Source organism: Aeromonas sp. 603404 (assembly GCF_049171775.1).
Classification (GTDB): domain Bacteria; phylum Pseudomonadota; class Gammaproteobacteria; order Enterobacterales; family Aeromonadaceae; genus Aeromonas; species Aeromonas veronii_A.
Window position 1 is genome coordinate 57,672 of record NZ_JAAKPE010000010.1, and the last position, 55,685, is coordinate 113,356.

A 55,685-nucleotide genomic window follows, 5' to 3' on the forward strand; every position below is an offset into this window, starting at 1 on the left:
ACAGTAGCGACTGCGAACAGGAGCTGAAAGTGTCTAACTGTCAACAAAACCTACACCGCCACTTCGCCAGTGCCTGCGACCGCTTCAAGCAGGTGCACAACCTTGCCGACCTGGCCGCGCAGATCGGCATGAGTGCCGATGTGCTGCGCAACAAGTTCAACCCGGCTCAGGCGCGGCACAAGTTGACTGCGACTGACCTTATCGACCTCTACCGCGTCACCGGTGACGACACCCTGTTCGACGGGTTGCTGTTTGATTGCCAGTTGACGGCCGTGCGCTTGCCGGCGGCTGCGGCCGCAGCACCAGAAGCACGTGCCCAGCAGGCACTCAATGCGGGGGCCCAGATCCTGGGCGTCACCGCTCAGGCGACCACGCTGCTTGCCGGTGACCGCGTCACCAAATCCAACCGAAACACCGTCGTCACCGGCATCTGGGCTGGCATTGAGCACCTTGTGCTGCTGGCTACCGAGGTCGAAGACCGCTTTCACGCCGTCCCTGGTCTTGCGTGTGCCGCTGATATGGCGCGTGCAGCACTGGGCGCATAGGAGAACCCATGAGACTGATTTGCCCCCACTGTGGTGCCCGCGCCAGCACTCGCACATCCATCCGGATGAGCCCGCTTTGCGGCATCGCCACTTATCAATGCAGCAATGTGGATTGCGGTCACACCTTCAAGGCGGGGTTCGAAATCATCGCAACCATCAGCCCCAGTGCCATGCCCAATCCGGCCATTGTGCTGCCCATTGTCCCGCGCAGGGTGAAAGAGGTGGCCCAGTGATCCCCTCACTGGCAGCCCAATTCTGCGCCCAGTTGAAGGAGAAACCAGCATGCAACACACCCAACCAGAGCCCCGCAACATCGCCGGTCTGACCGCCGAGGAGCAGGTGCTGATGAATACCGCAGGCATTGCGCTGTTGCGGGAGCACCTCAACCGGGCGGGTTCAAACCTCGACGGTGATTGGCTTAATGCGCCCAAGACCAAGCGAGTCGCCATTTGCACCATCGCACGCCAGCCGTGGGATTCGCTGATGATGGCGACCCTTTCTGCCCTGCCCTATCAGCAGCGTGAGGCGATCCGCCTTGCGGTGATTGCGCTGGATTATCAGTCGCTGTTTCACAGCGGGTGTGATCCGAAGGTGTGGCACCCGTCGGTGAAGGTGACGCCAGCAGAACTGGCCGAGCGGAAGAAGAGAGAACAGGCCAAACGCCAGCAACTGGATCATGCGGTGCATGTCGCTGGCCAGATTGGCCAAGAAGGCCCGAGAGCAATCGGGCACTAAAAAGCCCGCTTAACGGAGCTGCAACTCCAAGCGGGCCTTTATCAACAACGTATGAGGAAGTCGACATGGCAACTTTAGCGATCCCCTGCGCACTGCGCAACCTTCGCATCCAGCAACGCAAGCTGACGGGCCGCTATGGCGCCCGTCTTAGCCAGCACCCTGACGGGGTGGCGCTGCTCGAGCGTTCCACCGCACTGGCTTGGGCTTCTCTGTTCAGCCGCATCAACCCCTGCACACCTCAACAAGGAGCCTGACCATGAACGCACAACCGACCCAAATCAATCTGCTCAACCACCATGCCGCCAAGCGCCTGCGCCAGTTGCGGGAACAGTTGAAGCTGAGCCGCCCGAAGTTTGCCGACCTGCTGGGTATTCCACCCACCACGCTCAAGAACTACGAGCTGGGATACCGCGAGATTGGCGGCGGTTTGTTCCTGCTGATTGCCAACCACCCGGAGCTGAAACGGCACATCGACTGGTTACTGACCGGCATCGCCACGCCGGAGGTGCAGCCATGAGACAGATCTTCCACCCCATATCCCAACAGGAGGCGCTAGCCGAGTTGCCGCGCCTTCAACAACGGCTGACCGCCAAAGCTCGCCCTGCCTCTTTTACCTATCGGGGGTCAGAGGGCAAATCCCTGTTAGTCCAGGCGCAGCAGTCATTGCGCTGGCACCAGTTGTTTCACCACCTCAACCGGAGGGCCCGCCCATGAGTGACGCCATCAAGATTGCTAACCAAGCACCCAAGGTGATCGAGGCTCTTCTGGCCGAGATGTTTGCCGCACGAGCCGAGGATAACCGCATCGCCCTGGGCGCACTCTACTCGGGGGATGAATACATCCAGGTACAACTGGTGGTGACCAGCAAGCCTGCGGATCTGCTCGATGACGATTTGGTGATGGGGGATGAGGCATGAGTACCACGCTGTTCACCCTGGCCAGCCTGAAAGAGTGGCTAGCCCAGAACGAACCGAAACTGCTGCCGACAGCCCCGCTTTGCTGTGGTGGTGAACTCGGTATCTCAATCCGCATCGAGGCGGGCCATATCGCCATCGATGCGCCGGACTTTCAGGCAATAGATGAGGCATGCGATGAGCAACTTCGATCTGTTTGAGCTGGACGCCCAACAAGAGCAGAGCGAAGCCGGCCCTGCACATATGCAACCCACCACACCGGCCAGCCAGCTGACCACCCACTGGTTTGCCGCCCGCGCCGAGTTTATCGCTGCGGGCAGCGATGCCAGAGGCAACCGGGATCAGGTGGCCGAGCTGCTGGCGCTTGGCGCAATGCGCACCGTCTACTGGTTGGCCGCTGCCAATCAAGAGTTGGCACTGGCCCGGGAAATTGCCGAGTGGTGGGCCGAGTGCGCACCACTGCATGGACAGGGGGAGATCATCAAATGAGCCATGGACTGCAATGGGAGCTCACGCTCCTGCAAGATCGCTGGCAAGCCACCTACCGGGAAGATGCGGCACGGCTGCGTCTTTATCAACGGGAGCTGGCCCATGCGCGCCGGCTACCTGCCCGCCCCCACGCCAGCATCAAACAGTTGCTGCGCCAATGTGCGGCCGCCCGCCGATTGAAAGAGCATGCCCAAATGAGCGTTCGTGGCTGCCAGTTCCGCATCAAACAGCTATCCGGTTATCTCTCTGCATGACCAGCAAGACCAAACGCCTGCCGCTGTCGAAAAGAACACTGCGGCAGCGCATCGATACCCTTTGCAACTCTCTGCCCGGCGTCAACTTTGACGCCGCTTTTGCTGGTGACCGCGGTCAGTATGACCTGATCTGGGCCATGCAACTGCTCGATGGGCTCTCCACCGAGTTGACCAAGAACCTGTTCAAGCAGTACATCCGCCGCCGCAAGGATTGCAGCTTTACCCATTGCCGCTCCGCCAACATCTGGTTGAGGGAGCGAACCAAGTGGGTGCGGATGCAGCTCCAGACCATCCCGGTCGATCCAAAACAGATGCGCGATGACTCCGGCCGCAAACAGATTGCCCACCAGTTTGCCAACCAGACCGCAGCCATTTACAAGCACATCGAACAGAGCATCAAAGAAGGTGCCGAAGCGGATCTGCTGCAGACCTGGGAGCTGATGCGCCAGCCTGCCGGCCAGTGGGGGTTTATCGGCGATCTGCCGAAGTTCAAAACCGACGAGATGCGGGATAACTGGATCCTGAGCGTGCTGGTGCGCCTGCTCTCTGCCAAGTGGTGGGAGAAGCGCGTCAACCGCTGCTGGGACAGGCTACAAGAGCACATCAATATCCTGCTCGGCAAAGTGCGCAAGGGCGTATCTGCTTATGTATCGAACGCCACCATGAAGGTGGTGCGCGAACGCAAGCGGGCCATGATGCGCTGGCTGGCCGAGTCGGAAGTGGTGAACGAGCGTTATGACCTGGTCGTGTCGATGAAGGATTGCTGGGAGGCCAGCAACGCCAACCCGGTGAACCGCCGCAACGAAATGATGGTGCGTGCGCGGGGGTTCAATGACTATGCCGAGGAGCAGGGTCATGTGGGGGTCTTCTTCACCTGGACCGCCCCGAGCCGCTTTCATGCCTGGACACAAAAGCACAACGGCAAAGCGGTAGAGAACAAACGATATCAAGGGGCCACGCCGCGGGAGACCTGCGCCTATCTAGCCAAACTATGGAGCCGAGCCAGGGCAGCCCTCAAACGGTGGAACGCCCCCGTTTATGGATTTCGTGTTTGCGAGGCTCACCATGACGGCACCCCGCACTGGCACCTGCTGCTATTTATGCGCCCGGAAGATCGCAACCGGGTGATCGGTATCCTGCAACGCTATGCCCTGACCGATGACCATGACGAGCTGGTACGGGATATCAAGGGCGCCCCACCCTTTACCGACTTTACTCCCCGATTCGACTGGAAAGAGATAGACCCGGCCAAGGGGGATGCAGCCGGCTATCTCGCCAAATACATTGCCAAGAACATCGACGGCGCCTACCTGGACGATGACGAGGAGGCCGGTACCGCCGCTGATGAGGGTGCCCTGCATGCCGTAGCTTGGGCCAGTTGGTGGGGCATTCGCACCTTCCAGCAGATCGGAGGTGCCCCGGTTGGGGTATGGCGTGAACTGCGCCGCATCAGCAACGCCAAGAAGAATGCCGATCTGGTAGGCCCACCCAAGCCAGTGCTGCAAGACCCGCGCTTTGAGGCGGCCCGCTTTGCCGCAGATAACGGCATCTTTCGCTGCTACCTGCACGCCATGGGCGGCGCACTGGCCACCCGTGCCGAACACCCCATCAAGCTGGCCCACCTCATTGAGGAGCAAGCCAACAGCTACGGAGAAGACATCAAACGCCTGATGGGCATTACCTCCGCTCGCCTGGGCATCAAGACCCGCCTGCAAGGGTGGGAAATTGTGCCCGCCGGCACCCATGAAGCCAGGAAAGCCGCCGAGGCTGCAGCGAGGGGGGTTGGGGTTAAGACGGGCGACAGCCCGGCACCTTGGAGCTCTGACAATAACTGTACGCGGCCCGATCCTGATGCCTTCGCAGACCAGATCATGAGGGAACAATGGGGGTTATCGCCCTTCTCCATTGACCGATTACGGGCTGGTGCCAATGTCACGGTGGACGGTTTCACCCTCTGGTTGGAGAACGGCCAGGTGCAGTCGAGTCGCTTGACCCCATCGGGCAATGACGACCCACTTATCGAGTTAGAATGGCTACGGGCCATGGTTGGTGTACCAGAGCCGGACGAACAGCCCGACACCATTACCTCCGATGATGAGCATTGGCCGACACTGGTGATGGATTGCTACGAGCTGTTCAACACTTGCGGATTTGCAGCATGCCATCAGTGGATCTCCGCGCTGCCCAATCCATATCGATGCGAACTCTGGAGAGTGCTTGATAAATTAGACTGGGCAGAGCGGCACGAAGTGGAAAACCCGTGGTTTAACGAACTGATGAGCGAGGTAGAGTTTGACTGACCTATTTTCCAAGCAGGAAGCACTGCAGGGCGAACGGCTCACCACATCCCATACCTACATACCATTGACGGTGTTGCAGTTCCAAACACTGGAGAGCCAGTTAAACCGGATGGGGCCCCAGATCGATGGTACCCCAGCATGGTCGCCTGAGCAGATGCTTGAATAGCTACAACAACTACGGCCGCATATCAGAGGGGTGGCCATAGATAGCCATGATGCACCAGGTATACAAGTTGGAACAGGTGGGAATCCCTCCCCTACCCCAAGCAATTCCCGGCCGCCAGCAAGCCCCCAAGCAGAAGGCTAAACGCCCCCATCCCAGTCGATGCTCCCTCTGCTTTCCGCCGATAGCCACCCCGTGTGCAAGTGCCGCGTTGTGGATGGCCTGGTGCCGTTGAACATCGACCAGAGCGGCACCATCCGTTGTGTCAGGACTGGCCGCACCCTCTGGATAGCTCCGGGTAACACGGCCGATCGCGCCAATCCGGGGGCGGCTGAACGGCTCAACTCTACTTACAAACCAGCCCTTCATCAGGTTGTGTTTGATTAAGGTCAACATACAGACGTGTCTAAAAGACCCGGGGCGATTCACGATGAGACCAAGACAATCCATCCACCAGAATAATAACATCATGTTATGAAAATGATTTTTCAGTGTTAGTTATGAATGTGGGGCAGGGTGATACGGAAGGTTCTATTATCAAGTGAGTAATCCGGTCTATCTAATTACTGTTAAACGTCAAGAGGAACTGGCCACCTCTTCTTTTGGCCAAAGTTTGGATGAGTAGAGCGATGAAAAACATTTTACTGGCCGTGTTATTGACCCTATGTGGAATTTCCACGCATGCCTCAGAATATTGCCTAGAGCGATTTAATGAGGACATTCGAAAAGCGAACGTTGAACTCTCAGATAAGTTGACTCGACTGGATGCCCTACAAACCATTCTCGTGAATGTTCAAAAAGACAAGGATATCACGAGCAAAGAAATGGCAGATATTGTACATCGTGACCCATCGTTAAGCATACCCACAAACCGAGATAGAATGAAATATCTGTCTGAGCAATACGATGTCCTTGATCGCAACGAGACAGAGGCAAAGAGTGAATCCTTTCAAATTCAGGATCGAGTCTTTTCCCTCAAAAATACTATCCCTGCAAACTTGGCTGGACAGTTACGAGGATGCGTTGAGGTGGTAAAACCCGCTAACACTTTAGTTAATACCGTAATCCAGGCTATAGCAATTCTATCAACAGGTGGCGCGTCGCTTTCACTACCTCCCAAAGCTCTATATGTAGATATGGGACAAGTTCTAAACGGTTACCCGCTGGGCGGTCCACAGTCAGTCGTTAACGAAACTCGTCAGGCAGTTTTAAACGCGCTTGGTATCGGTGGTGAGAACAATGACATAGGGAAAATTATCAAAGATCCTGGTCGGATCATTCGTTGTTTGTTTGGTTGTTAGCAACCCACCTAAACAAATAGTCCCTATCGGCAGACACAAAAACAGTGTCATTGTTTAGTCGCAGGAAAATAACACTAACAATGAATATATGACGATGTCGATTACATTGGGTATAAGACTAGGGGCACTATTGCGCCCCTAGTCCTTTCAGTACCAACTGCCGCCCCTCTGGCGTCAGCGAGCTCATCAGGCTCAGCACCAGCTGGTTGGTGGTCTTGGCCGAAGGGCTTAAAATGTGGGCGAGCGACAAGGTGGCCACATTCAGCGTCAGTCCTTTGGCAAAGATAGATTCGAATAACTCACTTAACCACCGGTAGCTCGCCGAGCGCGGTGGTATAGCGGGGGCTTAGCTGCTCCCGCTTCATCATCCACTCTCGAGTACCCCGTCCGCGGGCCGCGAAGTAAACTTTCCCCAGTCGCCCCTGGTTGATCTTGTCGATGACCTGCATCAGCGCCTCGCTGCGCTGGGATTGCTGCTGTGCGACGAACAGGTCGCCCTGCTGCATGCTGGCGGGGGTGAAGTCGGCCAGCATGACGCCCCCTTTCTGGTATCGCTGCTCGTCGCGCCAGATGCGGGGGAGCAGTTCGGGGATCAGGGCCAGCAGCGCCCGGGTGTCATGGGTGGGCATCGCCAACTTGGTGCTTACCTGGTTGCCGTAATAGGGTTCCCGGTCGCTGAACGGGCTGGTGCGAATGAACAGGGTCACGTGCCGGCAGCACACCCTCTCCCCCCGCAGCTTCTCGGCGGCCCGCTCCATGTAGCCGGCCAGTGCCTGGTGCATGGGGCCTATCTGGGTGATGCGCTCCCCAAACGAACGCGAGCAGATGATCTGTTGCTTGGCCTGAACCTCTTGCTCCAGTTCGGCACAGGGAATACCACGCAGCTCCTGAACCGTGCGCTCGACCACCACGCCATAGCGGCGCCGCAGCGCCTTGGGGTCTGCGGCAACCAGTTCGGCCACAGTCTTGATGCCCTGAGCCTCCAGCTTGGCGGTGAGCCGTCGGCCAATGCCCCATATCTCATCCACCGGGGTGATCGCCATCAGCCGGGCGCGCCGCACTTCATCCCGCAGATCAACCACACCGCCAGTGGCGGGCCACTTCTTGGCGGCGTAGTTGGCGAGCTTGGCGAGCGTCTTGGTGGGGCCGATGCCGACCCCCACGGTCAGCCCCGTCCACTGCTGCACCCGCTCGCGAATCTGGCGGCCATAGGCCATCAGGTCGCCCGCCCAGGACTCGCTCAGTTCGATGAAGGCCTCGTCGATGCTGTAGACCTCCACCGCTGGGGCCATCCCCTCCAGAATGGTCATCACCCGGTTCGACATGTCGCCATAGAGGGCGTAGTTGCTGGAGAACCAGACCCCGCCCATGGCCTCGAAGAACTGGCGGATCTGGAAGTACGGCACCCCCATCTTGATGCCGAGCGCCTTGGCCTCCGCCGAACGGGCCACCACGCAGCCATCGTTGTTGGAGAGCACCACGATGGGCCGCCCCTTCAAATCAGGACGAAACAGCCGTTCGCAACTGGCGTAGAAGTTGTTCACATCGACCAGAGCGACGGCGCAGCGCTTGTTCATGGGGTATCCACCTGATGCACGACAAAAGACACCACCCCGAAGATTTCCAGCTCCTGCCCCTCACTGAAATGGATAGGCCGATATGCCGGGTTGCCAGGGAGCAAGGCGACTGTGGGCTCAAGCTGCAGCTCCTTCACCGTGAACTCGCCATCAACTGCGGCGACCACCACGCTACCGTGCCTGGCCTTGCGGCTACGGTCGACGACCAGCAGGTCACCATCGCGGATCCCGTGGTCGACCATGCTGTCACCGGCCGCCCGCACGAAGTAGGTGGCCGCTGGATGGGCCACGCACAACTGGTTAAGGTCGATGGTCTGCTCGGTGTAGTCCTGCGCCGGCGACGGAAAACCGCAGGCCACCGGGGAGAGAAACAGGGGTAGCTCCAACAAGGGAGCATCGGGAGCGGGTTGAGCAAACATGCTGGCAATCTCTGCATTACTGTATGAATGCACAGTATAGCAAGCCACCAAAAGCGGATCACCGTTTGACGTTTGGCGTTTGGCGTTTGGCGTTTGGCGTTTGGCTCAATATCTACGAAAGTTCTTGGTCAATGAAACTCTGCATGAGCTACCGCCACCCACCGCGACAGTGACCGGCAGCTCCTGCTCACTCGCCTATTACGCTAACACTCATTAACATGACGGTAATGTAACCAGTCCTGCTAACACGATTAACAGATCAGATAGGGCCTAAAATAATGCCGAATTCTCAACAACATACTACAAGGTAAGTTATAGGTATCAGCTTTTTACTATTCGTCTACGATGAAAGATGATGCTTTCAAAACGCTCTTGGCATCGTTTTCAGACTGAGGAATGATGTCTTGCATGAGAATCATATCGAAGCTGTTCAGTATTGACGAACTTACGCGACTTTTTATTAAATTAAAATCTCCAACATAATCATTGCAGGGAGAATGTCTACCAATAGACTGTTCAAATAAAGAATCACTCTGTCTACGCCATTCTTGGGGACCAGTGATTTTTTTCAGAGCTCCCTCAGGAACACGTTTTCCTGAGCCTGTGACGTAGAACGCTTCACGCTGAATGTACGAACTAACGTTATAATTGCATCGTCTAGTATCTACTGGATGTGTTAAAGTTGAACTACTACCATGTTGCGCCATAAATGCTTTGATGTGGGCTGTAAATACATATACAAACTTATCGGCACTGCCATTAGGATAACTAATGGAATACGATTTCTCTATAGTTTTCAATATGGTATCGCTATCTTCACGTGTTTGCGATTGTGCATTAGCCGTGACTATCAGCAGCATTATTAATGACATTTTTGCCTTCATAATTACTTTCCTATGCTGACCATCGAGAATTAACACCACATCAAGGTACTACTAGCATAGTGTGCCATACTTCAGTTACGAGCATTAGTTACATAGATCTCAGTTTTATACAAAAATTTATACGGTGATACCCCAGTTCTGCGTTGTTGACTAAATCCGAACTGGGCAACCGTTTTCCCAAGCGGCTTCTTCAACTCAGCTCACCTGCAGTCTCACAAGCGTGCCATGCGTTGTCATTCTCTCCATCGCATTAATCCCTTCCAATGCCTCACACACCTGAGCATTGTAATTCCTCAGGCTAGATATCGAGCCTGAGGAATTGTTTGAAACGATACATCGCTGTCTCGGCCATCGAACGCTGATATATCCTATCCTTTGAGACCCCCTTGTCACCAATCTGACGACTGAGAGTATCGCGCTGTTGATAGCATCCTGAATGAGTTCGCACAGATGCAGTACTTCATAAGTGGCGTAGTACTGCTCGAGCCCCAAGCCATGCCCCGCCATTAGTGGGAATTTATACAGACCGACACCTCCGGAAAACGATGTGATGTCTGCACATACAGAGTGCTATTTTCCTACATTGCCGCAAACTAATCCTCGGTAGCAATATACCCAACTTGAATCAACTTAATGCCATCATTTTTTCGTCTGGGATGTCTACTAACACGCTGATTGAACCTGAAAGGATCTGATGGAAAGTGAAGGATCGCAAAAAGGATCCAAAATGCCGCACGCGGCCAGTGCTGGCGCGGGGAGCAGATAGCCGCCGCCAGTCGTTCACCTGCATGATTTTCAACACATAAAGCGCGCAGGCGAGGCGGGGTCCCGATTGCGCGCGCTGGGTGTTGAAGGGCCTTTCGAGGCTCCGCTCATGCTCGCAGGTGCGTGTGAAGGATCTCGGGAATATGGTTGCGAAGGGATGGCTGGCGATAGTCTGTAACGCGACTGGTGGGCTCTGGCTGGATGGGAGCTCGGCCAAAACAAAGCCCCCGGAGGAAGGGGGCTTTATATTATTGCCATTCGACACTCACCATCATGATGAGGCTTTTTGAATATAGCCAAGGTTTTCAGCTTTGCACTGTCAGATCTGACAGTCGATAGGAGGTGAACCGGATTATCTCCTCCCCTGCCCATTCGTTGAACTGCGCAAAGTTTGCCTTCATGCTGTCGATCTCGTTGACGTCAAACACCTGGGCCGCCTTGGTCACATCCCCAAACCCGCCCGTGTTGTTTGGTACCACCCCCATCAGTTGCGGCGGTACCCGATGGGCCGCCAGCTGGTCATCCCGGCTCACCCCCTTGATAGACAGGAAATCATCCTTGGCCGCAATCTCGGCCACCGGGATCAGCTTCACCGAATCCGCCTTGCCACCCGGGGTATAGAGCAGCAGGTTGCGAAAGTTACCCGGCCCCTTGCTGTTTTGCAGCGCCGTCTTGAGTGCGGTGATGTCGCCCTCGTTCTGCAGGGCATCGCTGATGTGCAGGATAAAACCCGCATGACTGCCGTTCTCGTAGTAGCGACGGCGAAACAGCGTGGCCGACTCGTTGAGCAGCGCCGAGTTCAGGCTGGCCACGTAGTCAGGGATGCCATAAATCTCCTGGTTAACGTCCGCCTCCATCACATGCCCCACATCACCGGCGGGCAACTCCACCTCATCCCCAGGCCTTGGCACCCACCAGTAGCGCTCCAGGTCGAGGGATCGGCGAGTGTACTTGGCCGGCATCTGGTCATAGCGCAGCGTGCCACCCAGCCGGTTGCGCACCCGCTGCAGGTGAGCGTTGCCGAAGATCTCGTAGTCCATTACCAAGCCGGTAAAGGCGGCCAGGCTCAGTTTGGGATGAGGGATGAAACAGCCGCGCAAGATATTGCGCTTTACCTGGATGGCCGAAGCATGATGCACCGCCGCCCGATAGACCCGCGCCAGCCCGTGCAGGCTCAGGGGATGCTCATACCAGCGGCCGTTGTGCATCGACTCCAGGTAATCGAACACCTCCCGCTGGGACAACACCGGGATAGCCTCCCCAAACGTAAACGCCTGCACACCGGCAGGCGAGTTGATCTGCTCACTCATCAGTAAATCTCCATAAAGCCGGAATTGGTGCCGGTCTGCCCCTCAAGGGGCTCGTGTAACAGAGCTTGCATGGTTGCCCAAGCAATATCGGCGTGGCTGGTCTCATCGGAGCGGCTAGCCTCGAAGGTGGGCAGCTTGCCGCTTTGGGTCACGGCGCGGCGGATGCTCATAAACGCCTGGGCCAAGTCGGTCCAACCGCTGTCGAACTCCAGCCGCCCCTTGTTCATCACATCCTGTGCCTTCATCACCATCCGCATCTTCACGTTGGGGTTGTACTGAATGGCGGTCACCGCCGGATAAAACTGCTTCACCAGCTGATAGACCCCCTCCCCAATCCCGGTGGTATCGATGCCGATATAGGCGACGTTGTAGCGATCGCAGACGGCACGAATGGATTTGGCCTGAGCGTCAAAGTCCATCCCCTGCCAGCGGTGGCGCTCCAACACCCGAAACTTGCCGCCGGGCACCAGTGGCGGGGCCAGCACCGCGCAGCCGGCGCTGTCACCTTTACCCCCCTTGGCCGGGTCATAGCCGATCCACACAGCCCGGTTGGCCAGCGGCCGCAAGGTGTGGGGCTTGTAGTCCTCCCACACCAGCCAGCTGTCGACCATGCAGCGCTGCAGCGTCGCCAACGGAAACAGACTCTCGGTATCATCCATGAATTCGCACATCAGCAGGTTGCGGTATTCATCCTCGGAATACTCACTGCGCAGTTGATCCAGGTCGAACAGGTTGCAGCCGCCGCGCACCGCATCTTCCACAGTGACGATCTGCCGCCACTGGCCATCGGCGCACAGCTTGCCGGCAGACAGGTTGGCGTGGCTCAGGTCAATCTCGACCCGGTCGGCCTTGGCCTTGCCGCGGTTAAAGTTGGCGCCAGACCAGAATCCATAAGCGGGATGGGAAAGGCTGGAGGGTGTAGAAATGTAGGTCTGGCGCCACTTCTTGTGCATCGCCATACCGGAGGCCACCTTGCGGAACTCCAGAAAGCCGTGGATCCAGAAATACTCATCCATGTAGATGTTGCCGTGGTAACTCTGGGCGGTGCGGGCATTGGTACCAAGGAAGTAAAGGTGCGCCCCGTTCGGCAGCACCATGGGGTCACCTTTGAGCTCAACCCCCTCCTCCTTGGCGAACTGGATGATGTACTGCTTGAACATGTGGGCCTGCGCCTTGCTGGCTGACAGGAAAATCTGGTTGCGCCCGGTCACCAGGGCATCAATGAACGCCTCGAAGGCGAAGAAGTAGGTCGCCCCGATCTGGCGCGACTTGAGCAGGTCGCGGATCCGGTACTCCTGCCCGGCCTGATACCAGACCCGCTGGTAATCGAACATAGTCGACTCAAACCGCTCGATAAGCCGCTCTTGCTGCTCGGGCTCCACCACGTTGCGCTCGGGGGCCTTCTTCGGCCCCTTGTTGCGGTTGGCCACCTTCGGGTTGAGGTCGGCCTCGTTGCCGCCGTTGCTGTACTTGTTGACCCGGGCGATGCGCTCGAGCTGGCGGCCCAGCAGGTCAATCTCCTTGAAGTCGCCGCCGCTCTTGGTCTCCTTCATCACCAGCTGGATCATGCGCGCCTCGATGGCGCTATCCACCCGGTCTATCGGTTTGATGTCCTCCCAGCCGTCGCGCTTCTTCCAGGTCGAGACGGTACCCTCCGGCGTTTGCAGCAACTCGGCAATGGCGCGCAACGGGTACCCCTGAAAGAACAGGTACATGGCCTGCCGTCTGGGGTCGAGATGGGGAAAGATGATGGGTGCTGTTGTCATGGCGCCAGTCTACCCAGCCGCTACCACCCCAAACGCCCCACTGCCAGTGTGTAGCGCCATCCCACACTGGCCCCGGATTGCACGATCCCGCCGCTCACCCAGACCATAACCGCGACATCACTACCCAATTACCAAAGGGATCCCAGCACATGCCTAAGTCCAAATTCTTCCGTGTTGCGGTTGAGGGGGGCACCACCGACGGTCGCGCCATCACCCGCGAATGGATTGAGCAGATGGCCCAGCGCTACAACCAGGCCACCTATGGCGCACGGGTCAATATGGAGCATATCCGGGGCCTCGACCCCAACGGTTTGTTCAAGATGTACGGCGACATCACCGCCGCCAAGACCGAAGAGGTCACCATCGAAGGGGAACAGCGGCTGGCCCTGTTCGTCCAGATTGACCCGACGCCGGAGCTGATCGCGCTCAACAAGAAGCGCCAGAAGGTCTACACCTCCATCGAGATCCACCCCAACCTGAACGAAAAAGGGGCCTACATGATGGGGCTGGCCGTCACCGACAGCCCGGCAAGCCTTGGCACCGAAATGCTGCAGTTCTGCAGCAAAGCCGCGGTCAACCCGCTGGCCGACCGCAAATACCATCCGGAATGCCTGTTTACCGAAGCCCTCGAAACCGTCATCGAGTTTGAAGATGAGCAGGAGAAAGGCCCGGGCCTGCTGGAACGGATCAGCGCCATTTTCACCAGCCACAAGCAGCAATCGACCGCCGATTTCAGCGAGGTGCATCAGGCCGTCGAAGCCGTGGCCAAAGAGGTGACCAACCTCGATACCGACCTGCAAACCAAGTTCAACGAACTGACGGCCCGGCAAACGGCGACCGCCAACGCCCTGGCCGACCTGACCACCCAGCTCGAGCGCCAGGAAGATTTCAGCCACAAGCGCCAGCCTGCCACCGGTGACGATGGCACCAAGCCAACCAACACCGATTTTTAAGGGACCCCGATAATGCGCAACGATACCCGTCAGCAATTCGAAAAGTACACCAGCCAACTGGCGAGCCTGAATGCCGTCAGCTCGGCCATGGTGCAATTCAGTGTCGAGCCCAGCATCCAGCAAAAGCTGGAAACCAAAATGCAGGAGTCCGTCGACTTCCTCGGCATGATCAACATCGTGCCGGTGGATGAACTCAAAGGGGAAAAGGTCGGCATCGGCATCAATGGCACCATTGCCTCTCGCACCGATACCAGTGGCGGCAAGGCCCGCGTCCCGTTCGACCCGACCGGACTGCAAAACACCAAATACGAGTGCGAAAAGACCAACTACGACACCAGCATCGGTTACGCCAAGCTTGATGCCTGGGCCAAGTTCAAAGACTTCCAGATCCGCATTCGCGATGCCATCGTCAAGCGCCAGGGCCTGGACCGCATCATGATCGGCTGGAACGGCAAACTTGCCGCAAAAGACACCGATCGCGTCCAGTTCCCCATGCTGCAGGACGTCAACATCGGCTGGATTGAGCACACCCGCAATGATGCTCCCGCCCAGGTGATGAGCGAAGGAGATGCGGGCACCGGCCATATCTACATCTACCAGCCCAACAGTGAAGCCGACACCAAAGAGGGGGATTACGGCAACCTCGACGCGCTGGTGTTCGATCTGGTCAACAGCAAGATCAAACCCTGGTACCAGGACGACACCGATCTGGTGGTGATCTGCGGTCGCAAGCTGCTGGCCGACAAATACTTCCCCATCCTCAACGAGACCCGGGACAACCAGAACAAGCTGGCCGGTCAGGTGCTGGTGAGTCAGAAGCAGATCGGCGGCCTGCTGGCGATCCGCGTCCCCTTCGTCCCGGAAGACACCCTGATCGTCACCCGCCTCGACAACCTCTCCATCTACTGGCAGATCGGCGGCCGCCGTCGCCACCTGGAAGAGCAGCCGAGCCTCGACCGCATCGTCAACTGGGAATCCTCCAACGATGCCTACGTGGTAGAGGATTACGACTGCATCGCCGTCGCAGAAAACATCACGCTGGGCGCCAAACCTGCGCCTGCAGGCGGTTAAGGAGCCACGATGACACCTGCACAACGACACACCGCCCGCATCATGGCCGCCCTGCAAGGGGCGGCCAATCCCGAGCAGGATCGCGCCGCCGCCAACCAGTACGAACTCCAGCTGATGCAGTTGGCCGAGCACCGCCGCACCCTCAAGGGTATCCAGAGCCTCGAGCGCAAGATTGACGCCAAACGCACCATGCTGGCCACCTACACACCGTGGATTGATGGCCTGCTGGCCGCCGATCGCGGTGGTCAGGATGACGTCATGGTGACCGTGATGCTGTGGCGCCTCGACACCGGCGATCTGGCAGGCGCCCTGCCAATGGCTGATTACGTGATCCGCCACGGCCTCAATACCCCGGACCAGTACGAACGCACCGCCCCCACCCTCATCGCCGAAGAGGTGGCCGACACCGCCATCAAGCTGCAAGAGGCGGGCAATGGCCCGTCCCTGCCATTGCTCAGCAGCTACATGAGCATGCTGGCTGACTGCGACATCTTCGACCAGGTGCGCGCCAAGTTGCACAAGGCGGTGGGCCGCGCCTGTTATGCCGAAGGGCTCAAGGAGCAAGCGGCGGACCACTACCGCCGCGCCATCGAGCTGCACGACAAGGTGGGCATCAAGCGAGAACTGGAAGATCTGGTGCGCGAGATCAAAAAGGATAAAGCCGCCGCCGGCCAGCCCGCCAACGAACCGGCACCGCAGCCGGGCGCAGAGCCTCAATCCGAATCACAGCCACCCGAACAGCCTGACCCCGCCCCCGGCGAGGCCAGCTAACCGAGCGAACCCCGCACCCTGGGCGGCTCGGGCCTGACGAATGCCAGCGGCATACCGGACGGCCCGACCACCGCCCAACATGCGGCGCCACCTCACATCAGGAGCACCATGAGCACCGGATTTTTAGCCACCAACCCGACCCCGGCCGCCACAGAAGAGGGCGACATCACCAGCGCCCCCTTCTGGCCGGCCATCTCGCTCTGCGCGCTGCGCGACACCGTCCGGCTTGATGGCACCGTCACCACCGCCCGCCTCACTCATGCGGTGATCGACGCCATCACCAGCGTCAACCGGGATCTGGCCCAGTGGCGCAGCGCCAGAGAAAGTGAAGGTCACGCCACCCTGGCCGCAGTCCCCGCCGAGCCCATCAATGGCGAATCGATATACCTGCATAGCTATCGGCGCGCCGTCTACGCCATGACCCGCGCCAACCTGCTGGAGCGCTACACCGACTACAGCGCCACCGGTGACGGCATCAAAGGGGCCGATGCCAAAGAGATAAGTTCGGATGACCTCTACCGCGACGCCCGCTTTGCCATCCGCGACATCATCGGCACCACCCACACCACGGTGGAGCTCATCTGATGCAACTGCGCAGCCTACAGGGCGACACCCTCGATCTCATCCTGTTTCGTCACTACGGCTACACCGCAGGCATCACCGAGCAGGTGCTCAACCTTAACCCCGGGCTGGCAGCACTCGGCCCCATCCTGCCAACCGGCACCCTCATCAACATGCCAGCGGCCCCCACGCAGGCCGAACAGCCACTGATCCAGCTATGGGACTGACTGTCATGCGACAAAAGAGAACACCGACATGAGCCGCCTCGACGACGAACTCGAACGACTGGCCAACATCAGCGAGCAACAACTAGCTGCCCGCATCCATGCCGCCCGCATTGCGGGCACTGGCCCCCACTACTGCATCGACTGCGACGACCCGATCCCGCAAGAGCGCCGCGAGGCGATACGGGGCTGCGAGCGCTGCGCCGACTGCCAGACCATTCACGAATTCCAACTCGCCCGCCACTGCGGCAGCAAACGATAGGAGAGCACGATGCCAGAACCGATTTCCTCCAGCGCCGCAACCAGCACCCTCACCGGTCTGGCCTTGCTGTTCACCCTGCCCGGGGTGGATCCCTCCGTGGTACTCGGCGCACTCACCGGCGCAGTGCTGTTTATCTCGGCCGCCGAAGAGCAGGGGCGCCTGCGCCGGATTGCCCTGTTTGTCGCCTCGTTTGTCAGCGGCCTGCTGCTGGCCGGCTTTACCTGCCAACTGCTGGAGGTACTGCTGCCCGCCAGCGTCCAGGTCAGCAATGCGATCGGCTCGCTGATCGCCTCCGCCATGATGGTGCGCCTGCTGCAGCTCATCATGCGCAATCAGGATCGGCTACTTGAAGCCTTGTTTAACAAAAGGGGGCAACCATGATCCCGACCACTCCAACCGGTGTGTTTATCTACACCGCCCTTTACGCCCTGATCTGCGCCGCCATCTTCCTGCGGGTCATGCTGTTTGACCGCAAAGGTGGCGAGTATCGCGCCCTGCCCGCCTGGATGGCGTGGCTGCTCTGCGTGCTGTCAGGCTCCATTCCGCTGCGCTTTCTGTTCGGTGGCATTCCGGTGCCAGATCCGGCCTCCTTCGGACTTGCCCTCTTCCTGCTGTTCGCCGTGCTCAACACCCGCGGCTCGGTGCACCACCTGCTGCCCCGGGGCAAACCGTCCAGCACCGACCATGCCCGGGATATTTACCGGAGGTACCAGCCATGAGCCTGAAAAAAGGGGATACCGGCACCGCCGTGGCAGACCTGCAACGCCGCCTCACCGCCGCCGGTTATCCGGTGGCTATCGATGGCTGGTTTGGTGAGGCAACCGAAAATGCACTGGTAGCCTTCCAGCGGGATTACATGATCGCCGCCATCGGTCAGGCGGGCCCGCGTACCCTGGCCGCCCTGCTCGGCAGTGAGCGCGGCAACCAGCTGACCATCAACCACATGGTGGCCGGCGCCGATCTGCTGGCCGTGCCGCTGGCCACCATGGCCACCGTCGCCCAGGTCGAGAGCATCGGCGAAGGCTTCACCCAAGCCATGCGCCCGGTGGTGCTGTTCGAGCGGCATGTGTTCTACAAGCAGCTCACCAAACATCTGGGCAAGGCGGCCGCCGACCAGCTGACCGCCCATTACCCCAACCTGGTCAACCCCAAGCGCGGCGGTTATGCGGGCGGCGCAGCCGAGTGGGAACGGCTGCAACTGGCCATTAGCCTGCATAAGGATGCCGCCATCGAGTCGGCCAGCTGGGGCATGTTCCAGATCATGGGCTACCACTGGCAGCCGCTGGGCTTTGCCTCCGCCAGCGACTGGCAGGCGGCCATGCAGCGCAGCGAGGTCGACCACCTCACCGCCCTGTGCCGTTTTATCCAGCAAGACCCCGCCATGCACAAAGCGCTGCAGGGTCGAAAGTGGGCTGATTTCGCCCGCCGCTACAACGGCCCGGCGTTTAAGGAGAACGACTACGACACCAAGCTGGCCAAGTGGTTTGCGCACTTTTCCAAGGTCTATCAGGTGCAGGAGGTGGCCAATGTGGCGTGAGCTGCTGGGCTCGCCCCTCAGCTGGTTGCTGCTGGCGTTGGCTGTCGCCCTTGGTGGCTGGGGCTGGTCAGCCCGCTCGGCGGCCAAGGCCAAAGGGGACGTCACCACCCTGCAAACCAGTCTCAAGGCAGCCGATGAGAAAACCAGAGAGGCCGAGCGACGCGAACAGCTTAAAGAGACAGCCATCGCCACCCTCACCCGGGAACTGACCACTCAGGCACAAGCGGCGCAGCAGCTGCAGGCCCAGCTCGACCAGCTGGCGCAGGCTGCTGCTACCCGCGCCGACACCATCAAGAGGCTTAAACGTGAAAATGCCGAACTCAAGGCGTGGGCTGATCGCCCTCTGCCTGATCCTGTTATCAGGCTGCTCCAGCGCCCTGCCCTCACCGGCGCCGCAGATTATCAGGCTCACTTGTCCGGCCCCGAGCCCCTGCCAACTGCCGCCGGCGGCGCCACGCAATAACGGCGACTTGCTCGACCAGCTGAGCCAGACCGAGGCCGCCTGGGCCAGTTGCGCCGCCAAGGTCGATAGCTTCATCACCTGCCAGACACGACAACAACGGAGTGAAGATGGAAAAGCCAAAACAGATCCGTGAGGTGCTGACCCGCTGCGTACCGCACCTCAAGATCAACCCGGACAAGCTGCACATCTTTATCGCCCCGGGCAATATTGAAAGCACCGGCGCCCGCTCCCTCTCGTTCGAGTGGCAATACCCCCTCACCATCGGCATTGAAGACTTTGCCGGCCACCCGGATCAGATCATGGTGCCGCTGCTGGCCTGGCTGCGCCAACACCAGCCCGAGCTGATGACCAACGATGAGCACCGCAAGGATGGCATCACCTTCGAGGTCGAATACCTCGCCAACGACCTGATGGATCTCATCATCACCGTCAAGCTGACCGAGCGGGTCAAGGTATGGCAGAACGAACAGGGGATTGGCTGGGAACATCTGCCAGAACCGCCGGAAGACCCTTATGACGGCATCACCTGGGAGCTCTTTATCAACGGGGAACCGCAGTCATGGCCACCGACGACCTGAACCGGCTGGTAAGCTGGGCCGATGCTCTGCTGGCCAGCATGGAGCCGGCGGCTCGCCGTCAGTTGGCGAGCGAGATAGCCCGCACCTTGCGCTCCAACCAGGCCCAGCGCATCCGCGCCAACCTCCAACCCGATGGCAGCCCCATGGCCCCGCGCAAGCCCCAGCCCAACCTGAAGCAAAGCCGGGGGCGCCTTCGCCGCAAGATGTTCGCCAAGCTGGTCAAGCCGGCATGGCTCAAAGCCAGTTCCACCGCCAGCGAAGCATCGGTTGCCTTCTTCGGCAGCGCCAACCGCCTCGCCACTGTTCACCACTTCGGCCTGCGCGACAAGATAAGGGGTAAAACCGTGCAATACCCTGAGCGCCAGCTGATCGGTATCACAGATGCCGACATTGATCGCGTGGAAGACCTGCTGTTGAAGCACTTGACCCAGCGACTGTAACCACCCAGACAGGGGGCAAAAGAGTCACTTCCATGCTGGGTACGCCGCTGATCACTCCCGCCATTTTCTCCCCGATCCCCACGGCGATACTGACTGGCCCAAGCTGTTCTCCCGACCTACTGCGTCAATCTATGGCTATCGACTGATAACTCATTGATACAGCGATAACAAAACCAAAGCGTCTCATGAGTCTTTTATTGACGTTCTAAAAAACACACATAAAATGCATAAATTATTTATGGAGGTATAGATGTCTTTATTTAAATTCTTTTCTTTTAACAATAATAATTTGTCATCATTTGCAGATCGTAAATTATGGTTCTCTAAGGTTAATGCCTTCAATGACCCTTTTGAAGGTTTGTTTATTCATTCAACCAAAAGACTCTCATCTGGCCAAACTATAGATGTCATTAGAACGATGAATAAAGATGGTGAGATAAATAAATTATTAAAGATAGATCACCAATCTGAAACAATGGACAGATTGACAGATATAGCAATGCTTGGTCAACTAGACACCCTGCGTGAAATAACAGAAGAAACTCTGAAAATAGCTTTTGATAAAGCCATGGATGATATTTACGACGCAGGAGTTTGTTGTTTTATTTCTGATAAAAACATCCAAGCGGAATACAGCAACCCAATACAAAATCAGTTGATGTGGGGGTATTATGGTGATGGGCTTAGGGGTTATGCATTAGAGATGCATGAACCATTTGAATGTAATGATAAAATTTCATGCGTTAGTGTAGAGTACATCAAGGATATACCAACTATCGACACGAGTGATTTTGGATATAAATTTTACACTTCGACTTCACAACAAGATAGAAATAATTTAAGTAGCAAGTTGGTTGATTTAATAGCATCGAAAAGTGACTTATGGAAACATGAGAATGAAATTAGATTTATCAGCCAAAAAGGTAATGCTTTAGTTTCCTACTCAGAAGGCAGTGTAAAAGCGCTTTATATAGGTGAAAAAATGCCAGAGTGGCAACAAACAGCTTTGGTTTCCATAGCCAAAAAGAATGGCATCACTGATATTTACACCGCTTATATACGGAAGGAACGCTATGAGTTATCAATAGAAAGATACGTTAAATAAAATGGATTTATTTTGTTAAAAAACACACTGTCACTCTATGTTAGGACAAGGACAATGTAACACCACAGATTGAATATACCGTTCGTTTCGTAATAACTCGTGCGCCAATGTGTAGCTGATCTACACACTGGCCACCCCTCGCCTTCCCCGCCATTGCCCAAAACAATGGCCCCATGCAACCGACCCCAACCGAACTCAAGCGCCTGATCGACAACCTGATCCGTATCGGCACTGTTACCGCCGTGCGCTCAGGGGAGTGTCGCGTCAAAACCGGCAACATCACCACCAACTGGCGGCCCTATACCATAGAACGGGCCGGAGCTAACCGTACCCGCCACCGCCTGAGCCTGGGCGAGCAGGTGATCCTGCTCTCCGTCAGCGGCGATCTGCGCAATGCCTATATCGTCGGCCGCCTCAATGCTGACCAGTACCCCGAACCGTTGGCCGAAAATGACAACCCGGACCTCGACCGCACCGAATACAGCGACGGCGCCGTCATTGAATACAACCCGGCAACCGGTGAGCTCAACACCACCGGCATCAAGCAGGCCACTATCGTCGCCAGTATCAGCGTGACTCTCGATACCCCCAAGACCATCTGCACCAACCAGCTGCAGGCCAAGCGCCTCATCTGCGACACCGCCAAGGTGGGGGACATCGAGGTGACAGAACACGGCCATGAAAAAGTGCAGCCGGGTGACGGCAAATCAGGGGGCCCGGTATGAACTGGCTCGGCATGAATGCCGCCAATGGCCGCGCCATCAGCGCCACCGACCACATTATCCAGTCGGTGCGCGACATCCTTATCACCCCGGTGGGTTCGCGGGTGATGCGCCGTGACTACGGTAGCGAGCTCTTTTACCTCATCGACATGCCACAGCATCAGGCCACCCGCCTACGCCTGATGGCTGCCACCGTACAAGCCCTTATCAACTGGGAACCCCGCATCACCGTCACCCGCGTCGATGTGCTGGGCGGCGGCATGGATGGTGCCCTCACCATCGAGCTCACCTGGCAGCGCAAAGATGGCGGCGTGTTGGAGTCTGCAACCATCCCCATTCCTACAGGAGCCGCCCAGTGAGCAATGTAGACCTGACCCAGCTCCCGCCACCGGAAGTCGAGGAAGCCCTCGACTTTGAGGCCATCCTGGCCAAGCGCAAAGCCACCCTGATCAGCTACTACCCGGCAGACCAGCAGGCGGCCATCGCTGCCACGCTGGAACTTGAATCAGAGCCGCTCAACAAGCTGCTGCAGGAGAACGCCTACAACGAATTGATCCTGCGGGCCCGCATCAACGATGCCGCCAAGCAGACCCTGCTTGCCTTTGCCAGTGGCACGACCCTTGACCATGTGGCCGGTGAGTACGAACTCGAACGCCTGCTGGTCACCCCGGGTGACCCCAACGCCACCCCGCCCATCGAGCCGGTGTATGAATCTGATGACCGCCTGCGCATGCGCTGCCAAATGGCCTATGAGGGCATGGCCACAGCGGGCCCGATCAATGCCTACAAGTTTCACGCCCTCTCGGCCAGTGCCGAGGTGGCCGATGTCGCCGTCGATAGTCCCACCCCGGGTACCGTCAGAGTGACCATCCTCTCACCGGCAGGCCAGCCGAGTGCCGACACCCTCAATCTGGTCGAGCAGGCCCTATCTGCCGAAGACGTGCGCCCGCTCTGCGATCTGGTGGCAGTCGAACCGGCCCAGCTCAAACTCTATGCCGTCGATGCCACCCTCAACGCCATCGGCCTGGGTAAAGAGCAGGCCATTGCCGCCGCAAAAGATGCCATGGCCAAAACGGCCGCCGCTTACTACCGGGTTGGGACCACAGTCCCGCTTTCCGCCATCTATGCCGCCCTGCACCAGCCGGGGATCGACAGCGTCACACTGCGCGCGCCGCTGGCCGATGTCACCTGCAGCGAGCAGCAGGCCGCCAAACTCACCACCCTCCACCTCGACTAAGGACACCACCATGGCAAACGCCCTCTATGACAAAGGCCGCGAAAAGTTTCTCACCGGCGCCATCAATGCCAGCGCTGACACCCTCAAGTGTGCCCTGCTCAAAAGCACCTATTCACCGACCCTCGCCAGCGATGAGTTCTACAGCGGGATTTCGGCCCATGTGGTCGGCACCCCGCAGACTCTCACCAGCAAAACCGTGGCCGCTGGCGTGCTCGATGCAGCCGATGTCACCTTCACCGCCGTGCCAACCGCCAACGTGAACTACTGCGCCATCTACAAAGACACCGGCAACGCCGCGACCAGCCCGCTGATCGCCCTGTTTGATACGGCGGCTGGCCTGCCGGTCAGCACCAACGGCGGCGACATCATCATCGCCTGGGATAACGGCCCCAATAAGATCTTCAAGCTCTGATGGCAACCCTCTATCCCGTCTGGCGCGGGTCGCTCACATATCACGATGGTGCCATGTCACATGACGGGGCTGCCCTCTATCGGGGCACCGAGCAAGGACCGGATGATCCAGCACCAGAGGCCATTGCCGGAGTCAGAGTTGGCCTGACAGTGGCAGGGATAGAAGCAGGCCAGGCCGGGATGGCATCACTCATTCAGCGCGCCAAACCAACCGGGATCAGCCAGTTTGCAGCCGGGGCCAACAAGCTGGCCAGCCGCGCCAAGGCTATCGCTATCAACGATGGCGCACAGGGTGCTCAGGCAACGACCATCCGGGCCACGGTTGCAACAATGGGCGATCTGCTCGCTATGGGGGCGGCTGACATGTCAACACAGATAACCCTTGTCGGGCTTGATGCCGGAATTGTCGGCACGGCGGGAGTCAGAACCCGGCTCGCTACCGGCGGGATACTGCCTGATGCCATCAAGGCGCCGACCATTCAGCAACGGCTGGCTCCGGCAGGGTTCGCTCTCGGCGTCATCGGCAACCACAAAGCCAGGGTGCGACAGACCATCGGTGATCTGGCTGACGGTCAGCAAGGTGCGCTATTGCTGAAAACCAAGCTGGCGCAGGCGGCAACCGCCTTTACCGGCGCCATGGGCACACCGATCGCCAAGTACGCCCAGATCATCTACCCGATGGCGCCAGCCCTGCCAGCAGCAACCCAGCCAGCCCTGACCATCACCCTGGCACAGGATGGACTAGCGCCACCATTGGTAGGCCCGTTCACCACCATCACTCGCTTGGCGACCCAAGGGGTCGATGCCGGTGGCATGGGGTCGAACAAGGTGCATCGCATGCCGCTGGCAACCCCGGCAACCCGGGATCTGCTGCCCCCCTCTGCAACCCGGCTGGAGCACCTGACCGCCGCCGCGCTGGCCTACAACCTGACCCCGGAGATCATCACCTCCACCCGCTTTGCCGACATCTGCCCGGCGCCACTGCTGCCCTGGCTGGCATGGGCCCGCTCGGTGGACTGGTGGGAACTGGCGGAATCGGAAGACCAGCAGCGGGCGCTGATCAAAGCCTCTTATCGGCTACATCAGCGCAAGGGAACCCCATGGGCCATCAAGGAGGCGCTGAACGTGTTGGGCTTTGGCGACAGCACCATCATCGAGCGCGCCACCGGCCGCCGCTATGACGGCACCCTCAGCTACAACGGCAACGAACCCCACGGCGACCCGACCCGCTGGGCGGTTTATCGGGTCATCCTGACCCGCCCGGTCACCACCGAGCAGGCCAACCGCATCAAGCGCCTGTTGGCAGAAATGGCCCCGGCCCGCTGCCACCTCTCTGCGCTCGATTACACCCGGGCGCCCGTTACCTACAACGGCGCCGCAACCTACAACGGCAACTACAACCACGGAGCCTCGTGATATGGCGAATTTACAAGAGGTCGTCAGCTGGGAGGCTGGCATCTACCAACTCGAAACCGGTGATCCGGTGCTGGGCGGCCCGGGCGGCATCTCCAACAAGCAAGCACAAGCACTGGCCAACCGTACCGCCTACCTGAAAAAACACGTCGATGATATCGAGGGAGGCAACACGGCGGCCGGCAAGGCCAACAAGCTCAGCACCGCTCGCAATATTGCCCTGGTTGGTGATGTGACCGGTCAGGCGGCATTTGATGGCAGCGGCAACATCACCATCACCGCCACCTATAAAAACTCAGGAGTGGTGTCGGGCACCTATCGCTCGGTCACCGTCGATGCCAAGGGCAACATCACCGCCGGCAGCAACCCCACCACCCTGGCGGGCTATGGCATCACCGATGCGGTTCCCAGCGCACAAAAAGGCGCAGCCAATGGGGTGGCGACGCTCGATGGCAGTGGCAAGGTCCCCGTCAATCAGATCCCGGCCACGGCCATCACCGACACCTTTGTCGTCAACACCCAGGCCGCCATGCTGGCCCTGACCGCCGAAGTCGGGGATATCGCCGTACGTACCGACCTCAACAAGAGCTTCATCCTGCGGGTAGCGGGTGCCGCCACTCTGGCCAACTGGCAAGAACTGCTCACCCCGACCGACTCGGTGCAATCGGTGGATGGCATGACCGGGGCGGTAACCATCGCCACCGCCAGTGAAGCCGTGAAAGGTAAGGCACAGATCGCCACCCAGGCAGAGGTGAACGCCGGTACCGATGACGCCAAATTCGTCACTGCCTTGAAACTGGCAAAGGTGGGCATTCAAAAGCAGCTCGCAACCTTCAAACAGGTGGGCGTGACCCACTGGGTGGTTCCAACCGGCGTGTATAAAGTCCTGGTCACTGTGGTCGGTGCCGGCGGCGGCGGGGGTGGAGCCAACTCATCCGCCAATTACAACGCCAGCGGTGGCGGGGGTGGCGCAGGGGGATACGCCAAAAAGTTGGTCAATGTGTCACCTGGAGACAGCATTCCTATCACTGTCGGAAGCGGTGGAATAGGGGCAACAAATGGATTGAATATCGCTTTACCGGGACAAACCAGCTCGTTTGGGTCGTTTTGTAGTGCAACCGGCGGTAACCCAGGGAACTCCGCCATAGGCGGAACAACCTCTTCGATGTGTGGAGCTGGAGGCAGTGGTGGATTAGGTTCTGGCGGCGATATTGATGGCTATGGTGGCCATGGTTCTGCCGGAATTGCTGCAACACCGACCACAGCAGGAGGCTCGGTGGGACGGGGACTAGGAGGGGCGACTATCACTTCATTAGGTAGCGGTGGCAATGGTGGCGCAACAGTCACAGGAAATCAGGTTTCCGCCGGTCAAAATGGGTTAAACGGTATGGTCATTGTGGAGTGGTAAATTATGTGGGCACGAATCGAAAAGAATGTCGTCATGGAAACCACCGAGGTTGACCCCACTGGCCGCTATTATGAAGCGCTTGACTGGATGGCATGCAGCGATGATGTGATGCCTGGATGGGTCGTCTCAGGTAACAACATCACACCACCCTCAGCAACGGAAGTCTCTCCTGAAGATAGCGCGCAAGCGCGCCTGTCAGACTGCCTCACGTTGGCAAATCAGACCATTACCACCCTTCAGCCCGCAGTCGATGGCGGTTATGCCAAGCCAGAGCACACCCAGTTGCTGGCCGACTGGCAGCGTTACCGATACGAGCTGACATTGGTGCCGGAGCAAGCCGGCTGGCCAGAGTCGCCGCAGTGGCCAACCGAACCGGACAAGGTCATCTAACGACACACCCCGCCTTGTGCGGGGTGCTTCGTTACTGCCGTCCGTTACCCCGTTGTCACCGCCCATCCAGTGTATCCACGCCAGATACACTGGCCGCCGCTCGCCTGCGATCCCCTGCCCCTGCATCCTGACCCTGTTCACATCACCTGCATTACCTACGCAAAGAATGCTCCGTCCGGACAACAGGAGAACCTATGGCACTGGACCAATTCCACCACGGCGTGCGCGTCGTCGAAGCGACCGACGGTACCCGTACCATCCGCACCGTCGCCACGGCGGTGATCGGCATGGTCTGCACCAGCGAAGACGCCGACGCCACCTATTTTCCCCTCGACAAGCCTGTGCTGATCGCCAACCTGCCAGCGGCCATCGCCAAGGCGGGCAGCGAGGGGAACCTGAAACGCTCGCTGCAAACCATCTATGACACCGTCAACACCATCGTTATCGCCGTGCGTGTGGCCAAAGGCGCGGATGCGGCAGCGCTGACAAGCAACATCATCGGCACCATCAAGCCCGATGGTAGCTATACCGGCCTCAAGGCGCTGGAGCGGGCCACCCCGGCCACCGGCGTCAAGCCGCGCATCCTCTGCGTGCCGGACAACTGCACCCTGCCGGTATCCACTGCGCTGGCGGGCATGGCCAAGAAGCTGCGCGCCTTTGCCTACGTGCCGACCATCGCCGAGACCGTCGAAGCCGCGCTGGCCTACCGTGAAAACTTCTCCAGCCGTGAGCTGATGCTGGTGCATGCCGACTGGACCGCGTGGGACGTTGCCACCAATGCCAGCATCAAGCTCGATGCCTGCCTCAAGGCTGCCGCCATGCGGGCACTGATCGACAAAGAGATTGGCTGGCACAAGACCCTGTCGAACGTCGGCGTGACCGGGGTCGATGGCATGACCAAAAACCTGTTCTGGGATCTGCAAGACCCCGACACCGAGGTCGGCCTGCTCAACGCCAACGAAGTCACCGCCCTGATCCGCTCTGACGGCTTTCGCTACTGGGGCAACCGCACTTGCTCAGATGATCCCCTGTTCGCCTTCGAGAACTACACCCGCACCGCCCAGATCCTGGCTGACACCATGGCCGAGGCGCACATGTGGGCCAACGATAAGCCGCTGCACCCTTCCCTGGTCAAAGACATCGTCGAAGGGATCAAGGCCAAGGGCCGCGAGCTGGTGAACGGCGGATATTTGCTCGGGTTTGACTGCTGGTACAACGAGGAGCTCAACGACAAGGACACCCTCAAGGCGGGCAAACTGCGCATTGATTACAACTACACCCCGGTGCCGCCGCTCGAAGACCTCGGTTTCATCCAGCGCATCACCGACCACTACCTGATCGACTTCGGCGCCCGCGTCGCGGCCGCAGCATAAGGAGCCCCCATGGCACTGCCACGCAAACTCAAACGCCTGAACGTCTTTCTCAACGGCGAGAACTGGGTGGGTGAAGCGGAAGATTTCACCCCGGCCAAATTGACCCGCAAGTTTGAAGCCTATCGCGGCGGCGGCATGGGTGGCGCCGTCAACATCGACATGGGATTCGATGACAGCGCCCTCGATGTCTCGTTCACCTTCGGCGGCTATGGCGAGCCCCTGCTGCGCTGCATGGGGGAACCCAAGGCCGACGGCACCATGGTGCGCTTTGCCGGCTCGGTGCAGGGCGACGACACCGCCGAGGTGGTACCCGTCGAGATCATCTGCCGTGGCCGCTTCAAGGAGCTCGACCGCGGCACCCTCAAGTCCGGTGACAACTCCCAGGCAAAGGTCGGCATGGTCAACACCTACTACAAGGAGACCATCAACGGTCAGGTGATCCATGAAATCGACCTCATCAACATGATTGAGATCGGCCCCGATGGCATCGACCGCATGGCAGAACACCGCAAAGCCATCGGCCTCTAACCTCTTCCCTCATCCAATGGGCGGTCCTTATCCAACCAATAAGTGCCGCCCTCACCACATCACCAGGAACCGACACCATGGAAAACAAAACCGTTACCCTCGACCAAGCCATCCAGCGCGGCGACACCACCCTCACCGAGATCCAGCTGCGCAAACCCAAGGCGGGCGAAATGCGCGGCCTCAATATGACCGATGTGGTGCAGATGGACGTCAACGCCCTCACCAAACTGCTGCCCCGCATCACCACCCCTATGTTGACCGAAGCCGAGATCGGCAACATGGATCCGGCTGACCTGATGCAGCTGGGCAGCGAGGTAAGCGCTTTTTTGGTACCGAAGAGAATGGCCTACCTCATTGCGTAGACGAGGTGATGGCCGATCTGGCCATCATCGCCCACTGGCCGCCGTCCGAGATGGCGGTCATGGAGATCAGCGAGCTGATGGGCTGGCACCAACGCCTCGTTGAGACTCACAACCGCATCAACGGGGCAGAACAACAATGAACCCTCTCAAACTGCAAATCCTGCTTAACGGGATCGACAAACTCACCGCCCCCCTCAAGGCAGCCAGCGGCCAGAGCCGCATCACCGCCAAAGACCTGGTCGACACGAAGAAGCGCATCAAGGAGCTGGAAGCCCAGAGCGGCCAGATTGATGGCTATCGCACCCTCGGCCAGCAGATTGGCGCAACCCGCGCCCAGCTGACCCAAGCCCAGCGCGACGCCCAGCAGATGGCCCAGCAGTTTGCCAAGGTCGAGCAACCGACCAAGGCCATGTCCCGTGCCATGGAGCAAGCCAAGCAGAAAGTGCGCGACCTCTCCCAGCAAGAGCGGGAAATGGTCGCCCGCCACGGCAGCCTGAAACGGGCCATGAGCGAGGCAGGCATCAACACCAAACAGCTGGGCCAGCACCAGCGCCAGCTCAAGAGCGATCTGGCCTCCGCCAACAGCCAGCTCGACCAGCAGCGGGCCAAGCTGGGGCAACTGGCCGACCAGCAAAAGCGCCTTAACCAGATCAAAGCCAACTACGACAAAACCATGTCCATGCGCGGCACTCTGGCAGGCTATGGCGCTGCAGGGATGGCCACCGGGGCCGCCGCCATCTACAAGGGCACCAATATCGCGGGCAAGGCGATGGGCTTTGATGTCGATATGTCCAAGGTGCAGGCGATCACCCAGCTGAGCAAAGAGAGCAGCGAACTGGCCGCCCTGCGGGCTCAGGCACGGGAGCTCGGCGCCAATACCGCCTTCACGGCGGGCGAAGCGGCGCAGGGTCAGGGCTTTCTGGCCATGGCCGGTTTCACCCCCAAGGCAATCCGTGACGCCATGCCCGGGGTGCTCGATATCGCCAAGGCGGGCGGCGTCGAGATTGCTGCCGCCGCTGACATCGGGTCCAACATCCTGACCGGCTTCAAGCTGCCGGCCAACCAGATGACCCGCTTGGGGGATGTGATGGTCGGCACCTTCACCCGCGCCAACGTCGACTTGCAGATGCTGGGTGAAACCATGAAATACGTGGGGCCGGTGGCGGCAGGGCTCGGAGTCGACCTTGAAACTGCCTCCGCCATGGCGGGCAAGCTGGGGGATGCAGGGATTCAGGGCAGCATGGGCGGGACAGCCATCCGTGCCATTCTCGGCCGTTTGGCCTCCCCGCCCAAGGCCGCGAATGATGCGCTGGCCGCCCTCAACGTCAAGACCGCCGATGCGGCGGGCAACCTGCGCTCGCTGCCAGATATCCTGGACGAGCTCTACAAGAAAACCAGCAAGATGGGGGACGCCACCCGTTCGGGCTACTTCAAGGCCATCGCCGGCGAAGAGGCATTCGCCGCCCTGACCGTGCTGACCGAGCAGGCCGGTTCCGGCAAGCTGCAGGAGCTGATCGCCACCTTGAAGCAAACCCAGGGGGAAGCGGGCAAGGTCGCCAAGGTGATGGCCGATAACGCCATCGGCGATCTGGACAACCTCACCTCCGCATGGGATGACGTAGGGATCCAGATGATGGAGACCGAGAACGGCCCACTGCGTGGCATTATCCAGCGCGTCACCGAGATCATCCAGGTCACCGGCGACTGGATGCGGGCCAACCCAGAGCTGACCTCGACCCTGACCCGTATCGCGGCGGTCACCGCCGTAGCCGCTGCCGCTGGCGGATCGCTGCTGCTGATTGTGGCTGGTCTGCTGGGGCCACTGGCCGCCATCAAGATGGGGCTTTCGACCCTGCTGGTTTATGGCGGCCCGCTGCTGGCCTTCATCAAGGCGCTGACCATGGGCATGGTCAGGCTCGGGATTGCCATGCTCACCACCCCGATCGGCTGGTTCATCATGGGGATTGTGGCAATCGCGGCTGGCGCCTACCTGCTCTACAAACATTGGGATGGGGTCACCAAGTGGTTCAGCGACCTATGGGCCCAGTGCAAGGCCCCTGCCCTCGCCTTCTGGGAACTCCTGAAAGAGCTCTTCTCATGGACCCCCATCGGCATGCTCATCATGCACTGGAACGAGATCTGGGCCTTCTTCGATACCCTGCCAGCAGGGGCCGCCAACAAGGGTAAGGCCATCATCGACGGCCTGATTGGCGGCATCAGTGCCAAGTGGGAGAGTTTGAAGAACAAGATCAAAGCCCTCACCGACCTGCTGCCGGATTGGATGAAGGGGGGCGGCTCGGTCACCGCCAACGTCAATCCGTCCGGCTACCTCACCGGCAACTACAACACCCCGGCCATGGCGGGCGGTTCGGGATACGGCCCGCGCATCGTCACCCCGGTGCGACCTGTGGCCCGAGGCAACAGCACCACCCAGATCCACGCCCCGATCAGTATCACCCAGCAGCCGGGACAATCAGCCACCGATGTGGCGCAAGAGGTGCGCCGCGAACTGGACCGACGCGAACGGCAGGCAGCTGCCAGTGGCCGCGCCTCCCTGACCGACCGTAATTAAGGAGCAACCACCATGATGATGACTCTGGGCTGGTTCGTGTTTATGCGCTCGACCGTGGCCCCGCAATCTCAACAAGACGAAAAATCATGGCGCCACCCGGGCAATAACCGGGTCGGCGCCCGCCCCTCATACCAGTACCTCGGGCCAGATGACGAGCTCAGTCACTTAAGCGGGGTGCTCTATCCAGAGCTCACCGGCGGGCCCGTATCCCTCGACATGCTCAATAGCATGGGTGACAGCGGCCAAGCCTTCCCCCTGATCCAGGGAGATGGCGTGATGCGTGGGTCGTTCGTGATAGAGGGGATCAGCACCACCCGCAGCGAGTTCTTTCAAGATGGCAGCGCCAGAAAAATCGAGTTCAGCATCAAGCTCAAGCGGGTCGACGGCAACGACAGCTCCCTCGGCAATACCTTGCTCGGGCGCACCGCGGGCAACCTGCTCGGTCGATTGGGTGTTGGCAAGCTGCTGAACACCGTGGGCGGCAAACTCGGGGGGCGGCTCTGATGGGGGCATTCGACCAGTTCGGTACCCACTTGGCTGAAAACCTTGGCATCACCAGCCAACTGGATGCCCTGCGCCAGCAGCATCCGGCGCCCGCCTATCAGGTACTGGTCGATGGCCGCGATGTCTCGGGCACCCTGCGCCCACGCTTGATGCACATGACCATCACCGATAACCGTGGCTTTTCGGCCGATACCATCGAGATCGCCCTCGATGACAGCGACGGCAAACTGGCCATGCCACGCCGTGGGGCCACCCTTCAAGCCAGCATTGGCTGGCAAGGCGGCCCCCTGGTCGATAAAGGCACCTTCAAAATTGACGAGGTGGAGCATGGCGGCGCGCCGGATGTGCTCACCATCAGGGGCAAGTCGGCAGACCTGCGCGGGGGCATGAACAAACTGCGCGAGCGCAGCTGGCACTTCGAGACCATCGGCGCCATCGTTGAGCAGCTGGCCGCCCGCTATGGCCTGACACCGAGCGTTGGCGACGCCTTCAAGGGGATGGTGATCGACCACATAGACCAGACCAACGAGAGCGATCTGGCCTTTCTCACCCGCTTGGCCACCGAGCAAGATGCCATCGCCACCGTCAAATCTGGCCGCCTGATGTTCATCAAGGCGGGCAACGGCACCACCGCCAGCGGTAAGCCACTGCCGGCTGTCACCATCACCCGCCAGGACGGCGATCAGCACCAGTTCTCGGTGGCCGACCGCGACGCCTACACCGGTGTCATCGCCTACTGGCAAGACAACAAGGCCGCCGAGAAGAAGAAAATCGAGGTGAAGCGCAAGCGAAAGACCAAACCGAAAGAGGAACGGCCGCTACCGCCGGGTGTGGTGGTCAACAAGAAGGAAAACGAGCTGCTGGTTGGTGACAGTGAGAACGTCAAGGAGCTGCGCCACGTTTACGCCAGTCAGAGCAACGCCATGCGGGCCGCCCGGGCTGAGTGGGAAAAGCTGCAGCGCGGCGTGGCCGAGTTTCAGATCACCCTGGCCAAAGGCCGACCAGAGCTCTACCCGGAGCAACCCACCACGGTGAGGGGATTCAAACCGCAAATCGACGAGGCCGAATGGCTACTCACCCAGGTCGTTCACGACCTCACCGACCAGGGCTACACCAACCGCTTGCAACTCGAAGTGAAACTTGCAGAGCTGCCGGAATAAATCTGTGTGGATCAAATGTGGACACTGAAGAAAAAGAAAAAGGCCACTATTTCTAGTGGCCTTTCGTAACTCTTTGATTTTAATGGTGCCCGAGGCCGGAATCGAACCGGCACGACGCGAACGTCGAGGGATTTTAAATCCCTTGTGTCTACCGATTTCACCACTCGGGCACCGCAATCGGTATCAAGCTCGCGTGGCGGGCTTGTCAATATGGAGGCACGTTCCGGAGTCGAACCGGACTAAACGGATTTGCAATCCGCTGCATAACCGCTTTGCTAACGCGCCATGCAAAAGAGATTTGGCTCTCTATTGTCTGAATTTGGAGCGGGAAACGAGACTCGAACTCGCGACCCCGACCTTGGCAAGGTCGTGCTCTACCAACTGAGCTATTCCCGCATTGGTCTGGCTGACTGCCTGACTACGAGGACGCATTCTAGCGATGTTCCTCGCCCAGTCAACCAGAAATATTTAATTACCTGATCGTTCGGGCATTTTTTGCCCTTTTTGAACAGTTTTAGCGCCTTTGGCCGTTTCCTGCCTCAAATCAGCGGAAACCTCACCTTGCGGCGCCAGTGACTCACAGGTTGGCGTGGTGGGTCAAATCGCCCCAGGCCGCCTTCATGTACTGGAACATCGACCAGAAGGTGAGCACTGTAGCGACATAGAGCATCACATAGGCGAGCCATACCATCCAGACGTTATATTGCCAAATCAGACCGGTGAGTGACACCATCTGGATCATGGTCTTCCACTTGCCAATCCAGCTGACCGCAACCGAGGAGCGTTTGCCGAGCTCGGCCATCCATTCGCGCAGGGCGGAGATGATGATCTCGCGGCCAATCATGGTCATGGCGGGGATGGTCACCCAAATGGTGTTGTAGTGTTCGACGATGACCACCAGTGCGGCAGCGACCATGATCTTGTCGGCAACCGGGTCAAGGAAGGCGCCAAAGGCGGTGGACTGATTGAGCTTACGAGCCAGATAGCCATCAAACCAGTCGGTAGCAGCAGCCAGAATAAAGATGATGGCGGCAGCCAGATAGGACCATTGATAAGGCAGATAGAACAGGATGACGAAGACGGGAATGAGCAAAATCCGGAAAAACGTCAACAGGTTAGGTATGTTTGTCATTATTTTCAGCCACTTCTTGTACGTCGCTACATAGTGCGCCAAAGCCGATTTGCGATGCAACCGCACTGGCGCCCGTCTTGGTCTTTTTAATCCATCAATCTTCTCAAAATGCGAGGGCCATTATGGCATTTACGGCCCCCCCGCGTCACGGCTCTTGTGCATCAAGGAGTTAGCGATGTTGCCATACCGCTAACCCTGCTCAGGCGCTGTGCAAGCCATCGTGGATGGTCTGGGCCAGCTCCTGACTGATGCCGGGAACCTTGGCCAGTTCATCCACGCTCGCCTTTTTGACCTCCTGCAGGCCGCCCAGATATTTGAGCAGCGCCTGCCGCCGTTTCGGCCCCACCCCCGGAATATCCTCCAGACTGCTGCTGGTGCGGGCCTTGGCCCGTCTGGCCCGGTGGCCGGTAATGGCAAAACGGTGGGATTCATCGCGAATATGCTGAATAAGGTGCAAAGCGGGCATATCTGCCGGTAAATGCAACTCTTCGTGGCTCTCCCCCATGATGAGTGTTTCCAACCCCGCCTTGCGGGTGACCCCCTTGGCAATCCCCACCAGCAGCGGATATTTGCCGCCGAGGAACTCCAGCTGACGGGCCAGGATCTCTTCGGCGCGGCGCAACTGGCCGAGGCCACCGTCGATAAACAGCACGTCCGGCACCTTGTCCGGCTCCTGCGGCTTGCCAAAGCGGCGCTCCAGCGCCTGCTCCATCGCCGCGTAGTCATCACCGCCAGTGATACCGTCGATATTAAAACGACGATATTCCGATGAGAGCGGCCCCTCCCGGTTGAACACCACGCAAGAGGCCACGGTGCGCTCCCCCATGGTGTGGGAGATATCGAAACACTCCATGCGGGCGATGGGGCGCTCCAGCTCCAGCAGCTCTTCCAGCTGGTCGTAGCGGGCGGTGATGGTGCTCTTGTGAGCCAGCCGCGAGCGCAGCGCCGTCTCGGCGTTGATGGAGGCGAGCTTGATAAAGCGGGCCCGTTCGGCGCGGGTACGGCTCACCACCCGCACCTTGTAGCCTGCTGTCTGGCTCAGGGTCTCGGCGATGACGCTCTCGTCCTCCAGCGCCACATCGAGCAACACCTCGCTCGGGATCTGCCGCCCCCCCTGCCCCGACAGATAGAACTGCAGCAGGAAGGATTGCACCACCTCGTCGAGCTGGGTATCGGCCGGCACTTTCGGGAAGTAGCTGCGCGAACCGAGCACCTTGCCCTGACGGATAAATAGCACGTGAATACAGGCAGCACCTTGCTGGAAGGCCACCCCCACCACATCCAGCTCGTCCAGCACGTTGCCGCTCACCGACTGCTGCTCGGTGACCCGGCGTAGCGCCAGGATCTGGTCCCGGTAGCGGGCCGCCTCTTCAAAGCGCAGATCGCCGCTGGCGGACTCCATCTTGCCCACCAATTCGCCAATCACCTGCTGGTTCTTGCCCGCCAGAAACAGCTTGGCCAGCTCAACCTGCTGGGCATATTCGGCCTCGCTCACCAGTCCGGGCACGCAAGGGCCGGCGCAGCGCTTGAGCTGATAGAGCAGGCAGGGACGGGTGCGGTTGGCATAGACCGCATCCTCGCACTGACGCACCGGAAAAATTTTCTGCATCAGGTGCAGGCTCTCGCGCACCGCACCGCCAGAGGGGTACGGGCCGAAGTACTCTCCCTTGATCTTGCGGGCACCGCGATGGACGCCGATGCGTGGATGCTGGTGCGCGGTGATGATGATCCAGGGGTAGGATTTGTCGTCCCGCAGCAGCACGTTGTAACGGGGCTGGTACTGCTTGATGAGATTGTGCTCGAGGATCAGCGCCTCGGTCTCGGTGTGGGTGACGGTGACCTGGATATCTGCGATCTGGCGCACCAGGGTGCGAGTCTTGATGCTGTCGACGTTGGTGCGAAAGTAGGAGGCGAGCCGCTTTTTCAGATCCTTGGCCTTGCCCACGTAGATGACGGTGCCACCGCTGTCATACATGCGGTAGACACCGCTCTGATGGGTGACGGCGCTCAAAAACGCCTTGCTGTCGAAGAGAGGTTCGGGAGAGAGGGTCATCAGCTACTCGGCTCACACAAAGGCAAAAATTGACGGGCAGAGCATACTGCCCTCGCCGCCCGAAAAGCAAAGGGGCAGAAAAGCAAAAAGGCGGCACTCGCCGCCTTTGTGACCACACGCCACCCGATTAGAGGGTATCGGCATCCAGCATGCCATAGCGAATGGCCAGATGGGTCAGTTCCACGTCACCGTTGATCCCCAGCTTGCTGAACAGACGATAGCGGTAGCTGTTGACCGTCTTCGGGCTCAGGTTGAGCTGCTCGGAGATATCGGTCACCTTCTGCCCCTTGGTGATCATCATCATGATCTGCAGCTCGCGCTCGGAGAGGGACTTGAAGGGATTCTCGTCAGCGGAGGCAAATTGGCTGAGGGCCATCTGCTGGGCAATCTCCGGGGAGATGTAGCGCTGACCGGAGTGCACCAACCGGATCGCCTGGATCATCTCGTCGGGAGCAGCCCCCTTGGTCAGGTAACCGGCGGCGCCTGCCTGCATCACCTTGGTGGGGAACGGATTTTCTGAATGAATGGTCAGCACTATGATGCGCACATCGGGGCGGATCCGCAGAATTTTGCGGGTCGCTTCCAGACCACCAATACCCGGCATGTTCATGTCCATCAGGATCACGTCCGGATGGTGTTGGCGACAGAACGTAACTGCGGTCTCGCCGCTCTGTGCCTCACCCACCACCTTGATCCCGCGCACATCTTCAAGAATGCGTCTTATCCCTGTACGCACCAGCTCATGATCATCGACCAGGAATACATTTATCACCCAAACACCCCGTTTTATCTCGTTTTAGCCGCCCGGTTAGGGTTAACAGGGCGTCTTGCATCATAACCAAACTCGTCGCTTTGGCAAACCATGCACGCCAAAAGTTTGAGAAAACCCATGTTTAGCGTTTAAAATCAAATAATTATATAAATTTTCAAAACAAAAAACGGTGCCTTGCGACACCGTTTTTCATGACGTTAGTGCTGTGGCCATCACTTGGCCAAAAAGGCCCGCACCTTCTCCAGATCGGCCTGGGTATCCACCCCGACCGGCGGCGCTTCAAGGGCCTGGGCGACGTGGATCTTCTCCCCGTACCAGAGCACCCGCAGTTGCTCCAGTGCCTCGACCTGCTCCAGCACGCTCGGTGCCCAGTCTACGTAACGCTGGATAAAGCCGGCGCGATAGGCATAGATACCGATATGACGCTGGTAGTGGTCACCAATCTGCTCATGGCTCTTGGCAAAGCGATCCCGATCCCACGGGATGCTGGCGCGACTGAAGTAGAGGGCATAGCCATCCTTGTCAGTCACCACCTTGACCGCATTGGGATTGAACGCCTCTTCAGCATCCTTGATCGGCACCGACAAGGTCGCCATCGGCGCCGTGGCGGCGGCCAGATTGTCCGCCACCTGACGAATGATGGCGGGCGGAATGAGCGGCTCATCCCCCTGCACATTGACGATGATGGTATCGGCGGCGAAGCCGTAGTGACGGCACACCTCTGCCAGACGCTCGGTGCCGGACTGGTGATCCGGTGAGGTCATGCACACCTCGACGCCGGTGCTCAGCAGTGCCTGCTGCACCCGCTCGTCATCGGTGGCAACGATCACCCGATCGGCACCTGATTGCAGAGCTTTCTCCACCACATGCTGCACCATGGGCTTGCCATGGATATCCGCCAGCGGCTTGCCCGGCAGACGAGTTGACGCATAGCGGGCAGGAATGACGACGACGAAACTCATGACGGCAGCTCATCGCTGTTGAGAGGACGGGCACGGTTCTCCAGTAGTACCGGGATCCCCTCTTCCAGCGGATAGGCCAGCTTGTCGAAGCGGCAGACCAACTCATGAACTGCTTTGTTGTAATGCAGCTTACCCTTGCAGACCGGGCAGGCGATGATGTCGAGCAACTTGATGTCCAAAGCCAAAACGATACTCCTTCAACGATGTCGCGCTGGCGGCTTCATCACGCCAGCGATGGATGTCGAGCAACCAGCTATTCCATACGGGGCATATCAACCCCCAGCTCCCCCGCCGAGGCGAGAGAGATTAATCTTGCGCCCTGGCCGCGCCCTTTGCCTTCGCCCCCAGCTTGTGCAGCAGGGTGTCGAGCAGGGAGGCGGGCAACTCGGCGCTGACCGGTAGATACCACCAGTTATCGAGGGCAAACGGGCGGCACTTGACCGCATCCTTCTCGGTCATCAGCAGCGGCTTGCTGGCAAAGCGCCCAACCAACTCATCCCGATCGAAGGGGTGATGATCGCCGTAGGCGGCCTGCTGCTCCAGCTGGTAGCCGAGCCCTTCCAGGGTGGCAAAGAAGCGGGGCGGATGACCGATCCCCGCCAACGCATCGACCGGCCCCGACAAGGGGGCGGCAAGCGGTGCATCGTCGCGCACCCGGCGCGGGGTGTCGGCGATCAGTTGCATGGGGTACTCCCCCTTGCCCGGTTCACCGCCGTTGCAGATGATGGCGTCCACCCGTTTGAGACGAGTGACCGGCTCGCGCAGCGGCCCCATCGGCAGCAGGCAGGCATTGCCGAAACGGCGCGCTCCGTCCACCACCACCAGCTCGATGTCGCGGGCCAACGCATAGTGCTGCAGACCATCGTCGGTGATGATGATATCCACTTCACCGCTCTGCTCCAGCAGTCGTACCGCGTCGGCCCGTTTCGGGGCAACCACCACGGGGCAGCCGCAGCGCCGGGCAATCAGCACCGGCTCATCACCTGCTTGCGCCGTGGTGCTGGTTTCATCCAGCCGATAGGGGTAATGGGGCGCCTTGCCGCCATAACCACGGCTCACCACCCCGGGGCGATAGCCGCGGGCTTGCAACTGTTCCACCAGCCAGACCACCACCGGCGTCTTGCCGTTGCCGCCCACCGAGATATTGCCCACCACGATCACCGGCAAGGAGGAGCGATACCCCTTGCGCCAGCCGTGGCGATAGGCGTAGCGGCGGGTGCCGCTGATGATGGCAAACAGCAGGGCAAAAGGGGCCAGCAACCAGCGCCAGCCACTTTTGCGATACCAGAGCCGTTCCAGCATCAGGCCTTGTTTCCTGCATTGCCAAACTGAATGGCACGCAGTTGGGCATAGGTGCCGCGCTGCTCCATCAATGCTTCGTGGTTCCCGCGCTCGACGATATGACCTTCGTCGATCACCAGTATCTCGTCCGCCTTCTCGATGGTAGAGAGACGGTGGGCGATCACCAGCGAGGTACGGGCCTTGCAAAGCTCGTCGATAGCCGCCTGAATGTGGCGCTCGGATTCGGTATCGAGGGCCGAGGTGGCCTCATCCAGCAGCAGAACCGGCGCATCGCGCAGCAGGGCGCGGGCAATGGCAACACGCTGGCGCTGACCGCCGGAAAGGGATGCACCGTTTTCGCCAACCACAGTGTCATACCCGTTGCTCATCTTGCTGACAAACTCGTCGGCGTGAGCGATACGGGCTGCCTGCACGATCTGGTCGCGGCTGTATTTGTCTTCCGCCGCGTAGGCGATGTTGTTGGCCACCGAGTCGTTGAACAGGTGAACATGCTGGGAGACCAGCGCGTACTGCTTGCGCAGCTCGCTCAACTTGTATTCGCGGATGTTGATGCCGTCCAGCAGGATCTCGCCCTGATCGATGTCGTAGAAGCGGGTCAGCAGGCTGGCAATGGTACTCTTGCCAGAGCCGGAACGGCCCACCAGCGCCACCGATTTACCCGCCTCCACCTTGAAGCTGACGTTGTGCAGCGCCGGGGTGTCCTTGGTCGGGTAGGTAAAGGTGACGTTGCGAAACTCGATCTCGCCACGGGCGCGCTCCAGAGTGCGGGTGCCGGTATCCTGCTCCGGCTCGCTATCGAGCAGGCCAAACAGGCTATGGCAGGCAGTGATGGCCCGCTGGAACTGGTTGTTGACGTCGGTCAGGCTTTTCAGCGGCTTGAGCAGCATCATCATGGAGGTGATCATGACGGTAAACGTACCGGCAGTCAGCTCGCTGCGCACACTGTCGATGGTAGCTACATAGAGGAAGGCAGCCAACGCGATGGAGGCCACCATCTGCACCACAGGGCTGCCGATGGCATCGGCGGCGACCATCTTCATGGTTTGCTGGCGCATGTTGTTGCTGACCTGGAAGAAGCGTTTCTCTTCCACCTTCTGGCCACCAAACATCAGCACCTCTTTGTGCCCTTTGAGCATCTGCTCGGTGGAGGTGGTGATATCCCCTACCGCCTGCTGGATGTGACGGCTGATCTGGCGGAAACGGCGGCTGATAAGGCCGATGATGACCCCCACTAGCGGGCCAACCACCAGGAAAATCACCGACAGCTGCCAGGAGTGCCAAAACATCAGGCCGAGCAGACCGACCACGGTCGCCCCTTCCCGCACCAGGGTCACTAGCGTGGTACTCGCCGCCGAGGAGACCTGACTGGCGTCATAAGTCACCTTGGACAGCAGATGACCGGTGTTCTGACGGTCGAAGAAGCTCATCGGCATCGCCACCATGTGATTGAACACCTGCTGTTGCAGACGCATCACAACGTGGTTGCCGACCCAGGCCATGCAGTAGTTGGAGAGAAAGTTGGCGACACCGCGCAGGGCCACGATGCCGAGGACGAAGAAGGGCATCCATTTCAAAACGGTGCTGTCGTTGCCATTAATGCCCTGATCGATCAGCGGCTTGATGGAGTAGACAAAGGTGGTATCCACGGCGGCGTAGCCCAGCATCCCGATGATGCCACCGACCAGGCCCAGCTTGCGATCACGGACATAACCGAGCAGGCGTTTGAATACTGGCCAGCTCTCTTGTGAGGTTTCTTGTTGCATGAATAGCCGTTAGTAATGGAAATGACGGGCTATTCTAGCCAAAGCGCAGGCTTACACCAAGCGCCGCCACCTATATCGCATTCCTCCACGGCAGAAATGGCCGATTATTGCTCAAACCACATTCGCGGTCGCCACCACTCACCACTGCGCCGGTACCAGGGCCCCAGATCTCGCTCGGCGGTGACGCTCAAGCCCGCTGCGGTGGGTTCGACCAGCATCGCCCCTTGCTGACCGGTGATCCACTGGCGGGCATCCCGATAGCGGGCCACTACATCGGGACGGGGAAAGCCCCACTGATTCATAAAGCCGGCGCTGTGGATCACCTCCTTTGCCGCTACCGCCGCGACAAACGGGGGTGTGGAAGAGGTGCGACTGCCATGATGGGGGCTCACCAGCAAGGTGCTGGCCAACCCCTCTCCCTCCAGCGCTACCAGCCGTTGCTCGGCCTGCCGCTCGATATCGGCGCTCAGCAGCACGCTGCGCTGCCCATCGCTGATGCGCACCACGCAGCCATCGTTATTGCGCCCGCCACCGGGGCGCTCGGGCCAGAGCACTGCAAACGAGAGTCCCTGCCAGCGCCACTGTTGCCCACGCTGGCAGAGCGTTGTTCCCTCACTGAAGGGGTAAGAGGAGAGCTCGTGACGCACCGGCATGGCGCTGAGCAGTCGCTTGCGATTGCCGGCATGGTCCCGATCCTTGTGGCTGATGATGAGGCGATCGATGACCCGGATCCCCAGATGGCTTAGCTGAGGCAGGATCACAGCGTCCGCCATGTTGTAGCCTCCGGGATAGCGATCACCGGTGTCATAGAGGATGGCTCGCTCCCCCTTGCTGATCAGCACCGCCAGCCCCTGCCCCACGTCCAGCACCCGCAGTTGCCAGCGGGCAGGCGTTGGCCAGAGCGTGAGCAACAGCGCACACATCCCCGGCAGCCAGAGCCAGCGTGCCGGGCGCCACTGCGCGGCGACCCCGAGCAGCAACAGCAGGGTGCAAAGCGGCAGCCACCAGCCGGGCAGTGACCACCACAGTTGCAGTTGATCGGCCAGCCAGGTCAGAATCGTCAGCACCCACCCGAGCCCCAGATCCGCCAGCCAGAACAGGACATAGGCAAGCGAGGTGGATAGCGGCGCCAGCAGCACACCTATCAGGGCCAGCGGGATGATGGCGATACAAAAGAGCGGCACAGCCAACAGGTTGATCACCATGGCAAGGGGCGCTATCCCCTCGAACAACGCCAGTTGCAGCGGCAGCAGACCGAGTAGCAGCCAGAGCTGGATCTGCCAGAGCCCCGGCTTGTCGTGGACATATCCCACCAGCAGCAAGATGGCCACCGCCAGAAACGAGAGCCAGAAGCCGGCCGAATAGAGGGCGAAGGGATCCCAGAGGGTCAATACCACAAAGGCCCACAGCCAGATGCGCCAGGCCGGCCACTCTCGCCGGCTCCAGCGCAATACACTCCACACCAGCACCATGATCAGAGCCCGTTCGGTGGCCACAGCAAACCCGGCCAACGCGCTGTAGACGGCGGCAAACAGCAGGGAGGTGATGATGGCGCCACGCAGGCCAAACAACCTGCCCAGCCACCACCCGAGCACCGCCACCAGCGCAATGTGCTGCCCAGAAATGGCGATGATGTGAGTCAGGCCGCTACCGCGAAACAGCTCCCACTGGGCATCCGTGATGCCACTCTGCTCGCCAAAAGTGAGCGCCGCCAGCAAGGGAGCATGGCCAAGAGTGCGCCAACTCTCGGTCGCCGCGCCCAACCAGCGTTCGCGCCACCCCACAGGTGCCTGTTGAATATCTATCACCCGACGCAAATTGCCGGTGGCGGTGACCCCCTTGCCCAGCAGCAGACGCCGCCCATCCAGCCCCGCCTCGTTGGCCAGACCGTGAGCCGGTTTCAACGAGGTCACCAGGGTGATCCGGCTGCCCACTGTCATGGCGGGTAATGCCTGATAGGCATTGACCCGGATCAGGGGCTCAGGTGTCACCGGTTGCTCGTCGAGGGTGCTCACCCGCAGCGGCAGCCGGACAAATTTATCCCCCTCGGGCTCTGCACTTTGCAGCTGTGCGGTTATCATGTGGCTCGTCTGATCGCCCAACCGCTCCAGCCAGGCCAGCCGATAGGCAAGATTGGCCTGCATCCAGAGGATGCCGAGCAGAAGAAACAGCCACCGCCAGGCACGGCAATATGCAAGGGGGATCAGCAGGGACAGCAACAGGCCCCCCCATGCGAGTGAAGGTAACCATGGCCAGAGCAGTGAGGAGCTTGCCCCTAGGGCAAACGACAACAGACGCAGATCCATGGAGCAAGTATTTAGCAAGGTTTCAATATGCCCAAACGACTCATTAAACGCTGGATGCCCGATCAGCAAACCCTGAAAGAACACAAGCACCTGCGGCTGTTCGGCAAACTGCTGCTCGATGCCAACCTCTGGCACCTCAACCGCCGCTCGGCCGCCGGGGCCTTTGCGGTGGGCCTCTTCATGGCCTGGGTGCCGCTCCCCTGCCAGATGCTGCTGGCCGCCGGAGGCGCCATCCTGTGCCGGGTCAATCTGCCGCTCTCGGTGGCGCTGGTCTGGCTCTCCAACCCCTTTACAATGCCTCCCCTGCTCTATGGCGCCTATCTGGTTGGTTGCCAGTTGCTGGGACATTCGGCGCAGCAGATCGAGATTGAATTCACCTGGGAGTGGCTGGTCTCGGTACTGGGCACAGTGGCACCACCGCTGTTGCTGGGCTCGCTGATCCTGGCCCTGCTCAGTTCCCTTATCGGTTACACCCTGATCCGCACCTTCTGGCGGATCAGCACGGTACGTCAGTGGCAAAAACGCAAGATGGCACGCCCATGCTGAGTCGCTGGTTTGCCCGCTTCAAGCTAGATCCCGATACCCTGCGCCAGCAGAAGTGGTTTGCCCTGTTTGGTGAACGACTGCTTGCCCCAGCCCTCTGGCAAGGGGGAACCCGCGCCCTGAGCGGCGCGGTAGCAGCCGGGATCTTCGCCTGCTGGTTCCCCATCCCGATGCATTCGCTCATCGCAGTCGGTCTGGCGCTGGCATTCAGCCTCAACCTGCCGCTGGCGCTGCTGGCGGTCTGGTTTAACAATCCGCTGACCCTGCCGTTCATGTATCTCTACGCCTATCGCACCGGTTGTCTGGTACTGCACCAGACACCGGAGCCTTTTCACCTCAGCTGGACCCTCCACTGGCTGGAGCAGGAGGCGGCCACCCTGGTCCCCCCCTTCCTGCTCGGCAGCCTGCTGCTGGCGGTACTCACCGCCCTGAGCGGCGGCGCCCTGACCGCGCTGCTGCTGCAACTGCGCAAACTGTGGCAAGGTGCCCGCCACCAGTGAGCCGCCCTTACCCTTGTTTGGTGATCAGCCGTTGACGATCAAAAAAGCCCGTCACCAAGGTGACGGGCTTTTTCATGGCATAGAACCAGAGCGCAAGGTGATGCGATTACAGCACCTTGGCGATTGCCTCGCAGAGGGGATCGATATTGGCGCGGGTGATCCCGGCCACGCTGATCCGGCCTGAGCCGACGATGTAGATGGCAAATTCGCTCTTGAGGCGCTCCACCTGATCCTTGGTGAAGCCGGAGAAGGAGAACATGCCGTTCTGCTCGCGGATAAAGCTGAAATCCTGGCTCACGCCGAGGGCAGCCAGCTTCTCTACCAGCAGTTCGCGCATCTCGCGAATACGCACCCGCATGGCCGCCACTTCTTCGACCCACTCGGCATAGAGAGCCGGATCGCTCACCACGGCGGTGACCACAGCGGCGCCGTGTGACGGCGGGTTGGAGTAGTTGGCACGAATGACGGTCTTGACCTGAGTGAAGGCCACGTCGGCGATCTCCTTGGTCGCGCTGACCAGCGTGAAGGCGCCGACCCGCTCGTTATAGAGGCCGAAGTTCTTGGAGAAAGAGCTCGCCACCAGCAGCTCGTCATGGCACTCGGCGAAGATGCGCAGGCCTTCGGCATCCTCTTCAATACCACGGGCAAAACCCTGATAGGCGAAGTCAAACAGCGGCAACCAGCCGGCGGCAGCACTCTGCTTGGCCAGCGCGCGCCACTGATCAGCTGTGGGGTCGATACCGGTCGGGTTGTGGCAGCAGCCGTGCAGCAGCACCAGCTCACCCGGTTGCACTTCGGCGAGCGAGGCCTGCATGGCGGCGAAGTCGAGCCCCTTGGTGGCGGCGTCGTAGTATTTGTACCACTTGACGGTAAGGCCCGCGGCCTGGAATACGCTGACGTGGTTGGCCCAGGTGGGATCGGAGATCCAGATGGTCTTGGCCAGACCGTTGCGCACTACAAATTCGGCCGCGATGCGCAGGGCACCGGTACCGCCCGGCGCTTGCGCCGTCTTGGCGCGGCCGCTGGCGGCCAGCGCGGAGTGCTGCCCGAACAGCAGTTGCTGCACGATGCGGCCATATTCGATATTGCCTTCAATACCGAGGTAGTTCTTGGTCTTCTCGTCGGTCAGCAGCTTCTGCTCGGCTTTCTTGACGCAGTGAAGAATGGGGGTGGCACCGGACTCGTCCTTGTAGATCCCTACGCCCAGATTGATCTTGTGGCTGCGAGAGTCAGCGCGGAAGGCTTCGGTCAGGCCCAGGATCGGATCCGCTGGGGCGGCAACAACCTTTTCAAACATGGTATTCCCTGTATTCCGTTGAGTTCGTTGGGTGGCAAAGCGGCTTGATAAACAAAAGCGCTCATCTGGCGAGCGCTTCGTCAACTCTTTATATCACCGCGTTCAATGGGGGAAAACCGCTTTTTGGCTCGCTTTCAGGCCAATTTCAACCAACGGCATGCCACGCTGGCGCCAGCGCACACACCTCGGCCGACAAGCCACCATTGGACTCAACCAAACCGCTACAAACTGCTAACAATGGCTTGGGGATCCGGCTCGGTTCCCAGGGCCGGGCTTCAGTCAAAGGTTGGGCATACGCGCTAAGGATGGGGGCCAGATCACGGGGCAACCACCAGCTGGCCGGACGCCCCAGCCGCTGGGCCAGCGCCTGCAGCCGATCCACCCCGGCGGGGTCGAGAGCGGTGAGATGACTCCACAGCACATTGGGGGGCAAGGCGGCCACCACCTGCTGCAAGGCAAGGGGAGCCGATGGAGGGGCCCACACCAGCAAGGTGCCGGGATCAAGGGGCAACTCGGCAAAGGCGCCAACGCTGTCGGTGGTGATCACCCGCTCGATACTCCCCTCCCCCCACAGGATCTTGCCAAGACCCGCCAGGGTGCGCTCGGGCAGCGCCACCTCCCCCAGCGCCTGCAACCAGGGGGCTGCGTCGATCAGGGTGCCGCCGCTGAAAAAGAGGCTGAACGGCTGGGCGGCGCGCAAGCGCAACAGCTGATCGGCGCAGAGCCGGATCCCCTTGTCCTCGAAATCAATCTGCTCGTTGGGGGTGAAGTTCACTTCGCTCTTGCGATAGAGCGCCGCCAGCACCCGTTCGTTGACCAGCTCCCCCAATTGCCAGCCCTGAGCATGCAACCACTCCTCGGGCTCGGGGGGCGCGGTGGCGATCTCGGCCAGCATCAGCTCGCGGGTGAGATAGCGCCGCCCGGCCGGGGTGAGCTCATAGCTGTGGCTGCCATGGGCGAGCAGCAGCTGGTTATCCTTGAGCAGGCCCACCAGCGGTTGCCACTGGCGGCCACGGATCACCACAGGTGAGTGGCTCAGCAACTGCTGCGCCAGCGCCCGCCATTCGGGGTGACTAAAGTCGATCAATTACAATCCATCCCTGTCAGTGCTCAATCGGATAAACAGCCTGAAAAGGTACCGTTACAGGCCGATGACGCCAAGCCTCCCGCGCCAATTACGTGACCTCGCTCCCTGCAATTTTCCCCAAACAGAAGAGCCCACCGTGGGGTGGGCTCTTCCTTGGATAACACTCGACGCTTAATCGACGTTGAGGCGCAGTTCGGCATCGTGCCAACCCAGTGGCAGGGTCAGCAGCTGATCGATCAGCTCCCGGCGATCGGATTTCTCCAGATAGGCGAGATAGAGCGGACGGCTCAGCGGCTGGCCCCCCTCCACCAGATGGAGCGCCCCCTTCTCGAGGAAGGGGCTGACCATTCGCCGTGGCAGGTAGGCAGCCCCACCGTTGGCCAGCACGAACTGCAACGCCATGCTGGCGGAGCTGGAGTGCAGCACCGGGGTCTTTTGCAGGCTCTGCAAACGGCTGGGTTGCGGCTCGAAGCTGGTGCCCCAGTCGAGATGGATATGCGGCATCTGCATCAGGTTGTCGGCATTGGCGGCCGGATCCCGGCTCACCAGCTCGAATACCAGCTCACCGATGGGATGCAGGGCGATCTCGTCGATCTTGGTGGGCTCGGAGAGCAGGGCCAGATCGAGGGAGCGCTCAAGCAACTGACGGCAGAGGTGCTCGCGGGAAGCCGTTTCCAGCCGTACCGCCAAACCGGGCGCCAGCGCATAGATGTGGTTGAGCCACTCGTTGAAATCGAGCTCCCAAAACACCGCGGGCGCGCCGATGGCCAACTGCTGGCTGAATCCCGGTGAAAGCGCCACATCCTGCTTGGCACGGCCAAGGGTGTGCAAGATGGCGTCTGCGTAGGGCAGCAGACGCTCACCGGAGGCGGTCAGGCGGATGTTGTTGCGATGACGGGCAAACAGACTGACACCCAGTTGCTGCTCTAGCTGGCGGATCCGGAAACTCACCGCCGACTGGGTCAGGTAGAGATTTTCAGCAGCCCGGCCAAAATGCCGGGTCTTGCTCACCTCGATAAAGGTCCGAAGCAGCTCGGTATCCATTAATCGATGGACTCGTCACTGCCACCGCCGCTGCCACCACCGACATCAAAGCTGCCGCCACCGCTGCTCTCTTCGCTGGCACCACCAACAACGGTGCAGAGGCGATGAACACGCTTGGGACCGATCACCTTGAGGTACTTGAACCACACCTTGGCATGGGGGTTGGCACCGGCTGCGCCGGATTTGACCTGCTCGACGAAGGCGGACTCGACATCGTCACGGGGTGCAAGGTTGCCCTGGTAGAGTGCCAGCATGGCGGTACCATACTTTTCCAGACTGTCCGCTTCGGCCACAGTGAATTCACCACTGCGACGCAGGCCACGGGGAAAATGTTTGAAGTCGTTGAAACGCTTGTCTGATTCGAAGCTCATAGTGCTCTTTTTTCTGGTTAGTTTGACCTTTGCGGGCAAGTATCATCAGGCCATCGCCGAGTGCAAAATCAATTTTCTCACTATGTTAATAAATATCTTTTATCGAAGTCACTTTGCCCCATCGCTGACGCCGATTTTGTGGCATAACACACAAAAAACGTTGATAAATAATAAACTTATGTAAACGTGCAGCCAATTTGCACGTCACTTTTTGGACTGTGCAGGCAAAAATAAAGCGCCATACGGCGCTTTATTTATCACATCAGATGAACCAGCTGAACCTTTGGTTCAAACATGCTTACTCAATCATGGCCGGTTGGGCCAGGTTGTCGGCACGCCACAGACGGTAGCGCACTTCATACTCCTGCGGCACGTAAATCACGAACGGCAGTTTTGAGTTGTAGTTCACGAAGAAGCCCTGACCGTAGATCTGGACGAAGGTCTCTTTCTGCTGGTTATCCGGGCACATCATCAGGGTGCTGATGGGGTCGGAGACTTTGCCCAGCTTCAGGTAGTTGTAGCCCCAACCTTTGACGCTGTGCTGTTCCAGGTTGCCTGCAAAACGCGGTACGTTGCAATCAACCATCATCTTTTTGCCGACCTGCAGCTCGACCATCATGTCGGCTTCTTTCTCGACTTCAGGCAGGCGGATCACCACACGTTCCTGATTCACGTCAGCGGCTGGGAACATGCTGATATCAAATTTTTTCGGCTCGGCGGCGAAGGCATGGCCACCCAGCAACAAGGCGCCCAGCAGGCTAAAACGCAATACGGTTTTCATCTGTACCTCATGGGGTTGGTTCAACGCCGCTAGACTAACCGCTCTGCCGATTTCATGCCAGCGATCTGCTACGTAAAAACTGCGTAAAATGATGCAGATCCGGCACACCATGACGTGATCTGGCTATTTTCTGACAGGGCGCACACTCCCGTTACAGGAACCTGAAACAAAAAGCGAGGCCAATTGGCCTCGCTTTGCATCCAAATGGCGCCAGAGTGCTATTTGGCCGCCTCTTGATGGGCCTTGATGACGGCCACCGCCTTGTCAGGGAAGTCGCTGAACACCCCGTCCACATCGGCTTGATAGAGGAAGATGTTGAGCAGATCGGTAAAGTCCTTGGCATAGGCCGGGATCTGCCCCTCATCCTGACGGAAGGTATAGGGGTGAACTTTCAGGCCCGCCGCATGGGCTTCTTTTACCATACCGGTGAAGACCGGTTTGCCCAAAGTGCCCGGCTCGGTGACGATCATCGGTTTCCACGGGCCAATCCCTTCGGCATAGCTGGCGATGGTTTTCATCGCTCCCGGCTTGAACATCCAGTCATAGTTGTAGGGGGTCGCCTTACCCTTGGCGTCGTAGACCATGGTCTCGTTCCAGTCGGTCTCGGCCATCAGCTGCACCAGTTTCAGATCCATACCCATGGCGGGCATCAGCTCGCTGTTGATGCGCTTGAGTTCATCGGCATCGAAGCACTGCAGATAGACCTTGTCATCCTTCCCGGTATAGCCGTACTCCTTGAGCACCTTCAGCACTGCTTTGGAGATATCCTTGCCTTCGTGGCGGAACAACCAGGGCGCCTTGATCTCCGGGTAGATGCCGATGTTCTTGCCGGTGCTCTTGTTGAGCCCCTGGATCATCTCGATCTCCTCCTGGAAGGTGTGGATCTTGAAGTCTGACTTCCACAGCGGGAAGCGGGCCGGATAGACCGGCACCTGCTTGCCATCCACCAGCTGGAACGGCTCGGTCATGCGCAGGGAACGCACCTCGTCCAGGGTGAAATCCACCACATAGTAACGGCCGTCCGGACGGGCACGGCCGGGGAAGCGCGCCGCCACATTGGTGATACCGTCGAGGAAGTGATCGTGCATCACCACCAGCTGATCATCCTTGGTCATCACCAGATCCTGCTCCAGATAGTCAGCCCCCATGCCATAGGCCAGCGCCTTGGACTCCAGGGTATGCTCGGGCAGGTAGCCGGAAGCGCCACGGTGGGCGATCACCACCTTGCCTTCATCGGCAGCCAACACGGGTAATGAGAGGGAGGCCCCAAGGCTCAAGGCGATGAGGGAAACGGCGAGTTTTTTCATATGTGATGCTCTTTATTATTGTGTGTAGGTAATTGTTCTATCAGAGGTTTGTTTCATATTTACGGTGGGCAGCAGCGCACTGCCCACCGTCACTCATCAGCTCGCCTTGCGCAGAGCCTGATGGTATTGGTCGAGCCAGATCTGCAGCATTTGCTGCTCTGACTCGTTCAGGCGCAGCCCCAGCTTGCTGCGGCGCCAGAGGATATCGTCCAGTGAACAGGCCCACTCCCGCTCGATGAGATAACGCACTTCCGACTCGAACAGGCCGCCACCGAAGTGAATGCCGCGATCCTCTTTCAGCCAAAGACGGGCATGGGCGCCATAGGCCTCGGCAATACGCAGGGCGCTGCGATCATCGAGCCAGTCAAACTCCAGCGCAAAGGCGCGGGCCAGCTCGCGCACCGAGCAGTCAAACTCGCCGCCGGGCAGACGGCTGGTCGCCGTCCAGTCATCCCCCATCTGGCTGAACCAGGGCTTGAGCTTGTTGCAGGCGGCCTGCGCCAGCTTGCGATAGGTGGTGAGCTTGCCGCCAAATACCGATAGCAGCGGCGCACCATCCGATTCGCCAGAGAGCTCGAGGGTGTAGTCGCGGGTCACCGCCTGCGGTGAATCTGACTCGTCGTCACAGAGCGGGCGCACCCCGGCATAGGTCCAGATCACATCTTTCGGCGCAATTTGGCGAGTGAAGTGGGCGTTGACCACCTTGCACAGGTAGGTAATTTCGGCCTCGCTGATCTTCGCTTCCCGCGGACTGCCGTGGTGCTCCACATCCGTGGTGCCGATGAGGGAGTAGTCCTGCTGATAAGGGATGACGAAGACAATACGGTTGTCCTCGTTTTGCAGGATATAGGCCTCTTCGCGCTCATGGATGCGCGGCACTATCATGTGGCTGCCTTTAATAAGGCGAATGCCGCGGGGGGATTTCTCGTGCAGGCTCTCGTCATAGAAGGTCTTGACCCAGGGGCCAGCCGCATTGACCAGACCACGGCAGGTGATGGTGAACTGCTCGCCCCCTTCCCGCTCCAAAGTGAGCGTCCAGTGTTTGGAACCACGCACCGCCTTGATGCAGCGGGTGCGGGTCTGCACATCGGCCCCCTTGTCACGAGCCATCATGGCGTTGAGTACCACCAGTCGGGCATCGTCGACCCAGGCATCGGAATATTCAAACCCCTTATTGATCCCCGCGCTCAAACCATCTTGTGGCAGGAAGCGCACGCCACAGCTCCCCTTTAGCTTGTCGCGCTTGGCCAGATTGTCATAGAGGAACAGACCGGCGCGGATCATCCAGGCCGGACGCAGGTGCGGACGATGCGGCAAGCGAAAGCGCATGGGACGGGCGATGTGAGGCGCCATACCGAGCAGCACCTCACGCTCCGCCAACGCCTCTTTCACCAGCCGGAATTCGTAATGCTCGAGATAGCGCAAACCGCCGTGGATCAGCTTGCTGGAGTTGGACGAGGTGGCAGAGGCGAGATCTTGCGCCTCAAACAGGGCAACCTTCAGACCCCGTCCTGCCGCATCGGCTGCGATGCCGACCCCGTTGATGCCGCCACCGACGACGACCAGATCATAATGTTCGCTCATGTTCACCTACTTTCATTTTTATGATTGCTATAACAGCAATGTTTGATTTCGCTCATTTTAGAACATGAAAATACAACAAACGAACATTTTATGATGAAAGTGTGATCGCCACAGCCCGCCAGAGGTGGCAAAGGGAACAGGTCAGCTGAGCAAATGGCGTCGGGCCGAAATCAGCGGGTTAATAGCCAAAAAAACCAGATTGAATAGTAGTTTTGGCAATACCCATAAAGGGGTGAGATGGGTGCAGGGATGGGGGAGAGAAAGAGAAAGGAGGCCGCCCTGACGGGCGACCAGCACAGCCTTGGCGTGTTTCGCCGTCAGCAGATGTGGCAGGCGATCTGGTGTTGCGCCATCAATCGCGTCAGCTTTTCCGGTGGCTCCTGATCGGTAAAGAGGGCGTGGATCTGGCTGAGATTGCCCAGATTGACCATGGCATTGCGACCGAACTTGGTGTGGTCGGCGGCCAGGAACACCTGACGGGAGTGAGCGATGATGGCCTGGGCAATCTTCACCTCGTGATAGTCGAAATCGAGCAGGGAGCCGTCGTTGTCGATCCCCGAAATCCCGATGACGCCATAGTCCATGCGAAACTGACCGATAAAGTCGCGGGTCGCCTCCCCCACGATGCCGCCATCGCGGTTGCGGATCTCGCCACCGGCGATGATGACGGTGAAGTCATCCTTGGCCGTCAGAATGCTGGCCACGTTGAGGTTGTTGGTGACGATGCGCAGCTCGCGGTGATCGAGCAGAGCGCGGGCAATGGCTTCGGTGGTGGTGCCTATGTCGATAAAGAGCGATGAGCCGTCGGGAATATTGGCCGCGACCTCGCGGGCGATGCGCTCTTTCTCCTTGAGTTGCATCACTTTACGGGCGCTGTAGGCGGTATTGACGGTACTCGAATGCAGGGAGGCACCGCCATGATGGCGCCGGATCTTGTTCTGTTCGGCGAGATCGTTCAGATCCCGGCGAATGGTCTGGGGGCTGACGTCAAAGTGGGTCACCAGATCGTCGGTCGAGACAAATCCCTGCCGCGTCAGGACGTCCAGGATCTCCAGATGTCGTTGGGTTTGCTTCACGCTTGCACTCCGATGATGAGACAAAAAAAGGCCCCGGCAGATGCGGGGCCTTTTGGCAGTTTACCTGATCCCCTTTGGGATCAATAAGCTGAGGATCACGTTTTATGCCTTATGGGCAGCCGCTTTCTTGGCCGCAACGGCAATGTTCTCATGCTTGAGGGTCATCGCCAGCAGGATGATGGAGAGCACGCAGGAGACAGTCAGCACCATGAAGCCGCCATCCCAACCGAAATGGTCAACGGTATAACCCAGCATGGCGTTGGCTGCCACGGCACCGCCCAGATAACCGAACAGACCGGTGAAACCTGCCGCAGTACCAGCAGCTTTCTTCGGTGCCAGCTCAAGAGCATAGAGGCCGATCAGCATGACAGGGCCGTAGATCAGGAAGCCGATAGCCACCAGCGCCATCATGTCGATGGTCGGGTTGCCGGCCGGGTTGAACCAGTAAACCAGCACAGCCAGGGTCACCAGCACCATGAACAGGATACCGGCCGGTGCACGGCGGCCCTGGAACATCTTGTCAGAGATCCAGCCACACAGCAGGGTGCCAGGAATACCGGCCCACTCGTAGAGGAAGTAAGCCCAGGAGGAGTTGTCGACGGTGAAGTGCTTGGCCTCTTTCAGGTAGGTTGGCGCCCAGTCCAGCACACCGTAACGAATGAGGTAAACGAAAGCGTTGGCGATCGCGATGTACCACAGCAGTTTGTTGTGCAGCACGTACTTGACGAAGATCTCCTTGGCGGAGAACTCCTGCTCGTGGCTCTCGTTGTAATCCTTCGGATAGTCGTTCTTGTACTCCTCGATAGGAGGCAGACCGACCGATTGCGGGGTATCACGCATCACGAAGAAGGCGATCACCGCGATGGCGGCCGCCGCTGCCGCAGGCACATAGAAGGCACTGCGCCAGTCGTTGAACCAGCCCATCCCGAGGATAAACAGCGGGCCAATCATGCCGCCGCCCACGTTGTGCGCCACGTTCCAGACCGCAACCACTTCACCGCGCTCTTTCTGTGACCACCAGTGCACCATGGTGCGACCGCAGGGCGGCCAGCCCATGCCCTGTGCCCAACCGTTCAGGAACAACAGCACAAACATGATGGCAATGCTCGAGGTGGCCCAGTGCATGGTACCCATCATGAACATGATGGCAGCCGAGAGCAGCAGACCGGCGGAGAGGAAGTAACGGGCGTTGGAACGGTCAGAGACGTTCCCCATCAGGAACTTGGACAAACCGTAAGCGATGGAGACCCCGGAGAGCGCGAAACCGAGATCACCACGGGAGAAGCCCTGCTCGATCAGATAGGGCATCGCCAGACTGAAGTTTTTCCGTACCAGATAGTAGCCGGCGTAACCGAAGAAGATCCCGAAAAACACCTGCCAACGCATGCGTTTGTAGAAGGGGTCGACCTTGTCAGCCGGGAGCCTGTCGATGTGCGCCGCAGGCCTGAAGAGACTAAGCATGTTCTGCTTCCTTATTGTTGTTATGGGCGGTTGAGGATGCCCTGACCATTCCGACGAATCATGTGAGTCCACCGATTCGCAAGCGAGCCAATTGTGCTCATATGCGCTCATTTAATCTGTGATGCATGCTCAAATATTGCAGTTTTATTACAAATAAAAGCTCCAAATGAGAAATTGCTCAGCAAGCGCCAGCCCTTGTGTGGCAAGGGTTGCAAGCTACCCCCTAAGTGGTAAGTGGCTGTTATCAAGATGCTTTACGTCACATTTTCTTAGCAATGAGTGGGATCTTGTCCACATTTCCTATGGAGGGGGGATGGTGAAATTAGCGGGAAGGGTTATTTTCTGTCACGACCGATAACGAGCGCAAACGAGCATATCGTTTGCGCAAGACGCAAAAACAACAAGGAAACGTTTTCGGCAGCAACGGATAGACACAAAAAGATAGAACGGAACATCAAACCTCTACGGGTGGATATAAGGAATAAAAGTATGAGCATACAAAGACCCAATACCCTGCTTGGCGAGTGCATCGCCGAGTTTATCGGAACCGGCCTGCTGATATTTTTCGGTGTCGGATGTGTGGCGGCACTGGTGCTGGCAGGCGCCAACTTCGGGCAGTGGGAAATTTCCATTACCTGGGGTCTGGGCGTGGCCATCGCCATCTATGTGACCGGCGGTATTTCAGGTGCCCACCTGAACCCGGCCGTCACCCTGGCGCTGATGACCTTCTGCGGTTTCGACAAGCGCAAGGTGGTGCCCTACATCATCGCCCAGATGGCCGGTGCCTTCTGCTTCGCCGCCCTTGTCTACTTCCTTTATGGTAACCTTTTCACCCAATGGGAAGTGACCCATAACGTGGTGCGCGGCAGTGTCGAGA

General features: G+C 59.3%; 64 protein-coding genes, 3 tRNA genes and 1 pseudogene (1 of these 68 only partly in view). 42 read left to right on the forward strand and 26 right to left on the reverse strand.

Annotated elements, in window-relative coordinates:
* Positions 1-29: 29 nt before the first annotated feature.
* The 11 genes from G5306_RS13860 (at position 30) to G5306_RS13910 (ending at position 6,701) form a co-directional block, all read left to right on the forward strand.
* On the forward strand, positions 30-545 hold the full coding sequence (locus G5306_RS13860) for a phage regulatory CII family protein (RefSeq protein WP_421289480.1): 516 nt from the start codon (positions 30-32) through the stop codon (positions 543-545).
* An 8-nt stretch (positions 546-553) separates the two neighbouring features.
* A complete protein-coding gene (locus G5306_RS13865; RefSeq protein WP_005351998.1) occupies positions 554-778 on the forward strand; it encodes an ogr/Delta-like zinc finger family protein in 225 nt (74 codons plus the stop codon).
* Between the two features lie 49 nt (positions 779-827).
* Positions 828-1,280 (forward strand): hypothetical protein, encoded by a 453-nt coding sequence (locus G5306_RS13870; protein WP_421287489.1) that lies wholly within the window; start codon positions 828-830, stop codon positions 1,278-1,280.
* A 65-nt stretch (positions 1,281-1,345) separates the two neighbouring features.
* Positions 1,346-1,534 (forward strand): hypothetical protein, encoded by a 189-nt coding sequence (locus tag G5306_RS13875; RefSeq protein ID WP_058056131.1) that lies wholly within the window; start codon positions 1,346-1,348, stop codon positions 1,532-1,534.
* Between the two features lie 2 nt (positions 1,535-1,536).
* Positions 1,537-1,797, forward strand: coding sequence for a helix-turn-helix domain-containing protein (locus tag G5306_RS13880; RefSeq protein WP_421313007.1), 261 nt, complete (start codon positions 1,537-1,539; stop codon positions 1,795-1,797).
* A gap of 193 nt (positions 1,798-1,990) precedes the next feature.
* Complete coding sequence (locus G5306_RS13885; protein WP_421313008.1) at positions 1,991-2,197, forward strand: hypothetical protein; 207 nt, start codon at positions 1,991-1,993, stop codon at positions 2,195-2,197.
* Entirely contained in the window at positions 2,194-2,394 is a 201-nt protein-coding gene (locus tag G5306_RS13890) for a hypothetical protein (RefSeq protein WP_058056128.1), read from the forward strand. The genes G5306_RS13885 and G5306_RS13890 overlap by 4 nt, the downstream gene beginning before the upstream one ends.
* Positions 2,372-2,683 (forward strand): hypothetical protein, encoded by a 312-nt coding sequence (locus tag G5306_RS13895; RefSeq protein WP_421313009.1) that lies wholly within the window; start codon positions 2,372-2,374, stop codon positions 2,681-2,683. Before G5306_RS13890 ends, G5306_RS13895 begins: the two co-directional genes overlap by 23 nt.
* Positions 2,680-2,937, forward strand: coding sequence for a hypothetical protein (locus G5306_RS13900; protein ID WP_005352024.1), 258 nt, complete (start codon positions 2,680-2,682; stop codon positions 2,935-2,937). The genes G5306_RS13895 and G5306_RS13900 overlap by 4 nt, the downstream gene beginning before the upstream one ends.
* On the forward strand, positions 2,934-5,237 hold the full coding sequence (locus G5306_RS13905) for a replication endonuclease (protein WP_421313010.1): 2,304 nt from the start codon (positions 2,934-2,936) through the stop codon (positions 5,235-5,237). Before G5306_RS13900 ends, G5306_RS13905 begins: the two co-directional genes overlap by 4 nt.
* Before the next feature lie 792 nt (positions 5,238-6,029).
* Entirely contained in the window at positions 6,030-6,701 is a 672-nt protein-coding gene (locus tag G5306_RS13910; RefSeq protein WP_421313011.1) for a hypothetical protein, read from the forward strand.
* A 127-nt stretch (positions 6,702-6,828) separates the two neighbouring features.
* Here G5306_RS13910 and G5306_RS13915 read toward each other — a convergent pair.
* From G5306_RS13915 to G5306_RS13940, 6 genes and pseudogenes are all read right to left on the reverse strand, one after another.
* A pseudogene (locus tag G5306_RS13915) lies at positions 6,829-6,982 on the reverse strand (transcriptional regulator); the annotation flags it as partial.
* 18 nt (positions 6,983-7,000) lie between these two features.
* A complete protein-coding gene (gene umuC, locus G5306_RS13920) occupies positions 7,001-8,278 on the reverse strand; it encodes a translesion error-prone DNA polymerase V subunit UmuC (RefSeq protein WP_421313012.1) in 1,278 nt (425 codons plus the stop codon).
* Positions 8,275-8,697: a translesion error-prone DNA polymerase V autoproteolytic subunit gene (gene umuD, locus G5306_RS13925; RefSeq protein WP_421313013.1), complete on the reverse strand. Its 423-nt coding sequence runs from the start codon at positions 8,695-8,697 to the stop codon at positions 8,275-8,277. The genes umuC and umuD overlap by 4 nt, the downstream gene beginning before the upstream one ends.
* A 332-nt stretch (positions 8,698-9,029) precedes the next feature.
* Positions 9,030-9,581, reverse strand: a complete 552-nt coding sequence (locus G5306_RS13930) for a hypothetical protein (protein WP_421313014.1) — start codon at positions 9,579-9,581, stop codon at positions 9,030-9,032.
* Between the two features lie 1,070 nt (positions 9,582-10,651).
* Entirely contained in the window at positions 10,652-11,656 is a 1,005-nt protein-coding gene (locus G5306_RS13935) for a phage portal protein (RefSeq protein ID WP_368208413.1), read from the reverse strand.
* Positions 11,656-13,422, reverse strand: coding sequence for a terminase ATPase subunit family protein (locus G5306_RS13940; protein WP_368208414.1), 1,767 nt, complete (start codon positions 13,420-13,422; stop codon positions 11,656-11,658). The genes G5306_RS13935 and G5306_RS13940 overlap by 1 nt, the downstream gene beginning before the upstream one ends.
* 149 nt (positions 13,423-13,571) lie before the next feature.
* Between G5306_RS13940 and G5306_RS13945 the strand changes: the two genes are divergently transcribed.
* From G5306_RS13945 to G5306_RS14080, 28 genes are all read left to right on the forward strand, one after another.
* Positions 13,572-14,375, forward strand: coding sequence for a GPO family capsid scaffolding protein (locus G5306_RS13945; protein ID WP_421313015.1), 804 nt, complete (start codon positions 13,572-13,574; stop codon positions 14,373-14,375).
* Positions 14,376-14,387: 12 nt separating this feature from the next.
* Positions 14,388-15,446, forward strand: a complete 1,059-nt coding sequence (locus tag G5306_RS13950; protein WP_421313016.1) for a phage major capsid protein, P2 family — start codon at positions 14,388-14,390, stop codon at positions 15,444-15,446.
* Between the two features lie 9 nt (positions 15,447-15,455).
* Positions 15,456-16,217: a phage terminase small subunit gene (gpM, locus tag G5306_RS13955; protein ID WP_421313017.1), complete on the forward strand. Its 762-nt coding sequence runs from the start codon at positions 15,456-15,458 to the stop codon at positions 16,215-16,217.
* A 108-nt stretch (positions 16,218-16,325) separates the two neighbouring features.
* On the forward strand, positions 16,326-16,802 hold the full coding sequence (locus tag G5306_RS13960) for a head completion/stabilization protein (RefSeq protein WP_071911238.1): 477 nt from the start codon (positions 16,326-16,328) through the stop codon (positions 16,800-16,802).
* Positions 16,802-17,005 carry a tail protein X gene (locus G5306_RS13965; protein WP_005352059.1) on the forward strand — a complete coding sequence of 68 codons (204 nt, stop codon included), beginning with the start codon at positions 16,802-16,804 and terminating at the stop codon, positions 17,003-17,005. The genes G5306_RS13960 and G5306_RS13965 overlap by 1 nt, the downstream gene beginning before the upstream one ends.
* A gap of 28 nt (positions 17,006-17,033) precedes the next feature.
* Entirely contained in the window at positions 17,034-17,264 is a 231-nt protein-coding gene (locus G5306_RS13970) for a TraR/DksA C4-type zinc finger protein (RefSeq protein ID WP_019445413.1), read from the forward strand.
* A gap of 9 nt (positions 17,265-17,273) precedes the next feature.
* The gene (locus tag G5306_RS13975) at positions 17,274-17,645 is read left to right on the forward strand and encodes a putative holin (RefSeq protein WP_005352066.1); all 372 of its coding nucleotides are present in this window, start codon (positions 17,274-17,276) and stop codon (positions 17,643-17,645) included.
* Complete coding sequence (locus tag G5306_RS13980; protein ID WP_421255894.1) at positions 17,642-17,983, forward strand: phage holin family protein; 342 nt, start codon at positions 17,642-17,644, stop codon at positions 17,981-17,983. The genes G5306_RS13975 and G5306_RS13980 overlap by 4 nt, the downstream gene beginning before the upstream one ends.
* Positions 17,980-18,801, forward strand: a complete 822-nt coding sequence (locus G5306_RS13985) for an N-acetylmuramidase domain-containing protein (RefSeq protein WP_421313018.1) — start codon at positions 17,980-17,982, stop codon at positions 18,799-18,801. Before G5306_RS13980 ends, G5306_RS13985 begins: the two co-directional genes overlap by 4 nt.
* The gene (gene lysB, locus G5306_RS13990; RefSeq protein ID WP_421313019.1) at positions 18,791-19,264 is read left to right on the forward strand and encodes an Rz-like lysis system protein LysB; all 474 of its coding nucleotides are present in this window, start codon (positions 18,791-18,793) and stop codon (positions 19,262-19,264) included. Before G5306_RS13985 ends, lysB begins: the two co-directional genes overlap by 11 nt.
* Positions 19,155-19,397 (forward strand): Rz1-like lysis system protein LysC, encoded by a 243-nt coding sequence (gene lysC / locus G5306_RS13995; RefSeq protein WP_421313050.1) that lies wholly within the window; start codon positions 19,155-19,157, stop codon positions 19,395-19,397. The genes lysB and lysC overlap by 110 nt, the downstream gene beginning before the upstream one ends.
* Positions 19,372-19,842 carry a phage tail protein gene (locus G5306_RS14000; protein ID WP_421313020.1) on the forward strand — a complete coding sequence of 157 codons (471 nt, stop codon included), beginning with the start codon at positions 19,372-19,374 and terminating at the stop codon, positions 19,840-19,842. Before lysC ends, G5306_RS14000 begins: the two co-directional genes overlap by 26 nt.
* Positions 19,824-20,282: a phage virion morphogenesis protein gene (locus G5306_RS14005; RefSeq protein WP_421313021.1), complete on the forward strand. Its 459-nt coding sequence runs from the start codon at positions 19,824-19,826 to the stop codon at positions 20,280-20,282. The genes G5306_RS14000 and G5306_RS14005 overlap by 19 nt, the downstream gene beginning before the upstream one ends.
* Positions 20,283-20,532: 250 nt before the next feature.
* Positions 20,533-21,387 (forward strand): DUF2971 domain-containing protein, encoded by an 855-nt coding sequence (locus tag G5306_RS14010; protein WP_421313022.1) that lies wholly within the window; start codon positions 20,533-20,535, stop codon positions 21,385-21,387.
* Between the two features lie 173 nt (positions 21,388-21,560).
* Positions 21,561-22,112 (forward strand): phage baseplate assembly protein V, encoded by a 552-nt coding sequence (locus G5306_RS14015; protein WP_421313023.1) that lies wholly within the window; start codon positions 21,561-21,563, stop codon positions 22,110-22,112.
* The gene (locus G5306_RS14020; RefSeq protein ID WP_139734093.1) at positions 22,109-22,468 is read left to right on the forward strand and encodes a GPW/gp25 family protein; all 360 of its coding nucleotides are present in this window, start codon (positions 22,109-22,111) and stop codon (positions 22,466-22,468) included. Before G5306_RS14015 ends, G5306_RS14020 begins: the two co-directional genes overlap by 4 nt.
* Positions 22,465-23,346, forward strand: coding sequence for a baseplate assembly protein (locus G5306_RS14025; RefSeq protein WP_421313024.1), 882 nt, complete (start codon positions 22,465-22,467; stop codon positions 23,344-23,346). The genes G5306_RS14020 and G5306_RS14025 overlap by 4 nt, the downstream gene beginning before the upstream one ends.
* A gap of 10 nt (positions 23,347-23,356) precedes the next feature.
* Positions 23,357-23,758, forward strand: a complete 402-nt coding sequence (locus tag G5306_RS14030; RefSeq protein WP_013723883.1) for a hypothetical protein — start codon at positions 23,357-23,359, stop codon at positions 23,756-23,758.
* Positions 23,759-23,811: 53 nt separating this feature from the next.
* The gene (locus G5306_RS14035; RefSeq protein ID WP_421313025.1) at positions 23,812-25,173 is read left to right on the forward strand and encodes a phage tail protein I; all 1,362 of its coding nucleotides are present in this window, start codon (positions 23,812-23,814) and stop codon (positions 25,171-25,173) included.
* Position 25,174: 1 nt separating this feature from the next.
* Complete coding sequence (locus tag G5306_RS14040; RefSeq protein ID WP_421313026.1) at positions 25,175-26,578, forward strand: hypothetical protein; 1,404 nt, start codon at positions 25,175-25,177, stop codon at positions 26,576-26,578.
* Positions 26,579-26,611: 33 nt separating this feature from the next.
* Positions 26,612-26,968, forward strand: a complete 357-nt coding sequence (locus tag G5306_RS14045; RefSeq protein ID WP_421309550.1) for a tail fiber assembly protein — start codon at positions 26,612-26,614, stop codon at positions 26,966-26,968.
* Between the two features lie 200 nt (positions 26,969-27,168).
* Positions 27,169-28,341, forward strand: a complete 1,173-nt coding sequence (locus G5306_RS14050; RefSeq protein ID WP_204807467.1) for a phage tail sheath C-terminal domain-containing protein — start codon at positions 27,169-27,171, stop codon at positions 28,339-28,341.
* 9 nt (positions 28,342-28,350) lie between these two features.
* Positions 28,351-28,869: a phage major tail tube protein gene (locus tag G5306_RS14055; RefSeq protein ID WP_421313027.1), complete on the forward strand. Its 519-nt coding sequence runs from the start codon at positions 28,351-28,353 to the stop codon at positions 28,867-28,869.
* 77 nt (positions 28,870-28,946) lie between these two features.
* On the forward strand, positions 28,947-29,231 hold the full coding sequence (locus G5306_RS14060) for a phage tail assembly protein (protein WP_019445430.1): 285 nt from the start codon (positions 28,947-28,949) through the stop codon (positions 29,229-29,231).
* 8 nt (positions 29,232-29,239) lie between these two features.
* Entirely contained in the window at positions 29,240-29,371 is a 132-nt protein-coding gene (locus G5306_RS14065) for a GpE family phage tail protein (protein WP_041202707.1), read from the forward strand.
* Positions 29,368-31,803, forward strand: coding sequence for a phage tail tape measure protein (locus G5306_RS14070; protein WP_421313028.1), 2,436 nt, complete (start codon positions 29,368-29,370; stop codon positions 31,801-31,803). The genes G5306_RS14065 and G5306_RS14070 overlap by 4 nt, the downstream gene beginning before the upstream one ends.
* Before the next feature lie 12 nt (positions 31,804-31,815).
* Complete coding sequence (locus G5306_RS14075; RefSeq protein WP_421313029.1) at positions 31,816-32,307, forward strand: phage tail protein; 492 nt, start codon at positions 31,816-31,818, stop codon at positions 32,305-32,307.
* The gene (locus G5306_RS14080) at positions 32,307-33,467 is read left to right on the forward strand and encodes a phage late control D family protein (protein WP_421313030.1); all 1,161 of its coding nucleotides are present in this window, start codon (positions 32,307-32,309) and stop codon (positions 33,465-33,467) included. Before G5306_RS14075 ends, G5306_RS14080 begins: the two co-directional genes overlap by 1 nt.
* Before the next feature lie 83 nt (positions 33,468-33,550).
* Here the strand turns inward: G5306_RS14080 and G5306_RS14085 are convergent.
* From G5306_RS14085 to G5306_RS14135, 11 genes are all read right to left on the reverse strand, one after another.
* Positions 33,551-33,637 (reverse strand) — tRNA-Leu (locus tag G5306_RS14085).
* Between the two features lie 41 nt (positions 33,638-33,678).
* A tRNA-Cys gene (locus G5306_RS14090) sits at positions 33,679-33,752 on the reverse strand.
* Between the two features lie 35 nt (positions 33,753-33,787).
* Positions 33,788-33,863: transfer RNA gene (locus tag G5306_RS14095), tRNA-Gly, on the reverse strand.
* 181 nt (positions 33,864-34,044) lie between these two features.
* On the reverse strand, positions 34,045-34,599 hold the full coding sequence (gene pgsA, locus G5306_RS14100) for a CDP-diacylglycerol--glycerol-3-phosphate 3-phosphatidyltransferase (protein WP_031227442.1): 555 nt from the start codon (positions 34,597-34,599) through the stop codon (positions 34,045-34,047).
* 199 nt (positions 34,600-34,798) lie between these two features.
* Positions 34,799-36,652, reverse strand: coding sequence for an excinuclease ABC subunit UvrC (uvrC, locus tag G5306_RS14105; RefSeq protein WP_337072744.1), 1,854 nt, complete (start codon positions 36,650-36,652; stop codon positions 34,799-34,801).
* 127 nt (positions 36,653-36,779) lie between these two features.
* Positions 36,780-37,424 carry a UvrY/SirA/GacA family response regulator transcription factor gene (gene uvrY / locus G5306_RS14110; RefSeq protein WP_005337448.1) on the reverse strand — a complete coding sequence of 215 codons (645 nt, stop codon included), beginning with the start codon at positions 37,422-37,424 and terminating at the stop codon, positions 36,780-36,782.
* 212 nt (positions 37,425-37,636) lie between these two features.
* A complete protein-coding gene (gene kdsB, locus G5306_RS14115) occupies positions 37,637-38,386 on the reverse strand; it encodes a 3-deoxy-manno-octulosonate cytidylyltransferase (RefSeq protein WP_201906360.1) in 750 nt (249 codons plus the stop codon).
* Complete coding sequence (locus G5306_RS14120; protein WP_005347033.1) at positions 38,383-38,571, reverse strand: Trm112 family protein; 189 nt, start codon at positions 38,569-38,571, stop codon at positions 38,383-38,385. The genes kdsB and G5306_RS14120 overlap by 4 nt, the downstream gene beginning before the upstream one ends.
* A 121-nt stretch (positions 38,572-38,692) precedes the next feature.
* Positions 38,693-39,688 (reverse strand): tetraacyldisaccharide 4'-kinase, encoded by a 996-nt coding sequence (lpxK, locus tag G5306_RS14125; RefSeq protein ID WP_270904578.1) that lies wholly within the window; start codon positions 39,686-39,688, stop codon positions 38,693-38,695.
* Positions 39,688-41,451 (reverse strand): lipid A ABC transporter ATP-binding protein/permease MsbA, encoded by a 1,764-nt coding sequence (gene msbA, locus G5306_RS14130; RefSeq protein WP_265774527.1) that lies wholly within the window; start codon positions 41,449-41,451, stop codon positions 39,688-39,690. Before msbA ends, lpxK begins: the two co-directional genes overlap by 1 nt.
* A gap of 104 nt (positions 41,452-41,555) precedes the next feature.
* Complete coding sequence (locus G5306_RS14135; protein ID WP_421313031.1) at positions 41,556-43,757, reverse strand: DNA internalization-related competence protein ComEC/Rec2; 2,202 nt, start codon at positions 43,755-43,757, stop codon at positions 41,556-41,558.
* Between the two features lie 27 nt (positions 43,758-43,784).
* Between G5306_RS14135 and G5306_RS14140 the strand changes: the two genes are divergently transcribed.
* Positions 43,785-44,303, forward strand: coding sequence for a DUF2062 domain-containing protein (locus G5306_RS14140; RefSeq protein WP_005350890.1), 519 nt, complete (start codon positions 43,785-43,787; stop codon positions 44,301-44,303).
* A complete protein-coding gene (locus G5306_RS14145; RefSeq protein WP_005359699.1) occupies positions 44,297-44,800 on the forward strand; it encodes a DUF2062 domain-containing protein in 504 nt (167 codons plus the stop codon). Before G5306_RS14140 ends, G5306_RS14145 begins: the two co-directional genes overlap by 7 nt.
* Positions 44,801-44,906: 106 nt before the next feature.
* On the opposite strand, the gene G5306_RS14150 is transcribed toward G5306_RS14145, so the two are convergent.
* The 9 genes from G5306_RS14150 to glpT all read right to left on the reverse strand — a co-directional run bounded on the left by G5306_RS14150 (position 44,907) and on the right by glpT (position 54,808).
* Positions 44,907-46,097, reverse strand: coding sequence for an amino acid aminotransferase (locus G5306_RS14150; RefSeq protein ID WP_421313032.1), 1,191 nt, complete (start codon positions 46,095-46,097; stop codon positions 44,907-44,909).
* Positions 46,098-46,242: 145 nt separating this feature from the next.
* Entirely contained in the window at positions 46,243-47,184 is a 942-nt protein-coding gene (locus tag G5306_RS14155) for a hypothetical protein (RefSeq protein WP_421206441.1), read from the reverse strand.
* Between the two features lie 171 nt (positions 47,185-47,355).
* Positions 47,356-48,228 carry an HTH-type transcriptional regulator HdfR gene (gene hdfR / locus G5306_RS14160; RefSeq protein WP_421206443.1) on the reverse strand — a complete coding sequence of 291 codons (873 nt, stop codon included), beginning with the start codon at positions 48,226-48,228 and terminating at the stop codon, positions 47,356-47,358.
* Complete coding sequence (gene maoP, locus G5306_RS14165) at positions 48,228-48,599, reverse strand: DUF413 domain-containing protein (protein WP_005337527.1); 372 nt, start codon at positions 48,597-48,599, stop codon at positions 48,228-48,230. Before maoP ends, hdfR begins: the two co-directional genes overlap by 1 nt.
* Positions 48,600-48,897: 298 nt before the next feature.
* Complete coding sequence (gene eco / locus G5306_RS14170) at positions 48,898-49,380, reverse strand: serine protease inhibitor ecotin (protein ID WP_005337529.1); 483 nt, start codon at positions 49,378-49,380, stop codon at positions 48,898-48,900.
* Between the two features lie 218 nt (positions 49,381-49,598).
* Positions 49,599-50,687, reverse strand: a complete 1,089-nt coding sequence (glpQ, locus tag G5306_RS14175) for a glycerophosphodiester phosphodiesterase (RefSeq protein WP_216953301.1) — start codon at positions 50,685-50,687, stop codon at positions 49,599-49,601.
* A gap of 96 nt (positions 50,688-50,783) precedes the next feature.
* Positions 50,784-52,271, reverse strand: coding sequence for a glycerol-3-phosphate dehydrogenase (gene glpD, locus G5306_RS14180; protein WP_421313033.1), 1,488 nt, complete (start codon positions 52,269-52,271; stop codon positions 50,784-50,786).
* 317 nt (positions 52,272-52,588) lie between these two features.
* Positions 52,589-53,347 carry a DeoR/GlpR family transcriptional regulator gene (locus G5306_RS14185; RefSeq protein ID WP_005347045.1) on the reverse strand — a complete coding sequence of 253 codons (759 nt, stop codon included), beginning with the start codon at positions 53,345-53,347 and terminating at the stop codon, positions 52,589-52,591.
* 102 nt (positions 53,348-53,449) lie between these two features.
* On the reverse strand, positions 53,450-54,808 hold the full coding sequence (gene glpT / locus G5306_RS14190; protein ID WP_005337540.1) for a glycerol-3-phosphate transporter: 1,359 nt from the start codon (positions 54,806-54,808) through the stop codon (positions 53,450-53,452).
* Positions 54,809-55,297: 489 nt separating this feature from the next.
* Here glpT and G5306_RS14195 point away from each other — a divergent pair, with 489 nt between their 5' ends.
* Positions 55,298-55,685 carry the beginning of an MIP/aquaporin family protein gene (locus G5306_RS14195; protein ID WP_005350866.1) on the forward strand. 461 nt of this gene lie beyond the right edge of the window, so 388 of the gene's 849 nt are visible here — the first part of the coding sequence; the start codon lies at positions 55,298-55,300; its stop codon lies off the right edge, out of view.

Coding starts and splice junctions, on each gene's coding strand:
- G5306_RS13865 (WP_005351998.1), top strand. CDS start 554: ATGAGACTGATTTGCCCCCACTGTGGTGCCCGCGCCAGCACTCGCACA.
- G5306_RS13870 (WP_421287489.1), top strand. CDS start 828: ATGCAACACACCCAACCAGAGCCCCGCAACATCGCCGGTCTGACCGCC.
- G5306_RS13875 (WP_058056131.1), top strand. CDS start 1,346: ATGGCAACTTTAGCGATCCCCTGCGCACTGCGCAACCTTCGCATCCAG.
- G5306_RS13880 (WP_421313007.1), top strand. CDS start 1,537: ATGAACGCACAACCGACCCAAATCAATCTGCTCAACCACCATGCCGCC.
- G5306_RS13885 (WP_421313008.1), top strand. CDS start 1,991: ATGAGTGACGCCATCAAGATTGCTAACCAAGCACCCAAGGTGATCGAG.
- G5306_RS13890 (WP_058056128.1), top strand. CDS start 2,194: ATGAGTACCACGCTGTTCACCCTGGCCAGCCTGAAAGAGTGGCTAGCC.
- G5306_RS13895 (WP_421313009.1), top strand. CDS start 2,372: ATGAGCAACTTCGATCTGTTTGAGCTGGACGCCCAACAAGAGCAGAGC.
- G5306_RS13900 (WP_005352024.1), top strand. CDS start 2,680: ATGAGCCATGGACTGCAATGGGAGCTCACGCTCCTGCAAGATCGCTGG.
- G5306_RS13905 (WP_421313010.1), top strand. CDS start 2,934: ATGACCAGCAAGACCAAACGCCTGCCGCTGTCGAAAAGAACACTGCGG.
- G5306_RS13910 (WP_421313011.1), top strand. CDS start 6,030: ATGAAAAACATTTTACTGGCCGTGTTATTGACCCTATGTGGAATTTCC.
- umuC (WP_421313012.1), bottom strand. CDS start 8,278: ATGAACAAGCGCTGCGCCGTCGCTCTGGTCGATGTGAACAACTTCTAC.
- umuD (WP_421313013.1), bottom strand. CDS start 8,697: ATGTTTGCTCAACCCGCTCCCGATGCTCCCTTGTTGGAGCTACCCCTG.
- G5306_RS13930 (WP_421313014.1), bottom strand. CDS start 9,581: ATGAAGGCAAAAATGTCATTAATAATGCTGCTGATAGTCACGGCTAAT.
- G5306_RS13935 (WP_368208413.1), bottom strand. CDS start 11,656: ATGAGTGAGCAGATCAACTCGCCTGCCGGTGTGCAGGCGTTTACGTTT.
- G5306_RS13940 (WP_368208414.1), bottom strand. CDS start 13,422: ATGACAACAGCACCCATCATCTTTCCCCATCTCGACCCCAGACGGCAG.
- G5306_RS13945 (WP_421313015.1), top strand. CDS start 13,572: ATGCCTAAGTCCAAATTCTTCCGTGTTGCGGTTGAGGGGGGCACCACC.
- G5306_RS13950 (WP_421313016.1), top strand. CDS start 14,388: ATGCGCAACGATACCCGTCAGCAATTCGAAAAGTACACCAGCCAACTG.
- gpM (WP_421313017.1), top strand. CDS start 15,456: ATGACACCTGCACAACGACACACCGCCCGCATCATGGCCGCCCTGCAA.
- G5306_RS13960 (WP_071911238.1), top strand. CDS start 16,326: ATGAGCACCGGATTTTTAGCCACCAACCCGACCCCGGCCGCCACAGAA.
- G5306_RS13965 (WP_005352059.1), top strand. CDS start 16,802: ATGCAACTGCGCAGCCTACAGGGCGACACCCTCGATCTCATCCTGTTT.
- G5306_RS13970 (WP_019445413.1), top strand. CDS start 17,034: ATGAGCCGCCTCGACGACGAACTCGAACGACTGGCCAACATCAGCGAG.
- G5306_RS13975 (WP_005352066.1), top strand. CDS start 17,274: ATGCCAGAACCGATTTCCTCCAGCGCCGCAACCAGCACCCTCACCGGT.
- G5306_RS13980 (WP_421255894.1), top strand. CDS start 17,642: ATGATCCCGACCACTCCAACCGGTGTGTTTATCTACACCGCCCTTTAC.
- G5306_RS13985 (WP_421313018.1), top strand. CDS start 17,980: ATGAGCCTGAAAAAAGGGGATACCGGCACCGCCGTGGCAGACCTGCAA.
- lysB (WP_421313019.1), top strand. CDS start 18,791: ATGTGGCGTGAGCTGCTGGGCTCGCCCCTCAGCTGGTTGCTGCTGGCG.
- G5306_RS14000 (WP_421313020.1), top strand. CDS start 19,372: ATGGAAAAGCCAAAACAGATCCGTGAGGTGCTGACCCGCTGCGTACCG.
- G5306_RS14005 (WP_421313021.1), top strand. CDS start 19,824: ATGGCCACCGACGACCTGAACCGGCTGGTAAGCTGGGCCGATGCTCTG.
- G5306_RS14010 (WP_421313022.1), top strand. CDS start 20,533: ATGTCTTTATTTAAATTCTTTTCTTTTAACAATAATAATTTGTCATCA.
- G5306_RS14015 (WP_421313023.1), top strand. CDS start 21,561: ATGCAACCGACCCCAACCGAACTCAAGCGCCTGATCGACAACCTGATC.
- G5306_RS14020 (WP_139734093.1), top strand. CDS start 22,109: ATGAACTGGCTCGGCATGAATGCCGCCAATGGCCGCGCCATCAGCGCC.
- G5306_RS14030 (WP_013723883.1), top strand. CDS start 23,357: ATGGCAAACGCCCTCTATGACAAAGGCCGCGAAAAGTTTCTCACCGGC.
- G5306_RS14035 (WP_421313025.1), top strand. CDS start 23,812: ATGTCACATGACGGGGCTGCCCTCTATCGGGGCACCGAGCAAGGACCG.
- G5306_RS14040 (WP_421313026.1), top strand. CDS start 25,175: ATGGCGAATTTACAAGAGGTCGTCAGCTGGGAGGCTGGCATCTACCAA.
- G5306_RS14045 (WP_421309550.1), top strand. CDS start 26,612: ATGGAAACCACCGAGGTTGACCCCACTGGCCGCTATTATGAAGCGCTT.
- G5306_RS14055 (WP_421313027.1), top strand. CDS start 28,351: ATGGCACTGCCACGCAAACTCAAACGCCTGAACGTCTTTCTCAACGGC.
- G5306_RS14060 (WP_019445430.1), top strand. CDS start 28,947: ATGGAAAACAAAACCGTTACCCTCGACCAAGCCATCCAGCGCGGCGAC.
- G5306_RS14065 (WP_041202707.1), top strand. CDS start 29,240: ATGGCCGATCTGGCCATCATCGCCCACTGGCCGCCGTCCGAGATGGCG.
- G5306_RS14070 (WP_421313028.1), top strand. CDS start 29,368: ATGAACCCTCTCAAACTGCAAATCCTGCTTAACGGGATCGACAAACTC.
- G5306_RS14075 (WP_421313029.1), top strand. CDS start 31,816: ATGATGATGACTCTGGGCTGGTTCGTGTTTATGCGCTCGACCGTGGCC.
- G5306_RS14080 (WP_421313030.1), top strand. CDS start 32,307: ATGGGGGCATTCGACCAGTTCGGTACCCACTTGGCTGAAAACCTTGGC.
- pgsA (WP_031227442.1), bottom strand. CDS start 34,599: ATGACAAACATACCTAACCTGTTGACGTTTTTCCGGATTTTGCTCATT.
- uvrC (WP_337072744.1), bottom strand. CDS start 36,652: ATGACCCTCTCTCCCGAACCTCTCTTCGACAGCAAGGCGTTTTTGAGC.
- kdsB (WP_201906360.1), bottom strand. CDS start 38,386: ATGAGTTTCGTCGTCGTCATTCCTGCCCGCTATGCGTCAACTCGTCTG.
- lpxK (WP_270904578.1), bottom strand. CDS start 39,688: ATGCTGGAACGGCTCTGGTATCGCAAAAGTGGCTGGCGCTGGTTGCTG.
- msbA (WP_265774527.1), bottom strand. CDS start 41,451: ATGCAACAAGAAACCTCACAAGAGAGCTGGCCAGTATTCAAACGCCTG.
- G5306_RS14135 (WP_421313031.1), bottom strand. CDS start 43,757: ATGGATCTGCGTCTGTTGTCGTTTGCCCTAGGGGCAAGCTCCTCACTG.
- G5306_RS14140 (WP_005350890.1), top strand. CDS start 43,785: ATGCCCAAACGACTCATTAAACGCTGGATGCCCGATCAGCAAACCCTG.
- G5306_RS14145 (WP_005359699.1), top strand. CDS start 44,297: ATGCTGAGTCGCTGGTTTGCCCGCTTCAAGCTAGATCCCGATACCCTG.
- G5306_RS14150 (WP_421313032.1), bottom strand. CDS start 46,097: ATGTTTGAAAAGGTTGTTGCCGCCCCAGCGGATCCGATCCTGGGCCTG.
- hdfR (WP_421206443.1), bottom strand. CDS start 48,228: ATGGATACCGAGCTGCTTCGGACCTTTATCGAGGTGAGCAAGACCCGG.
- maoP (WP_005337527.1), bottom strand. CDS start 48,599: ATGAGCTTCGAATCAGACAAGCGTTTCAACGACTTCAAACATTTTCCC.
- eco (WP_005337529.1), bottom strand. CDS start 49,380: ATGAAAACCGTATTGCGTTTTAGCCTGCTGGGCGCCTTGTTGCTGGGT.
- glpQ (WP_216953301.1), bottom strand. CDS start 50,687: ATGAAAAAACTCGCCGTTTCCCTCATCGCCTTGAGCCTTGGGGCCTCC.
- glpD (WP_421313033.1), bottom strand. CDS start 52,271: ATGAGCGAACATTATGATCTGGTCGTCGTCGGTGGCGGCATCAACGGG.
- glpT (WP_005337540.1), bottom strand. CDS start 54,808: ATGCTTAGTCTCTTCAGGCCTGCGGCGCACATCGACAGGCTCCCGGCT.